This is a genomic window from Streptomyces mangrovisoli (assembly GCF_000974985.2).
Lineage (GTDB): Bacteria > Actinomycetota > Actinomycetes > Streptomycetales > Streptomycetaceae > Streptomyces > Streptomyces mangrovisoli.
In genome coordinates, this window is the sequence record NZ_LAVA02000001.1 from 56,389 (window position 1) to 113,458 (window position 57,070).

49 protein-coding genes (2 of these 49 running past the window's edge) are annotated in these 57,070 nt (G+C 73.6%); 31 read left to right on the forward strand and 18 right to left on the reverse strand.

The window, feature by feature from the left end:
• Both WN71_RS00245 and WN71_RS00250 read left to right on the forward strand, forming a co-directional pair.
• Positions 1 to 1,464, forward strand: the 3' portion of a protein-coding gene (locus WN71_RS00245; RefSeq protein WP_046591314.1) for an ABC transporter ATP-binding protein. 588 nt of this gene lie to the left of the window's left edge; 1,464 of the gene's 2,052 nt are visible here — the last part of the coding sequence; its start codon lies beyond the left edge, outside the window; the stop codon is at positions 1,462 to 1,464.
• Positions 1,465 to 1,603: 139 nt separating this feature from the next.
• On the forward strand, positions 1,604 to 2,596 hold the full coding sequence (locus WN71_RS00250) for an EamA family transporter (RefSeq protein WP_046591290.1): 993 nt from the start codon (positions 1,604 to 1,606) through the stop codon (positions 2,594 to 2,596).
• Between the two features lie 9 nt (positions 2,597 to 2,605).
• On the opposite strand, the gene WN71_RS39395 is transcribed toward WN71_RS00250, so the two are convergent.
• Together WN71_RS39395 and WN71_RS00260 are read right to left on the reverse strand one after the other, a co-directional pair.
• The gene (locus WN71_RS39395; protein WP_079177559.1) at positions 2,606 to 2,869 is read right to left on the reverse strand and encodes a DUF397 domain-containing protein; all 264 of its coding nucleotides are present in this window, start codon (positions 2,867 to 2,869) and stop codon (positions 2,606 to 2,608) included.
• On the reverse strand, positions 2,829 to 3,674 hold the full coding sequence (locus WN71_RS00260) for a helix-turn-helix domain-containing protein (RefSeq protein ID WP_107469516.1): 846 nt from the start codon (positions 3,672 to 3,674) through the stop codon (positions 2,829 to 2,831). The genes WN71_RS39395 and WN71_RS00260 overlap by 41 nt, the downstream gene beginning before the upstream one ends.
• A 118-nt stretch (positions 3,675 to 3,792) precedes the next feature.
• On the opposite strand from WN71_RS00260, the gene WN71_RS00265 reads away from it, so the two are divergent.
• The 8 genes from WN71_RS00265 to WN71_RS00300 all read left to right on the forward strand — a co-directional run bounded on the left by WN71_RS00265 (position 3,793) and on the right by WN71_RS00300 (position 13,923).
• Complete coding sequence (locus WN71_RS00265) at positions 3,793 to 4,590, forward strand: TIGR03084 family metal-binding protein (protein WP_046591292.1); 798 nt, start codon at positions 3,793 to 3,795, stop codon at positions 4,588 to 4,590.
• A gap of 23 nt (positions 4,591 to 4,613) precedes the next feature.
• Positions 4,614 to 6,299 carry an acyclic terpene utilization AtuA family protein gene (locus WN71_RS00270; protein WP_046591293.1) on the forward strand — a complete coding sequence of 562 codons (1,686 nt, stop codon included), beginning with the start codon at positions 4,614 to 4,616 and terminating at the stop codon, positions 6,297 to 6,299.
• Positions 6,296 to 7,894: an acyl-CoA carboxylase subunit beta gene (locus WN71_RS00275; protein ID WP_046591294.1), complete on the forward strand. Its 1,599-nt coding sequence runs from the start codon at positions 6,296 to 6,298 to the stop codon at positions 7,892 to 7,894. Before WN71_RS00270 ends, WN71_RS00275 begins: the two co-directional genes overlap by 4 nt.
• Positions 7,895 to 7,899: 5 nt before the next feature.
• On the forward strand, positions 7,900 to 9,741 hold the full coding sequence (locus tag WN71_RS00280) for an acetyl/propionyl/methylcrotonyl-CoA carboxylase subunit alpha (RefSeq protein ID WP_046591295.1): 1,842 nt from the start codon (positions 7,900 to 7,902) through the stop codon (positions 9,739 to 9,741).
• 80 nt (positions 9,742 to 9,821) lie between these two features.
• Positions 9,822 to 10,988 (forward strand): acyl-CoA dehydrogenase family protein, encoded by a 1,167-nt coding sequence (locus WN71_RS00285; RefSeq protein WP_046591296.1) that lies wholly within the window; start codon positions 9,822 to 9,824, stop codon positions 10,986 to 10,988.
• 28 nt (positions 10,989 to 11,016) lie between these two features.
• Positions 11,017 to 12,585, forward strand: a complete 1,569-nt coding sequence (locus WN71_RS00290; RefSeq protein ID WP_046591297.1) for a 4-coumarate--CoA ligase family protein — start codon at positions 11,017 to 11,019, stop codon at positions 12,583 to 12,585.
• Positions 12,582 to 13,319, forward strand: a complete 738-nt coding sequence (locus tag WN71_RS00295) for an enoyl-CoA hydratase family protein (RefSeq protein WP_046591298.1) — start codon at positions 12,582 to 12,584, stop codon at positions 13,317 to 13,319. The genes WN71_RS00290 and WN71_RS00295 overlap by 4 nt, the downstream gene beginning before the upstream one ends.
• 13 nt (positions 13,320 to 13,332) lie before the next feature.
• Entirely contained in the window at positions 13,333 to 13,923 is a 591-nt protein-coding gene (locus WN71_RS00300; RefSeq protein ID WP_206299983.1) for a TetR/AcrR family transcriptional regulator, read from the forward strand.
• An 81-nt stretch (positions 13,924 to 14,004) separates the two neighbouring features.
• On the opposite strand, the gene WN71_RS00305 is transcribed toward WN71_RS00300, so the two are convergent.
• Positions 14,005 to 15,105, reverse strand: a complete 1,101-nt coding sequence (locus tag WN71_RS00305) for a citrate synthase 2 (protein ID WP_046591300.1) — start codon at positions 15,103 to 15,105, stop codon at positions 14,005 to 14,007.
• A 251-nt stretch (positions 15,106 to 15,356) separates the two neighbouring features.
• Here WN71_RS00305 and pdxH point away from each other — a divergent pair, with 251 nt between their 5' ends.
• The gene (gene pdxH / locus WN71_RS00310) at positions 15,357 to 16,031 is read left to right on the forward strand and encodes a pyridoxamine 5'-phosphate oxidase (protein ID WP_046591301.1); all 675 of its coding nucleotides are present in this window, start codon (positions 15,357 to 15,359) and stop codon (positions 16,029 to 16,031) included.
• Positions 16,032 to 16,553: 522 nt separating this feature from the next.
• On the forward strand, positions 16,554 to 17,963 hold the full coding sequence (locus WN71_RS00315) for a PAS domain-containing protein (RefSeq protein WP_046591315.1): 1,410 nt from the start codon (positions 16,554 to 16,556) through the stop codon (positions 17,961 to 17,963).
• 234 nt (positions 17,964 to 18,197) lie between these two features.
• On the opposite strand, the gene WN71_RS00320 is transcribed toward WN71_RS00315, so the two are convergent.
• Positions 18,198 to 18,953, reverse strand: coding sequence for an SIS domain-containing protein (locus WN71_RS00320; RefSeq protein ID WP_046591302.1), 756 nt, complete (start codon positions 18,951 to 18,953; stop codon positions 18,198 to 18,200).
• A 271-nt stretch (positions 18,954 to 19,224) separates the two neighbouring features.
• Between WN71_RS00320 and WN71_RS00325 the strand changes: the two genes are divergently transcribed.
• Together WN71_RS00325 and WN71_RS00330 are read left to right on the forward strand one after the other, a co-directional pair.
• Positions 19,225 to 19,917 (forward strand): iron-dependent transcriptional repressor DtxR, encoded by a 693-nt coding sequence (locus tag WN71_RS00325; protein WP_046591303.1) that lies wholly within the window; start codon positions 19,225 to 19,227, stop codon positions 19,915 to 19,917.
• A 562-nt stretch (positions 19,918 to 20,479) separates the two neighbouring features.
• Positions 20,480 to 21,469, forward strand: a complete 990-nt coding sequence (locus WN71_RS00330; protein ID WP_046591304.1) for an alpha/beta fold hydrolase — start codon at positions 20,480 to 20,482, stop codon at positions 21,467 to 21,469.
• 474 nt (positions 21,470 to 21,943) lie between these two features.
• On the opposite strand, the gene WN71_RS00335 is transcribed toward WN71_RS00330, so the two are convergent.
• From WN71_RS00335 to WN71_RS00345, 3 genes are read right to left on the reverse strand one after another with little or no spacing between them, the layout of a single operon-like run.
• Entirely contained in the window at positions 21,944 to 23,533 is a 1,590-nt protein-coding gene (locus WN71_RS00335; RefSeq protein ID WP_046591305.1) for a hypothetical protein, read from the reverse strand.
• Entirely contained in the window at positions 23,530 to 24,321 is a 792-nt protein-coding gene (locus tag WN71_RS00340) for an ABC transporter ATP-binding protein (RefSeq protein ID WP_046591306.1), read from the reverse strand. Before WN71_RS00340 ends, WN71_RS00335 begins: the two co-directional genes overlap by 4 nt.
• Before the next feature lie 58 nt (positions 24,322 to 24,379).
• Entirely contained in the window at positions 24,380 to 25,033 is a 654-nt protein-coding gene (locus WN71_RS00345) for a bifunctional DNA primase/polymerase (RefSeq protein WP_046591307.1), read from the reverse strand.
• A 319-nt stretch (positions 25,034 to 25,352) separates the two neighbouring features.
• On the opposite strand from WN71_RS00345, the gene WN71_RS00350 reads away from it, so the two are divergent.
• Together WN71_RS00350 and WN71_RS00355 are read left to right on the forward strand one after the other, a co-directional pair.
• Positions 25,353 to 26,738 carry an NsdA family TPR-like regulatory protein gene (locus WN71_RS00350; protein ID WP_046591308.1) on the forward strand — a complete coding sequence of 462 codons (1,386 nt, stop codon included), beginning with the start codon at positions 25,353 to 25,355 and terminating at the stop codon, positions 26,736 to 26,738.
• A gap of 249 nt (positions 26,739 to 26,987) precedes the next feature.
• Positions 26,988 to 28,526, forward strand: a complete 1,539-nt coding sequence (locus tag WN71_RS00355) for a hypothetical protein (RefSeq protein ID WP_046591309.1) — start codon at positions 26,988 to 26,990, stop codon at positions 28,524 to 28,526.
• A gap of 97 nt (positions 28,527 to 28,623) precedes the next feature.
• Here the strand turns inward: WN71_RS00355 and WN71_RS00360 are convergent, their stop codons facing one another.
• Positions 28,624 to 29,949 carry an ABC transporter substrate-binding protein gene (locus WN71_RS00360; protein ID WP_052742900.1) on the reverse strand — a complete coding sequence of 442 codons (1,326 nt, stop codon included), beginning with the start codon at positions 29,947 to 29,949 and terminating at the stop codon, positions 28,624 to 28,626.
• 117 nt (positions 29,950 to 30,066) lie between these two features.
• Here WN71_RS00360 and WN71_RS00365 point away from each other — a divergent pair, with 117 nt between their 5' ends.
• Positions 30,067 to 30,567 (forward strand): SCO4402 family protein, encoded by a 501-nt coding sequence (locus WN71_RS00365; protein ID WP_079177565.1) that lies wholly within the window; start codon positions 30,067 to 30,069, stop codon positions 30,565 to 30,567.
• 120 nt (positions 30,568 to 30,687) lie between these two features.
• The gene (purU, locus tag WN71_RS00370; RefSeq protein WP_046582452.1) at positions 30,688 to 31,572 is read left to right on the forward strand and encodes a formyltetrahydrofolate deformylase; all 885 of its coding nucleotides are present in this window, start codon (positions 30,688 to 30,690) and stop codon (positions 31,570 to 31,572) included.
• Positions 31,573 to 32,160: 588 nt separating this feature from the next.
• Here the strand turns inward: purU and WN71_RS00375 are convergent.
• A complete protein-coding gene (locus tag WN71_RS00375) occupies positions 32,161 to 33,411 on the reverse strand; it encodes a maleylpyruvate isomerase N-terminal domain-containing protein (RefSeq protein ID WP_046582451.1) in 1,251 nt (416 codons plus the stop codon).
• Complete coding sequence (locus WN71_RS00380) at positions 33,408 to 33,983, reverse strand: sigma-70 family RNA polymerase sigma factor (protein WP_046582449.1); 576 nt, start codon at positions 33,981 to 33,983, stop codon at positions 33,408 to 33,410. The genes WN71_RS00375 and WN71_RS00380 overlap by 4 nt, the downstream gene beginning before the upstream one ends.
• A gap of 381 nt (positions 33,984 to 34,364) precedes the next feature.
• Between WN71_RS00380 and WN71_RS00385 the strand changes: the two genes are divergently transcribed.
• Positions 34,365 to 34,739: an STAS domain-containing protein gene (locus WN71_RS00385; RefSeq protein WP_046582447.1), complete on the forward strand. Its 375-nt coding sequence runs from the start codon at positions 34,365 to 34,367 to the stop codon at positions 34,737 to 34,739.
• 140 nt (positions 34,740 to 34,879) lie between these two features.
• Entirely contained in the window at positions 34,880 to 35,389 is a 510-nt protein-coding gene (locus WN71_RS00390) for an EF-hand domain-containing protein (protein ID WP_046582445.1), read from the forward strand.
• A gap of 12 nt (positions 35,390 to 35,401) precedes the next feature.
• On the opposite strand, the gene WN71_RS00395 is transcribed toward WN71_RS00390, so the two are convergent.
• Positions 35,402 to 37,042 (reverse strand): class I adenylate-forming enzyme family protein, encoded by a 1,641-nt coding sequence (locus WN71_RS00395; RefSeq protein WP_079177560.1) that lies wholly within the window; start codon positions 37,040 to 37,042, stop codon positions 35,402 to 35,404.
• 140 nt (positions 37,043 to 37,182) lie between these two features.
• Here WN71_RS00395 and WN71_RS00400 point away from each other — a divergent pair, with 140 nt between their 5' ends.
• The 3 genes from WN71_RS00400 (at position 37,183) to WN71_RS00410 (ending at position 40,263) form a co-directional block, all read left to right on the forward strand.
• Positions 37,183 to 38,316 carry an acyl-CoA dehydrogenase family protein gene (locus WN71_RS00400; RefSeq protein ID WP_046582443.1) on the forward strand — a complete coding sequence of 378 codons (1,134 nt, stop codon included), beginning with the start codon at positions 37,183 to 37,185 and terminating at the stop codon, positions 38,314 to 38,316.
• Between the two features lie 5 nt (positions 38,317 to 38,321).
• The gene (locus WN71_RS00405) at positions 38,322 to 39,287 is read left to right on the forward strand and encodes an acyl-CoA dehydrogenase family protein (RefSeq protein ID WP_046582441.1); all 966 of its coding nucleotides are present in this window, start codon (positions 38,322 to 38,324) and stop codon (positions 39,285 to 39,287) included.
• 511 nt (positions 39,288 to 39,798) lie between these two features.
• Complete coding sequence (locus tag WN71_RS00410) at positions 39,799 to 40,263, forward strand: ATP-binding protein (RefSeq protein ID WP_046582439.1); 465 nt, start codon at positions 39,799 to 39,801, stop codon at positions 40,261 to 40,263.
• A 375-nt stretch (positions 40,264 to 40,638) separates the two neighbouring features.
• On the opposite strand, the gene WN71_RS00415 is transcribed toward WN71_RS00410, so the two are convergent.
• Positions 40,639 to 41,565 carry a cyclase family protein gene (locus WN71_RS00415; RefSeq protein ID WP_046582437.1) on the reverse strand — a complete coding sequence of 309 codons (927 nt, stop codon included), beginning with the start codon at positions 41,563 to 41,565 and terminating at the stop codon, positions 40,639 to 40,641.
• A 117-nt stretch (positions 41,566 to 41,682) separates the two neighbouring features.
• Here WN71_RS00415 and WN71_RS00420 point away from each other — a divergent pair, with 117 nt between their 5' ends.
• The 3 genes from WN71_RS00420 to WN71_RS00430 all read left to right on the forward strand — a co-directional run bounded on the left by WN71_RS00420 (position 41,683) and on the right by WN71_RS00430 (position 45,005).
• Positions 41,683 to 42,594: an SDR family NAD(P)-dependent oxidoreductase gene (locus tag WN71_RS00420; protein WP_046582435.1), complete on the forward strand. Its 912-nt coding sequence runs from the start codon at positions 41,683 to 41,685 to the stop codon at positions 42,592 to 42,594.
• Between the two features lie 170 nt (positions 42,595 to 42,764).
• Positions 42,765 to 43,943 (forward strand): acyl-CoA dehydrogenase family protein, encoded by a 1,179-nt coding sequence (locus WN71_RS00425; protein ID WP_046582433.1) that lies wholly within the window; start codon positions 42,765 to 42,767, stop codon positions 43,941 to 43,943.
• A gap of 12 nt (positions 43,944 to 43,955) precedes the next feature.
• Complete coding sequence (locus WN71_RS00430; protein ID WP_046582431.1) at positions 43,956 to 45,005, forward strand: Zn-dependent alcohol dehydrogenase; 1,050 nt, start codon at positions 43,956 to 43,958, stop codon at positions 45,003 to 45,005.
• Here WN71_RS00430 and WN71_RS00435 read toward each other — a convergent pair.
• A complete protein-coding gene (locus tag WN71_RS00435; RefSeq protein WP_046582429.1) occupies positions 44,995 to 46,059 on the reverse strand; it encodes a GlxA family transcriptional regulator in 1,065 nt (354 codons plus the stop codon). The genes WN71_RS00430 and WN71_RS00435 overlap by 11 nt on opposite strands.
• A 71-nt stretch (positions 46,060 to 46,130) precedes the next feature.
• On the opposite strand from WN71_RS00435, the gene WN71_RS00440 reads away from it, so the two are divergent.
• Entirely contained in the window at positions 46,131 to 47,438 is a 1,308-nt protein-coding gene (locus tag WN71_RS00440; protein ID WP_046582455.1) for an MFS transporter, read from the forward strand.
• Between the two features lie 76 nt (positions 47,439 to 47,514).
• Here the strand turns inward: WN71_RS00440 and WN71_RS00445 are convergent, their stop codons facing one another.
• The 5 genes from WN71_RS00445 to WN71_RS00465 form a co-directional block, all read right to left on the reverse strand.
• A complete protein-coding gene (locus tag WN71_RS00445; RefSeq protein ID WP_046582428.1) occupies positions 47,515 to 48,129 on the reverse strand; it encodes a flavin reductase family protein in 615 nt (204 codons plus the stop codon).
• Between the two features lie 97 nt (positions 48,130 to 48,226).
• Complete coding sequence (locus WN71_RS00450; protein ID WP_046582426.1) at positions 48,227 to 49,030, reverse strand: enoyl-CoA hydratase/isomerase family protein; 804 nt, start codon at positions 49,028 to 49,030, stop codon at positions 48,227 to 48,229.
• Positions 49,021 to 51,249, reverse strand: a complete 2,229-nt coding sequence (locus WN71_RS00455) for an acetate--CoA ligase family protein (RefSeq protein ID WP_046582425.1) — start codon at positions 51,247 to 51,249, stop codon at positions 49,021 to 49,023. The genes WN71_RS00450 and WN71_RS00455 overlap by 10 nt, the downstream gene beginning before the upstream one ends.
• A gap of 154 nt (positions 51,250 to 51,403) precedes the next feature.
• Positions 51,404 to 52,909 (reverse strand): flavin monoamine oxidase family protein, encoded by a 1,506-nt coding sequence (locus tag WN71_RS00460; protein ID WP_046582423.1) that lies wholly within the window; start codon positions 52,907 to 52,909, stop codon positions 51,404 to 51,406.
• A gap of 285 nt (positions 52,910 to 53,194) precedes the next feature.
• Complete coding sequence (locus tag WN71_RS00465) at positions 53,195 to 54,403, reverse strand: flavin-containing monooxygenase (protein WP_046582421.1); 1,209 nt, start codon at positions 54,401 to 54,403, stop codon at positions 53,195 to 53,197.
• A gap of 390 nt (positions 54,404 to 54,793) precedes the next feature.
• Between WN71_RS00465 and WN71_RS00470 the strand changes: the two genes are divergently transcribed.
• The 4 genes in view from WN71_RS00470 to WN71_RS00485 are tightly spaced (at most 33 nt apart) and all read left to right on the forward strand, a layout consistent with a single transcriptional unit that may run on beyond the window.
• Positions 54,794 to 55,243, forward strand: a complete 450-nt coding sequence (locus tag WN71_RS00470) for a DoxX family membrane protein (RefSeq protein WP_046582420.1) — start codon at positions 54,794 to 54,796, stop codon at positions 55,241 to 55,243.
• Positions 55,240 to 55,635 carry a Zn-ribbon domain-containing OB-fold protein gene (locus tag WN71_RS00475; RefSeq protein WP_046582419.1) on the forward strand — a complete coding sequence of 132 codons (396 nt, stop codon included), beginning with the start codon at positions 55,240 to 55,242 and terminating at the stop codon, positions 55,633 to 55,635. The genes WN71_RS00470 and WN71_RS00475 overlap by 4 nt, the downstream gene beginning before the upstream one ends.
• Before the next feature lie 33 nt (positions 55,636 to 55,668).
• Complete coding sequence (locus WN71_RS00480) at positions 55,669 to 56,280, forward strand: GNAT family N-acetyltransferase (RefSeq protein WP_046582417.1); 612 nt, start codon at positions 55,669 to 55,671, stop codon at positions 56,278 to 56,280.
• A gap of 3 nt (positions 56,281 to 56,283) precedes the next feature.
• On the forward strand, positions 56,284 to 57,070 hold the 5' portion of the coding sequence (locus tag WN71_RS00485) for a GNAT family N-acetyltransferase (RefSeq protein ID WP_046582416.1). 71 nt of this gene lie beyond the right edge of the window; only the first 787 of its 858 coding nucleotides appear in the window; the start codon lies at positions 56,284 to 56,286; its stop codon lies beyond the right edge, outside the window.

Sequence of the window (57,070 nt, forward strand, 5' to 3'; positions counted from 1 at the left end):
GCCCGGCGCTTCTCCGGCTCGATCAAGGACGTCTCCCGCGAGGGCCGCGTCGCCGACGGCGCGATCACCTCCGTGGTCGAGGAGTCCCTCGGCAACATCGTCCTCACCCAGGCCTACGACCGGCGCGACGCGGAGAAGCGGCGGCTGCACGAGGAGGCGACCGCCTGGTTCCGTGCCTCCGTCCGCTCCACCCGGCTCAACGAGGCCTACGAGCAGCTCGTCCAGGTCATCGAGACGGTGTGCGTGCTCGCGGTGATCGGCATCGGCGCCTGGGAGATCTCCACCGGCCGGATGACCCTCGGCCAGCTCCTCGCCTTCGCCGCGTTCCTCGGCTACCTCTACCCGCCCGTCCGCGGCCTCGCCCAGCTCGGGCTGACCGTCACCGCGGCCACCGCCGGCGCCGAGCGGCTCATCGAGATCCTCGACGTGCCGCCCGCGGTCGCCGACCCCCGGCACGCCGTCGACACCGGCCGCCCGGACGGCACCGTCGAGGTCCGCGACGTCTCCTTCACCTACCCCGGCACGGACAAGGCCGCCCTGACGGACCTCTCCTTCACCGTCAGCCCCGGCGAGCTGGTGATCGTCACCGGACCGAGCGGCGCGGGCAAGTCGACGGTCTCCAAACTCCTCCTGCGGTTCTACGACCCCGACGCCGGCGAGCTGCTCCTCGACGGCGTCCCGCTGCGCGACCTGCCGCTCTCCCGGCTGCGCGCCTACGTCACCCTGCTCCCGCAGGAGACCCTCGTGCTGCACGACACCGTCCGCGCCAACATCGCCTGCGGCCGCCCCGGCGCCAGCGAGCAGGCGATCGTGGAGGCGGCGAAGGCGGCCGACGCGCACGACTTCATCGTCCGGCTCCCCGACGGCTACGACACCCGGGTCGACCCGCACTCGGCGCGCCTCTCCGGCGGCCAGCTGCAACGCCTCGCCATCGCCCGCGCGATCCTGCGCGACGCCCCCGTCCTGGTGCTCGACGAGCCGACCACGGGCCTGGACTCGATGGCCGCCCGCCGGGTCGTGAAGCCGCTGCGCCGCCTGATGACCGGCCGCACGACCATCATGATCACGCACGACCTGAACCTCGCCCCCGACGCCGACCGCATCCTCGTCGTCGACCGGGGCCGGATCGTCGAGACGGGCCGCCACGACGAGCTGCTGGCCCGGGGCGGCGCGTACGCGCGGCTGCACCGCTCGCAGAACAACGCCGTCATGGACACCGGCGAGCTGCGGCTCCCGCTGTTCGCGGAGCCCCCGGCCCCCGACACGTACGAGCCGTACGCGCAGCAGGGGCAGGGGCCGGAGCAGTGGCAGCCGTACCCGCAGCAGCCGCACCCGGAGCAGCAGCCACATCCGCAGCAGCCCTGGCCCTACGTCTACGAGGCCCCCTACGGAACCGTCGCCACCTCCCTTTCCGACGGCCGCCCCCTCTTCCGCGACGAGGCCGCCCCCTGGCCCGGCATCTGACATCCCGCCCGGCATCTGAGACAGTGGCAAAAGCAGTTCACACGCCTGACCGAGTCCATTACCCTGGACCCGGAAGTCCATCAGGTTGAACGAATCTCCCTGAGTCCAGAGTCCAGAGCCGAGCCCCCGTGGAACGCCCGTGAGCACCCCCAGCGCCTCCCAGGCAGCCGCCGCCGCGGCCGCCACCGCCCCGACCGCGCCCCAGCCGGCCGGGAGCGCCGCCGCGCCGACCGGCGCCGGACCGGCCCCGACGGGCGTGCCGCACCGCTGGGCCGCCCTCGGCCCGGTCGGTCTCGTCCTCGCGGGCGGGATCTCCGTGCAGTTCGGCGGCGCGCTGGCGGTCACGCTGGTTCCGCGGGCGGGCGCGCTCGGCGTCGTGACGCTGCGCCTGCTGGTGGCCGCGATCGTCCTGCTCGTGGTCTGCCGGCCGCGGCTGCGCGGCCACTCGCGCGCCGACTGGGGGACGGTCGTCGTCTTCGGCATCACCATGGGCGCGATGAACGGGCTCTTCTACCAGTCCATCGCCCGCATCCCGCTGGGCACCGCCGTCACCCTGGAGGTGCTGGGCCCGCTGGCCCTGTCCGTCCTGGCCTCCCGCAGGGCGGTCAACGCGATCTGGGCGGCCCTCGCGCTCGCCGGTGTCTTCCTCCTCGGCGGCGGCGGCTTCGACGGCCTCGACCCGGCGGGCGTGGCGTTCGCGCTCGGCGCCGGGGCCATGTGGGCGGCGTACATCGTCTTCAGCGCCCGCACCGGCCGCCGCTTCCCGCAGGCGGACGGCCTGGCCCTCGCGATGGCAGTGGCCGCCCTGCTGTTCCTCCCGCTCGGCATCGCGGAGTCCGGCACACGGCTGCTGAACCCGACCACCATCGCGCTCGGCTCGGGCGTCGCCGTCCTCTCCTCGGTGCTGCCCTACACCCTCGAACTGCTGGCCCTGCGCCGCCTGCCCGCGTCCACGTTCGCGATCATGATGAGCCTGGAACCGGCCATCGCGGCGACGGCCGGCTTCCTGATCCTGGACCAGGCCCTTTCCGCGATGCAGGCGGCGGCGATCGCCTTGGTCATCGCGGCGAGCATGGGCGCGGTCCGCACCCAGGTGGGTCGCCGCAAGCCGACGGTCCCGGACGTTCCGTAGTCCCTCGCGTCAGCGGAGCGCCCCCACGAACGCCCGGAAGGCGACGCCGGACACGGTCACGACTCCGGCACCGGTGTGCTTGGAGTCGCGCACGGCGACGCGGGGTGCCATGTCGGCGACCTCGACGCAGTCACCTCCGGTACCGCCGCTGTGGGACGACTTGCGCCAGGTGGCACCGTTGAGCGGAGCGCACTCGACGCACTGACCTCCGGTGTCTCCGCTGCGCGAAGACCTACGCCAGTTCGCGCCTGTCAGATCTTGGCCCGTTCCCATAGCGCCCCTCCATCACCCGTGCGATCAGAGCAGCCGAGCCCTCTGCGGAGAGCGCCGCAGCCTGAAGTTGATCGTAACGGAGTGAACTCTCTTTCAAGGCCTGCGGATTGGCTGTCATGTGGCCTTGGATGAAGTCCTCTGTGTAGACCACGTCAGGCTCCTTCTCGAAGCGCAGCACGGCGAACGACCCCATCAGGGCGGTGTGTGCACCGACCTCGAACGGCAGCACCTGCACCTTGATCCACGGCTGTTGCTGGAGAGCCAGCAGGTGTCGCAACTGCTCCCGCATGACCTCCCGGCCGCCTATCTCCTGGTGCAACACGGCCTCGCTCAGAATCACCCATGCGACCGGTGGGTGTTCCTGGGCCAGGATGCGTTGGCGCTCCAAGCGTGCGGCCACCCTCGCGTCCAGCCCCGTCTTGTCTCGTACGCCGAGCACGGCGCGGGCGTATGCCTCGGTCTGGAGCAGGCCGTCCACTAGTTGCGACTGGTAGGTCGAGATATAGGCCGCCCGCGCCTCCATCTCCGCATACGGCTGGAACCAGCTCGGCAACTGGCTGCGCAGCACCAGCCCCACCAGCCGGGAGAACAGCCCACCCGTCTCCAGCGCCATGTCCAACCGCTCGGAGAGATCCCGTTGCGGCACCCGCGCCGCCGTCTCGATCTGCCCGATCAGGGACCCCGTGCAGAACACGATCGTGCCCAGCTGCGCCAGCGTCAGGCCGGCCGCCTCTCGCGCCCTGCGCAGCTCGTAGCCGTAGTAGTCCAAGGGTGACGCGCTCGGGTCCAGTTCGCGGCTTCGCATGTCGACCACCTCCCATGACTCACGGTAGCGACCCGGACGCAAACAGATACGGCCCTGTGGATAACTTATTCATGCAAGCACGCTTGATTGTTTCTGGGGCCGCTGACATGCTCCCCCCATGGCTGACCCGACGCCCGTGATCGACGATCTGTGTGCGGAGAGCGACGAGCTCGACCGGCTGGTGGCCGCGGCGGGGCCGGAGGTGTGGGCGCTGGACACGCCCGCCGCCGGCTGGACCGTCGCCCACCAGATCGCGCACCTCGCCTGGACCGACCACCATTCCGTGCTGGCCGTGACGGACCAGGACGCCTTCTCCCGCGAGGTCGAGAAGGCGCTGGCCCAGCCCGGCGACTTCGTGGACGTGGGTGCGGAGGAGGGCGCGAAGAAGCCCCCCGAGCAGTTGCTCGCGGACTGGCGGGCCGGGCGCAAGGCGCTGGCCGACGCGCTGCGGGCGGCGCCCGCGGGGGCGCGTTTCCCCTGGTACGGGCCGCCGATGGCCGCCGCCTCGATGGCGACCGCGCGGCTGATGGAGACCTGGGCGCACGGACTCGACGTGGCCGACGCGCTGGGTGTCGTACGCGAGCCCACCGACCGGCTGCGGCACATCGCCCGGCTCGGCGTGCGCACCCGCGACTTCGCCTTCGGGGTGAACGGACTCCAGGTCCCGGAGGAGGAGTTCCGTATCGAGCTGACCGCGCCCTCCGGCGGGATCTGGGCGTTCGGCCCCGAGGACGCGGACCAGCGCGTGACCGGGCCCGCCCTCGACTTCTGCCTGCTCGTCACCCAGCGCGCCCACCGCGCCGACCTCGCGCTGACCGCCGAGGGCGAGGCCGCCGACCGCTGGCTGGACATCGCCCAGGCCTTCGCCGGACCGTCCGGCGGCGGCCGCCCGCCGAAGGGGGAGGCGGCCCCGTGACGGCCGAAGGAGGAGACGGCCCCGTGACGGCGGCCCTGCGCATCGGCAACGCCTCCGGGTTCTACGGCGACCGCTTCGACGCCCTGCGCGAGATGCTCACCGGCGGCCCGCTCGACGTCCTCACCGGGGACTATCTCGCCGAGCTGACCATGCTGATCCTCGGCCGGGACCGGCTGAAGGACCCCACCGCCGGGTACGCCCGCACCTTCCTGCGCCAGCTGGAGGAGACCCTCGGGCTCGCCCACGAGCGCGGCGTGAAGATCGTGACCAACGCGGGCGGGCTCAACCCGGCCGGGCTCGCCGCCGCCGTACGGGAACTCGCGGACCGGCTGGGTGTGCCGGTGCGGGTCGCCCACGTCGAGGGCGACGACCTGACCGCCCGGTACCCGGGCACCCTCGCCGCCCACGCCTACCTCGGCGGCTTCGGCATCGCCGAGTGCCTGCGCGCGGGCGCGGACATCGTGGTGACCGGCCGGGTCACCGACGCGGCCCTGGTCACCGGGCCTGCCGCCGCCCACTTCGGCTGGGGGCCCGGCGACCACGACCGGCTCGCGGGCGCGGTCGTCGCCGGGCACGTGCTGGAGTGCGGCACCCAGGCCACCGGCGGCAACTACGCCTTCTTCCAGGACGGCGACGTGCGCCGGCCCGGCTTCCCGCTCGCCGAACTGCACGAGGACGGCAGCTGCGTCGTCACCAAGCACGACGGCACCGGCGGCTTCGTCGACGTCGGCACGGTCACCGCCCAGCTGCTCTACGAGACGGCGGGCGCCCGGTACGCGGGACCCGACGTCACCGCCCGCCTGGACACCGTACGGCTCACGCAGGACGGGCCCGACCGGGTGCGGATCGACGGGGTGCGGGGCGAGGCACCGCCGCCCACGCTGAAGGTCGGCCTCAACACGTTCGGCGGCTTCCGCAACGAGGTCGCCTTCGTCCTCACCGGACTCGACGTCGAGGCCAAGGCCGCCCTGGTGCGGGCGCAGATGGAGGACGCGTTCGACCGCGCCAAGTCCCGCCCCGCGGACGTCCGCTGGGACCTCGTGCGCACCGACCGCGCCGACGCGGACACCGAGGAGACGGCCAGCGCGCTGCTCCGGCTGGTCGTGCGCGACCCCGACCAGGCCGCCGTCGGACGCGCCCTGAGCGGGGCCGCGATCGAGCTGGCCCTCGCCAGTTACCCGGGCTTCAACGTCCTCGCCCCGCCCGGAAAGGGCGCGCCCTACGGGGTGTTCGAGGCCGACCACGTGCCCCAGGGGGAGGTCCCGCACGTGGCCGTCCTGCCCGAGGGGCGCCGTATCGACGTCGAACCCGCCTCGGACACGCGCCCGTTGGTGCACGTGCCCGAGCCGTCGCTGCCCGAGCCGCTGCCCGCCGGACCGGTCCGGCGCGCCCCGCTCGGGCTCGTCGCGGGCGCGCGCAGCGGCGACAAGGGCGGGGACGCCAACGTCGGCGTGTGGGCGCGCACCGACGACGCCTGGCGGTGGCTCGCCCACGAGCTGACCGTCGAGCGGTTCCGGGAGCTGATCCCGGAGAGCGCCCCGCTGACCGTCGTACGGCACGTGCTGCCCGGTCTGCGCGCCCTGAACTTCGTGGTGGAGGGAGTGCTCGGCGCGGGCGTCGCCTCCCAGCACCGTTTCGACCCGCAGGCCAAGGCCCTCGGCGAATGGCTGCGCTCCCGCCACCTGGACATCCCGGAGGCCCTGCTGTGACCGTCCTGTCCTCCCAACTGGACATCGCGAGCCCGGACTTCCGGGCGCACCGCGAGACCATGCTCGGCAAGCTCGCCGACCTGGAGACCGAGCACGCCAAGGCGCTGGCCGGCGGCGGCGAGAAGTACGTGCAGCGCCACCGCGGGCGCGGCAAGCTCCTCGCCCGCGAGCGCATCGAGTTGCTCCTCGACCCGGACACGCCGTTCCTGGAGCTGTCCCCGCTGGCCGCGTGGGGCAGCGAGTACGCGGTCGGCGCGTCCCTGGTCACCGGGATCGGCGTGGTCGAGGGCGTCGAGTGCCTGATCACCGCCAACGACCCGACCGTGCGCGGCGGCGCGAGCAACCCGTGGAGCCTGAAGAAGGCCCTGCGCGCCAACGACATCGCACTCGCCAACCGGCTGCCCTGCATCAGCCTGGTGGAGTCCGGCGGCGCCGACCTGCCCTCGCAGAAGGAGATCTTCATCCCCGGGGGCGCGATCTTCCGCGACCTGACCCGGCTCTCGGCGGCGGGCATCCCCACCGTGGCGGTCGTGTTCGGCAACTCGACCGCGGGCGGCGCGTACGTCCCCGGCATGTCCGACCACGTCATCATGGTCAAGGAGCGCGCCAAGGTGTTCCTCGGCGGGCCGCCGCTGGTGAAGATGGCCACCGGCGAGGAGAGCGACGACGAGTCGCTCGGCGGCGCGGAGATGCACGCGCGCGTGTCGGGCCTCGCCGACTACTTCGCGGTCGACGAGCGCGACGCGCTGCGCCAGGCCCGCCGGGTCGTGGCCCGCCTCAACCACCGTAAGGCGTACGGCGATCCGGCCCCGGCCGAGCCGCCCAAGTACGACCCGGAGGAACTCCTCGGGATCGTCCCCGGCGACCTGAAGATCCCCTTCGACCCGCGCGAGGTCATCGCCCGGATCGTCGACGGCTCCGACTTCGACGAGTTCAAGCCGCTGTACGGCACCAGCCTGACCACCGGCTGGGCCGCCCTGCACGGCTACCCGGTCGGCATCCTCGCCAACGCCCAGGGCGTGCTGTTCAGCGAGGAGTCGCAGAAGGCGGCGCAGTTCATCCAGCTCGCCAACCAGCGCGACATCCCGCTGCTGTTCCTGCACAACACCACCGGCTACATGGTCGGCAGCCGCTACGAGCAGGGCGGCATCATCAAGCACGGCGCGATGATGATCAACGCGGTCTCCAACTCGCGCGTGCCGCACCTGTCCGTGCTGATGGGCGCCTCCTACGGCGCCGGGCACTACGGCATGTGCGGGCGCGCCTACGACCCGCGCTTCCTGTTCGCGTGGCCCAGCGCCAAGTCCGCCGTCATGGGTCCGCAGCAGCTGGCCGGCGTGCTGTCCATCGTCGCCCGGCAGTCGGCCGCCGCGCGCGGGCTGCCGTACGACGACGAGGCGGACGCCGGGCTGCGCGCCATGGTGGAGCAGCAGATCGAGTCCGAGTCCCTGCCGATGTTCCTGTCGGGGCGGCTGTACGACGACGGCGTCATCGACCCGCGCGACACCCGCACCGTGCTCGGCCTGTGCCTGTCGGCCATCCACACCGCGCCCTTCGAGGGCGCGCGCGGTGGCTTCGGCGTCTTCCGGATGTGAGGGCCATGATCACTTCTGTACTGGTGGCGAACCGCGGCGAGATCGCCTGCCGCATCTTCCGCACCTGCCGCGACCTCGGCATCCGCACGGTCGCCGTGCACTCGGACGCCGACGCGGGCGCGCTGCACACGCGCGTGGCCGACACGGCCGTACGGCTGCCGGGCGCGGCGCCCGCGGAGACGTATCTGCGCGGCGACCTGATCGTGAAGGCGGCCGTCGCCGCCGGCGCGGACGCCGTCCACCCCGGCTACGGCTTCCTCTCCGAGAACGCCGACTTCGCGCGCGCCGTCCTGGACGCGGGCCTGGCCTGGATCGGCCCGCCGCCCGAGGCGATCGAGGCGATGGCGTCCAAGACCCGCGCCAAGGAGCTCATGGGGCTCGCGTCCCTGACCGACGTCACCGAGGCCGACCTGCCGGTGCTGGTGAAGGCGGCCGCGGGCGGCGGGGGGCGCGGTATGCGCGTCGTGCGCCTGCTGGACGAGCTGGGCGACGCCCTGGAGAGCGCGCGCGCCGAGGCCGCGAGCGCCTTCGGGGACGGCGAGGTCTTCGTCGAGCCCTACCTCGAAGGCGGCCGCCACGTCGAGGTGCAGATCCTCGCCGACACCCACGGCACGGTGTGGGCGCTCGGCACCCGCGACTGCTCCCTCCAGCGGCGCCACCAGAAGGTCATCGAGGAGGCGCCCGCGCCCGGCCTGTCCGACGCGCTCCAGGAGGAGCTGCGCACGCTGGCCGTGCGCGCCGCGCGCGCCGTCGACTACGCCGGCGCGGGCACCGTGGAGTTCCTCGTCGAGGGCGAGCGGGCGCACTTCCTGGAGATGAACACCCGCCTCCAGGTGGAACACCCGGTCACCGAGGCCGTGTTCGGCGTCGACCTGGTCGCGCTCCAGATCGCCGTCGCCGAGGGCGGCGCCCTGGACGCCGAACCGCCCGCGCCCCGCGGCCACGCCGTCGAGGCCCGCCTGTACGCGGAGGACCCGGCGCGCGGCTGGGCCCCGCAGACCGGCACCCTGCACCGCCTGGACGTGCCCGACACCATCCGCCTGGACACCGGGCTCACCGGCGGCGACGAGATCGGCGTGCACTACGACCCGATGCTCGCCAAGGCCGTCGCCCACGCGCCCACGCGCGCGGAGGCCGTGCGCAAGCTGGCCGGAGCGCTGGAGCGGGCCCGCATCCACGGCCCCGTCACCAACCGCGACCTCCTCGTGCGCTCCCTGCGCCACGAGGAGTTCACGAGCGGCCGCATGAACACCGGCTTCTACGACCGCCACCTCGCCGCCCTCACCACGCCCGAGCCGGACCCGTGGGCGCCGCTCGCCGCCGCCCTCGCGGACGCGCACGGCCGCTCCCGCTTCGGCGGCTGGCGCAACCTGTCCTCGCAGCCGCAGACCAAGCGCTACGCCCTCGGCGACGAGGAGGTCGAGGCCGCCTACCGGCACACCCGCGACGGCCTCGCCGCGGACGGCGTGCGGGTCGTGCACGCCGACGCCGCCCTCGTCGTCCTCGAGGTGGACGGTGTACAGCGCCGGTTCGAGGTGGCCCGCCACGGCGACCGCGTGCACGTCAACAACACCGCGCTCACCGTCCTGCCCCGCTTCCCCGACCCGGCCGCCCAGCGCGCCCCCGGCTCGCTGCTCGCGCCCATGCCCGGCACGGTCGTCAAGGTCGCCGAGGGGCTCGCGGTCGGATCTCCCGTCGAGGCCGGTGAACCGATCGTGTGGCTCGAAGCGATGAAGATGCAGCACCGCATCTCCGCACCGGTCACCGGGACCCTGACAGCTCTGCACGCCAAGCCCGGCCAGCAGGTCGAGGTTGGCATGTTGCTGGCGGTAGTACAGGAAGCCTAGGGGCGCGGGGAACTGCGCGAACGACCACGAACGACCCGCACTCTCCAGACGGCCAGCAGTCGCCTTCTCTTAGGAGCCCCATGAGTCCCGTCATCGAATCCGACGAACACAAAGCGCTCCGCGCCGCGGTCGCCGCGCTCGGCAAGCGCTACGGCCGCGCGTACCTGACGGCGCTCGCCGCCGAGGGCGGCCACCCCGACGAGCTGTGGGCGGAGGCCGGCAAGCTGGGCTACCTGGGCGTGAACCTGCCCGAGGAGCACGGCGGCGGGGGCGGCGGCATCGCGGAGCTGTCCATCGTCCTGGAGGAGCTGGGCGCGGCGGGCTGCCCGCTGCTGATGATGGTGGTCTCGCCCGCCATCTGCGGCACCGTCATCGCCCGCTTCGGCACCGAGTCGCAGAAGCAGGCGTGGCTGTCCGGACTCGCCGACGGCAGCCGCACCATGGCCTTCGGCATCACCGAGCCCGACGCGGGGTCCAACTCGCACCGGATCACCACCACCGCCCGCCGCGACCCGGACAGCGGCGACTGGCTGCTCACCGGCCGCAAGGTGTTCGTCTCCGGCGTGGACATCGCCGACGCCACCCTCATCGTCGGCCGCACCGCCGACGCCCGCACCGGCTCCCTCAAGCCCTGCCTGTTCATCGTCCCGCGCGACGCCCCCGGCTTCCAGCGCCGCGCCATCGACATGGAACTCAGCGCCGCGGAGAAGCAGTTCGAGCTCGTGCTCGACGACGTACGGCTGCCCGCCGACGCCCTGGTGGGCGACGAGGACGCGGGGCTGCTCCAGCTGTTCGCCGGGCTCAACCCCGAGCGGATCATGACGGCCGCCTTCGCGATCGGCATGGGCCGCTTCGCCCTCGCCCGCGCCGTGGAGTACGCGCGCGAGCGGACCGTCTGGAAGGCCCCCATCGGCGCCCACCAGGCCATCGCCCACCCGCTCGCCCAGGCCCACATCGACCTCGAACTCGCCCGCCTGATGATGCAGAAGGCCGCCGCCCTCTACGACGCCGGGGACGACATCGGCGCCGGAGAGGCCGCCAACATGGCCAAGTACGCGGCGGGGGAGGCCTGCGTGAAGGCGGTCGACCAGGCCGTGCACACCCTCGGCGGCAACGGGCTCACGCGGGAATTCGGCCTCGCCTCGTTGATAACGGCGGCCCGCGTCTCCCGTATAGCTCCGGTGAGCCGGGAGATGATTCTCAACTACATCTCCCACCAGACCCTGGGTCTGCCCAAGTCGTACTGACCGCCGCAGCGTTGCGCGAGGAGGAACCATGTTCCGCAGCGAGTACGCCGATGTCCCGCCCGTGGAACTGCCCATCCACGAGGCGGTCCTGGGCCGCGCCGCCGAGTTCGGTGACACGCCCGCCCTGATCGACGGCACCGACGGCACCACCCTGACCTACGAGCAGCTGGACCGGTTCCACCGCCGTGTCGCGGCCGGCCTCGCCGAGGCCGGCCTGCGCAAGGGCGACGTGCTCGCGCTGCACAGCCCCAACACCATCGCCTTCCCCACCGTCTTCTACGCCGCCACCCGCGCGGGCGCCGCGGTCACCACCGTGCACCCGCTCGCCACCGCCGAGGAGTTCGCCAAACAGCTGAAGGACTCCGCGGCCCGCTGGATCGTCACCGTCTCCCCGCTCCTGGAGACCGCCCGCCGCGCCGCCGAACTCGCGGGCGGCGTCGAGGAGATCTTCGTCTGCGACAGCGCGAGCGGCCACCGTTCCGTCCTCGACATGCTGGCCTCCACCGCGCCCGAGCCGGAGGTGGAGATCGACCCCGTGGAGGACGTCGCCGCGCTGCCGTACTCCTCGGGCACGACCGGCGTGCCCAAGGGCGTCATGCTCACCCACCGGCAGATCGCCACCAACCTGGCCCAGCTCGAACCCCTCGTCGGCGCCGAGCCGGGCGAACGCATCCTGGCCGTCCTGCCGTTCTTCCACATATACGGCCTGACCGCCCTGATGAACGCGCCGCTGCGGCACGGCGCGACCGTCGTCGTGCTGCCCCGCTTCGACCTGGAGACGTTCCTCGCCGCCATCCAGAACCACCGCATCACCGGGCTGTACGTCGCCCCGCCCATCGTCCTCGCCCTGGCCAAGCACCCGGCCGTCGCCCAGTACGACCTGTCGTCGCTGAAGTACCTGCTCAGCGCCGCAGCCCCGCTGGACGCCCGGCTCGCCGCCGCCTGCTCCCAGCGCCTCGGGCTGCCGCCGGTCGGGCAGGCGTACGGCATGACGGAGCTCTCCCCGGGCACCCATGTCGTCCCGCTCGACGCCATGCACGACGCGCCCGCGGGCACCGTCGGCAAGCTCATCGCCGGCACCGAGATGCGCGTCGTCTCCCTCGACGACCCCGACAAGGACCTCGACGTCGGCGAGCCCGGCGAGATCCTCATCCGCGGCCCCCAGGTGATGAAGGGCTACCTCGGCCGGCCCGACGCCACCGCCGCGATGATCGACGCCGACGGCTGGCTGCACACCGGCGACGTCGGGCACGTCGACGCGGACGGCTGGCTGTTCGTCGTCGACCGGGTGAAGGAACTCATCAAGTACAAGGGCTTCCAGGTCGCGCCCGCCGAACTGGAGGCGCTGCTGCTCACCCACCCGGGCATCGCCGACGCCGCCGTGGTCGGCGCGTACAACGACGAAGGCAACGAGATCCCGCACGCCTTCGTCGTCCGCCAGCCCACCGCCGCGGACCTCACCGAGCAGGAGATCATGCTCTACGTCGGCGAGCGCGTCGCCCCCTACAAGCGGGTCCGCCGGATCACCTTCATCGAGGGCGTGCCCCGCGCCGCCTCCGGCAAGATCCTCCGCCGCGAACTGAGGAACCTCGCATGACCGCACTCGTCGGCCGCGCCCACGAGCGCGGCATCACCACCCTCAGCCTCGACGCCGTCGAGCGGCGCAACGCGCTGTCGGCCGCGCTGGTCGGGGAGCTCGCCGACGCGCTGACCGACTGCGGCAAGGACGCCGACGTCCGCGCGGTCGTCCTCACCCACACCGGCACCACCTTCAGCGCGGGCGCCGACCTGCGCGACCCGCCGCGTCCCGACGCCCTCGTCGGCCTGCTCCGGCAGATCGTCGAGCTGCCCAAGCCGGTCGTCGCCCGGGTCACCGGGCATGTCCGCGCGGGCGGCCTCGGCCTCCTCGCGGCCTGCGACATCGCGGCGGCCTCCGGCGCGGCGAGCTTCGCCTTCACCGAGGTCCGCATCGGTGTCGCGCCCGCCGTCATCTCGCTGCCGGTGCTGGCCCGCGCCGACCCGCGCGCCGTCGCCCGCCTCTACCTCACCGGCGAGCGCTTCGACGCCGCCGAGGCCGTGCGCACCGGGCTGCTCACCGCGGCGGGCGACGACGTGGACGCCGTACTCGAACCGGTCCTGGACGGGCTCAGGCGCTCCGCGCCCGAAGCCCTGGCCGCGACGAAAGCGCTGCTCACGGCTAGGGTGCTGGAGGCATTCGACCGGGACGCGGCGGACCTCACCGCGCTCTCGGCCCGGCTGTTCGCCTCCCCGCAGGCCCGCGAGGGGATGACGGCCTTCCTCGAACGACGGGACCCCGCATGGGTGGTGTGAGACCGGGATGGGCATGACCGCAGTCGACCGCGCTCCCAAGCAGGACCGCAGCCGGGCCACCCGGCAGCGGCTCCTGGAGGCCGCCGTGGCCTGCCTCGCCGAGCACGGCTGGGCGGGCTCCACGGTGTCCGTCGTCGCCGAGCGCGCGGGCGTCTCCCGGGGCGCGGCCCAGCATCACTTCCCCACCCGCGAGGACCTGTTCACGGCGGCCGTCGAGTACGTCGCCGAGGAACGCTCCAGCGCCCTGCGGGATCTGTTCCCGCAGGGCGCCGCCGACCGCCGCGCGGTGGTCCGCGCCCTCGTCGACCTGTTCACCGGGCCGCTGTTCCGCGCCGCCCTGCACCTGTGGGTGGCCGCGTCCGACGAGGAACAGCTGCGCGCCCGGGTCACCGAGCTGGAGGCCCGGGTCGGCCGCGAGACCCACCGCATCGCCGTCGACCTGCTCGGCGCCGACGAGTCCCGGCCGGGCGTACGCGAGAGCGTCCAGGGCCTCCTCGACATGGCCCGCGGCCTCGGCCTCGCCAACCTCCTCACGGACGACACAGCCCGCCGAGACCGGGTGGTAGCCCAATGGGCCACCCTCCTGGACACGGCCCTGGAGTAGTCCGGCGCCCGAAGGGGCGCGGGGAACCGCGCGATCAGCCCGAACGAGTCGGCACTCGCCCACGCGCCCCGGCAACCCGCGTCAGTGCGCGACCCCGGCGAACCCGGGGATGTCCTCCGGCCGACGCGCACGCGGACCGACATATTCCGCCGAAGGCCGCACCAGGCGACCGGTCCGCTTCTGCTCCAGGATGTGCGCCGACCACCCCGCCGTCCGCGCGCACGTGAACATCGACGTGAACATGTGCGCCGGCACCTCCGCGAAGTCCAGCATGATCGCCGCCCAGAACTCCACGTTCGTGGCGAGCACCCGGTCCGGCCGCCGGTTGTGCAGCTCCTCCAGCGCCGCCTTCTCCAGCGCCTCCGCGATCTCGAACCGCGGAGCGCCGAGCTCGCGCGCCGTGCGCCGCAGCACCCGCGCGCGGGGGTCCTCGGCCCGGTACACCCGGTGCCCGAAGCCCATCAGCCGCTCACCGCGGTCCAGGGCCTTCTTGACGTAGCCCACCGCGTCGCCGGTCCGCTCGATCTCCTCGATCATGCCCAGCACGCGGGAGGGCGCCCCGCCGTGCAGCGGGCCGGACATCGCGCCGACCGCCCCGGAGAGCGCGGCCGCGACATCGGCGCCGGTCGAGGCGATGACCCGGGCGGTGAAGGTGGAGGCGTTCATGCCGTGCTCGGCGGCGGAGGTCCAGTAGGCGTCGACGGCCGCGACATGCTTCGGGTCCGGCTCACCCCGCCAGCGGATCATGAAGCGCTCGACGACCGACTGCGCCTTGTCGATCTCCCGCTGCGGCACCATCGGCCTGCTCTGGCCGCGCGCGGACTGGGCGACGTACGACAGGGCCATGACGGCGGCGCGCGCGAGGTCGTCGCGGGCCCGCCGCTCGTCGATGTCGAGCAGCGGCTTCAGGCCCCACACGGGCGCGAGCATGGCGAGCGCGGACTGGACGTCCACGCGGATGTCACCGGAGTGCACGGGGATCGGGAACGGCTCGGCGGGCGGCAGTCCGGGGTTGAAGGCACCGTCGACGAGCAGGCCCCAGACGTTGCCGAAGGAGACATGACCGACCAGGTCCTCGATGTCGACGCCCCGGTAACGGAGGGCGCCGCCCTCCTTGTCCGGTTCGGCGATCTCCGTCTCGAACGCGACGACTCCTTCGAGCCCGGGTACGAAGTCGGACATCAGGCGGCTCCTCACGATGGGTACGGCGGGTGGGGGGTGCGGGTGCGGGATCGGTTCTGCGGGAAACGGGAACGGGGGCGCACCGGGGACGGGTGCGCGCAGCACCGGGACGGCACTTGAACGATATCTCCGAGTGCCACCGTTGGGGAGGGTGAGCGGCACTCAGTGCCACATATTGCCGCTCGACGCCGGATCGAGGGGACGGCGGGCGCCCTGGCCGGGACCGGGCGTCCATACGGCAAGATGACCGCGTGACCGATCGTGATCCCCTCCTCGACCCCGCCGCGATGCGCGCGCACTACCGGGCCGAGGGCCTCGACGAGACCGGCCTGGCCGCGCATCCCATGCACCAGTTCACCCGATGGTTCGAGGAGGCGGTGTCGGCCGCCGCGCGGGGACTGGTGTACGAACCGAACGCGGTGGTCGTCTCCACGGCGGACGCCCAGGGACGCCCCAGCTCACGCACGGTCCTGATGAAGGACTACGACGACCAGGGCTTCGTCTTCTACACCAACTACGACTCCCGCAAGGCCCGGGACCTCGCCGAGAACCCGCATGTCTCGCTGGTCTTCCCCTGGCACCCGATGGCCCGCCAGGTCGTCGTCACCGGCACCGCGCGCCGCACCGGCCGCGACGAGACCGCCGCGTACTTCCGCACCCGCCCGCACGGCTCGCAGCTCGGCGCCTGGGCGAGCACCCAGTCCGCGGTGATCGAGTCGCGCGCCGAACTGGACGCCGTGTACGAGGAGCTGACGGCCCGCTACCCCGAGGGCGAACAGGTGCCGGTGCCGCCGCACTGGGGCGGCTTCCGGGTGGCCCCGCAGACGGTGGAGTTCTGGGCGGGCCGCGAGAACCGCCTGCACGACCGCCTGCGCTACGTCGCCGAGGCGAACGGCGACTGGCGGGTGGAGCGCCTCAGCCCCTGAGGCGCTCGGGGCCGGGGCCGGGGGCCGGAGAAGGGCCGTACACGCAGGCGACCCGCGAGCTCGGGTCCCTCCGCCCTGCGGCGGAGGAGCCGGCCGGACGTACCGGCGAGCTCGCGGGTCGGGTGACTGCTTGGGATTGGGCCGGCTGCGTGTTTCGAGGACACGTCGGTCCGGCACCGCACAGGTGTGGTGACGGGCGCTAGCCCGCAGCCACCTCCGACGTCCGGGATGCATACATGCTCCGAACCACCTCCTCTCTTCGGTGACCACACACTACGAAGCCGACGCGAAGCGCTCAAGGGGTTTTTCGCGGATCGGGATCGAGGTCTACGCGCGCTGCTCGACGGCCGTCGCGGAAGGTGCAAAACTGGGCCATTCGGCAGGAACGGCCCCCGCACGGCGTACAACGATTCCCTCAATCTTGTGGGAACCCGCTGTGTGCTGCGTCACGGTCGAGTTGAATGATGACCAGTGAGCGAACCGACGCGCCGTTCGTGCGGACGCAGCGTGCAGGGGGTCCAGGTGAGTGCTTCCCGGCGTAGTGGGACCACCGACGAGCTGGGGCCGGACGAGCCCGAGCCCGGTCGGGACGGAGCCGACGGCTCGGGCGGTCCGGAGCTGCTCGCGGCGTTGCTCGACGGGATGGACGCGGCCCTGTGCGCCTTCGACGCGGACGGGGCGGTGACCCACTGGAACCGCGAGGCCGAGCGCATCCTCGGCTGGACCGCGGCCGAGGCCGTCGGACGGCCGGGCCTCGCCGGCTGGGCGGTGCGCAGCGCCGACGCCGAGGAGGTCGAGAAGCGGCTGCTGTCCGCGATGCACGCCCCCGGACGCCAGGTGCACGAGTTCGCGCTGCTCACCAAGGACGGCGGCCGGGTCCTGGTGCGGACGCAGTCGGCGGCCGTGCGCGGCCCGGACGGCACCCCGGCCGGGGTGTACTGCGCCTTCAGCGAGGTGCACACACAGATCGACCTGGAGCGCTCCATCGCGCTCAGCGAGGCCCTGTTCGAGGACGCCTCCTGGGGCGTCGTCCTCGTCGACGCCGACCTCAGGCCCGCCGTGCTGAACGCGTTCGCGGCCCGCGCGCTGGGCATCGGGCGCACCTCCGCGCTCGGCCGCCCGCTCGGCGAGCTGCTCGCCCAGGGCGTCGACGAGCTGGAGGGCGCGCTCACCCATGTGCTGGCCGAGGGCGCGCCGCCCGCGCCCGCCGAGCTGTGGGTGAGCGTGCGCACCGCCGAGGGCGAGAAGCGGCGCTGCTGGCGCAACGGTTTCCTGCGGCTGGCCTCGCCGCTCGCGGAGGAGCCGGTCCCGCTCGGTGTGGGCTGGCTGTTCCAGGACGTCACCGAGGCCAAGCAGAACGAGCAGGAGGCGGCGCTGCTGCGGTTCCGCGCCAGCCAGCTGCACCGGGCCGCGCGCGCCGCGGCCGAGTGCGAGGACCCGGTGGAGGCGGCCACCGTCCATCTCGACTTCGCGCTCGCCGGGTTCGCCGACCACGCGCTGATCGACCGGGTGGCGGGCGGCGCGCCGGCCGCCGGGGAGAGCGCGGGGCCGGTCCGGCTCGTGCGGGTCGCGGCGACGCCCGCGGGCGCGCCGGGGCCGAGCGTGCTCGCCGGCCGGTCCGGCATCCCGGTGCGCTACGACGACGGGCACCCGGCGCTCCAGTGTGTGGAGCGGACCGGCTCGGTGCGGGCCGACGCGGGCGGCGCGGCCGCCGAGCGGGCCCGCGAGTGGGCTCTGGCCCGCAAGTGGCCGGAGGACTCGGTGCACGCGCTGTGCGCGGTGCTGCGCAGTCGCGGCCGCACCCTCGGCGTCGTGACGTTCCTGCGCGGGGGTGGCCGCAGCCGGTTCGAGCGGGCGGACGCGACGTATGCGGAGGATGTGGCCGTACGGATCGCTGCGGCGCTGGATCTGGCGGGAATGCCGGGGCGCTGAGCGCGCGGCGGCCCTCCCCGGCACCGCGCCCCTGTCGATCATTGGTGCGGGTCGGTGGGGGCTGGTCGCGCAGTTCCCCGCGCCCCTGGGTGGGGGTTGCTCGCGCAGCTCCCCGCGCCCCTTTCAGGGGCTTGGGCAGGTGTGCCCCGTCAGGGGCGCGGGGAACTGCGCGACCAGCCACGACGAGCCCGCAGGGGTCATTCAAGGGGCGCGGGCGTCGGCGGTCGGTCCGGGTCAGGGGCGGTAGAAGATCCGGTCGCGGTACTGCTCCATGACCCGGGTGTTCCACTCGTGGCCGCCGTCGACGTTGCCGGAGCGCAACAGCGGCGGCTCGATGCCCCGGTCCGCGAGGATGCCCGCCGCCGTGGCCACGACCGCCTGCATGATCGCCGAGGTGACCACCGTCGAGGCGGGCGCGAACGGTGCCGGGATGCCCGGCGCGGTCAGCTCCGCGTCGCCGACGGCGATCCGGGAGTCGAGCACGATGTCGCAGTGGTCCCTCAGATACGTCCCCGAGACGTGCCGGGACTTGGTCTCCTCGGCGTAGGCCACCGACGTCAGGCCGACGACCTTCACACCGAGCGCGCGGGCGCTCATCGCCATCTCCACGGGCAGCGCGTTGCGCCCGGACAGAGAGATGATCACCAGCGTGTCGCCCGCGCGCAGCGGCGAGGTGCCGAGGACGGCCGAGGCGAGTCCGTCGACGCGCTCCAGCGCCGAGCCGAGCGTCGCGGGCATCACGTCGACACCGACGACACCGGGGACGGTGAGCAGGTTCATCAGGGCCAGCCCGCCGGCCCGGTAGACGACGTCCTGGGCGGGCAGCGAGGAGTGCCCCGCGCCGAACGCGAACAGCCGCCCGCCCCCCTGCACGGTGTCGGCGAGCAGCGTGCCGGCCGCGGTGATCGCGTCGGCCCCCTCGTCCCGCACCTGTTGCAGCAGCCCGATCGCCGCGTCGAAGAACTCTCCGGCCAGCGTGCCGTCGGTCATGCGCGGGGGTCCCTTCGAGGCGGGTGAACGTGTCCGCGGAGTCAGGTGCACAGGCCCGCGGACGGTGCCGCCCCGCGAACGTGTCGCGGATCACGGTGCGGTCTGGACCACAGCGCTGTCAATACGGAGTCCCCGCCGCGTACCTGCCTGTAACCGCTTGGTTTCAACGGCGCGGCACGGTTGTCGGTGGTATGCGTCAGAATTGACATCCAGGGCCAGCGCACGCGCCGGTGAGCCGTCGAGTTCCCGGCAGAGGTAACGAGGGGCACGAATGTCCGGACTGATCGACACCACGGAGATGTATCTCCGCACCATCCTCGAGCTGGAGGAAGAAGGTGTGGTCCCGATGCGCGCCCGCATCGCGGAGCGGCTCGACCAGAGCGGACCGACCGTCAGCCAGACCGTGGCGCGGATGGAGCGGGACGGCCTCGTCTCGGTGGCCAGCGACCGGCATCTGGAGCTCACCGACGAGGGCCGCCGGCTGGCGACGCGCGTGATGCGCAAGCACCGGCTCGCGGAGTGTCTGCTCGTCGACGTGATCGGCCTGGAGTGGGAGCAGGTGCACGCGGAGGCCTGTCGCTGGGAGCACGTGATGAGCGAGGCCGTGGAGCGCCGGGTGCTGGAGCTGCTGCGCCACCCCACCGAGTCGCCCTACGGCAACCCGATCCCGGGCCTGGAGGAACTGGGCGAGAAGGACGGCGCCGACCCCTTCCTGGACGAGGGCATGGTCTCGCTGGCCGACCTCGACCCGGGCGCGGACGGCAAGACGGTCGTGGTGCGCCGCATCGGCGAGCCGATCCAGACGGACGCCCAGCTGATGTACACGCTGCGGCGGGCGGGTGTGCAGCCCGGTTCGGTGGTCAGCGTGACCGAGTCCGCGGGCGGGGTGCTGGTGGGCAGCGGCGGCGAGGCGGCCGAGCTGGAGTCCGAGGTCGCCTCGCACGTCTTCGTCGCCAAGCGCTGAGCGGTCCGGGGCCCTTCCGCGCCAAGGACGTGAACATCTGTCAACTTCCGCTCGATGAGAGGAAGTTGAGGTGCGGTTTCGGACGGGGTGAATCCAAGATTCAGTGGCGCGAATCGCAGCGCTTCGGCCGTATGCGTGCGAGGCTGAACGCGCAAGGCAGAGGACCTGAGGGGGCGGGGAGGATGTGCCGCAGTCGTGAGGAGGGCCCCGGCGCCGCATGGCGCCGGGGCCTGTCCTCCCCTGTGCTGACCCGGAGCCCCGAGCTCCCAGGGTCAGTCCCCGCGGACCGGTTTCCCCGAGCGGTCCGCCCCCCGCAGAAGATCTCCCCGCGTCGGCGTCGATCATTCCTCGCGAGTGGTCACTCGAACGAGGGGGTTTGTCCGCGGAGACCCCATTTTCGAATACGTATTCGATAGGCTCGAGAGGCTCGCGGTGATCCGCAGCCGAGGTTCCCGCCGGAGGCACCGGGGAAGCACGGGACCGTGCGGGCCGCAGCGGCAGCAGATCGGGGCAGGACAGCTGGAGCGAGTGGTCCGAGCGGAGCTAGGGGGTGCCAGGGCCAATGGCGCGGCGCATCGACGTGACCGGAGCGGGGGGCGTACGCCTCGCGGCCTGGGAGTTCGGAGACCCTCCCAAGGCCGACCCGCAGCAGATCTCGGCGTACGCCATTCCGGCGCAGGGCGCGGGACACGACCACGGCGGTCCGGACGGGCGTTCCGGCGCGTACGCCGGCGGGCAGCACCATGACGGCCGTCGCCCCGGGGGCCGCGCCGATCCCGACGGGCCCCCGGGCGCCCTGTTACTCCACGGCCTGATGGGCCGCGCCTCGCACTGGGCGTCCACCGCCCGCTGGCTCTCCGGGCGCCGGCGCGCCATCGCGCTCGACCAGCGAGGCCACGGCCAGAGCGAGAAGCCCCCGCAGGCCGCCTTCAGCCGGGAGGCGTATGTCGAGGACGCGGAGGCGGCGCTCGAACAGCTCGCGCTCGCCCCGGCCGTCCTCATCGGCCACGCCATGGGCGCGCTCACCGCGTGGCAGCTGGCCGCGCGCCGCCCCGACCTGGTCTGCGGTCTGATCATCTGCGACATGCGGGCCTCCCCGCTCGGCGCCGCCTCGCAGCGCGAGTGGGCGGACTGGTTCCGGTCCTGGCCGACGCCGTTCGCCACCCTCGCGGACGTCCGGAAGTGGTTCGGCGAGGACGATCCCTGGGTGGAGCGCCCCAGCGCGGCGCGCGGCGAGTTCTACGCCGAGGTGATGCACGAGTCCGCCGACGGCTGGCGGCCGGTCTTCGATCCCGACCAGATGCTGCGCACCCGCGAGACCTGGGTGCACGACGCGCACTGGGAGGAACTGGCTCAGGTGCGATGCCCCGCACTCGTGGTGCGGGGGCTCGACGGGGAGCTGGGGCGGGCGGAGGCGCAGGAGATGGTGCGGGTGTTGCCTCTTGGCGAGTATGCGGAGGTGGCTGAGGCGGGGCATCTTGTCCACTACGACCAGCCGGAGGCTTGGCGGGCGGCTATTGAGCCGTTCCTGGATGCCGTCCACACGGCGTGACTCGCGTCGCGTCGCGTCGGTGGTCGGCTGCGGGTCGCTAGGCCTCACCCGCGCAGTTCCCCGCGCCCCTGGTCACCTGCGGGTGGGTGGGGGCTGTTCGCGCAGTTCCCCGCGCCCCTGGGGATGTGCGGCGGGGCGGGACTTGTTCGCGCAGTTCCCCGCGCCCCTGGGGGGTGTGTGGCTGGGCGGGGTTTCTTCGTGTGGTGCCTCGCGCCTCTGGGAAAGTGCGGCTGGGTGGGGGTTGCTCGCGCAGTTCCCCGCGCCCCTGAAAGGGGCGCGGGGAACTGCGCGACCAGCCACGACGAGCCCGCAGGGGTCATTCAAGGGGCGCGGGGAACTGCGCGAACAACCCCCGCCCACCCGCGGGGGAGGCATGTGAGGGGCGCGGGGAACTGCGCGAACAACCCCCACCCACCCGCGGGGGAGGCACTTGAGGGGCGCGGGGAACTGCGTGGAGGGGGCGGGGCTCGGGGTTCAGGTCTTGCTTACTGCCAGGAGGATTTCTGGTAGGCGGGTCGCCGTGCGGGGAGCCGCCAGGTGGAGGCCCAGCAGGGTCACCCCGGCCCCGTACAGCCCGCCGGCCGGCAACAGCGCCCAGCTCCACCCGTCCCCGCCCTCGCTCACGTTCAGCCAGATCGTCAGGGCGATCACCGGAGCGCACAGCAGAGCCGCCGAGACCATCCCGCCGAAGATCGAGATCCAGGCGAGCCCCGCCTGACCGGGCACCACGTTCTTGTGGCCCTCCTGCGGGATCGAGTACGGAAAGCGCGCCGACGTCCACGCCCCGGTCGCCAGCATCGCGCCGAGCAGCGCGAACGACAGCCCGAGCACCTCGGGCAGCTTCGGCCAGTCGCCGAGCAGCGCCGTCGTCAGCGTCGTGACGAGGGTGGCGTACGGCAGGGTGATCACCAGCAGCGCGAGCGCGCGGCCGCGCAGCTCGACGTAGGCGTCACGCGGCGAGGAGATCGTCGTCGCGACCAGCCAGAACGCCGAGGTGTCCTGCCCGAACTGGTTGTACATCTGGATGCCGAGCATCCCGGCGGCGAAGCAGGCGAAGTAGATCGAGCCGGTGCCCTGGAGCGCGTTGAACACCGGCACGATCAGACCGATGGCGAGCGAGGTCACCCACGCCGCCTTGGTCTTCGGATCGCGCCAGACATAGCGCAGGCTGCGCTCCATGACCGTGCCGGTGCGCCCGCCCGGCAGCAGCCGCGCCAGGCCCGTACGGGAGCGGTCGCGGCCGGCGGGCTCGGCGGCCTGGAGGGTGGAGGCGTCGGGCGTGGTCATCAGCCGGGTCAGGCTGCGGCCCCACACCGCGAGCAGCACGGCCGGCGCCGCCGCGCTCAGCACCAGCTGGGCCGCCGCGACGCCGTAGGAGCCCGTGCTCACCGAGTCCACCGCGCCGATCGCCGACGCGGGCGGCACCCAGCGCAGCACGTCCCCGACGGGCTGGAGCTGCCCGAGGCCGGACGAACCGAGCCGCTGGACACCGAAGTTGACCACCTGCGCGCCGATCGCGACGACCAGGCCGCTGAGCACCGCGAGGTCGCGCCCCCGACGGCTGGTCAGCAGCCGGATGTTGGCGGTGGCCACCGTCCGCGCGAGCGCCACGCAGACCAGCAGCGCGAGGGCGACCGCGACGACCGCGACGAGCCAGGCCGCCGCGGAGTGCGCGACCGACACCGCGCAGCCGGCCAGCACCAGCAGCGAGAACAGCGGGCCGATGCCGACCAGCGAGGCCGCGAGCAGCGCCCGCACCAGCGGCCGGGGGCGCAGCGGCAGCATCACCAGCCGGGTCGGGTCCAGGGTCTCGTCGCCGCCCGGGAAGAACAGCGGCATCACCGTCCAGCCCAGCGCGAGCACGGCCGTGGCGAGGACCGCGACGGCGTCGGCGTGCGCGTGCCCGCGCAGCGCGACGAACCCGAGCAGCTGCGCCGCGGCGAACAGGAGCGCGAGGACCGCGGAGAAGACGTAGGCGGCCCGTCGTCCGGCGGACTGCCGCAGCCCGTTACGGAGCAGCGACAGCTTCAGCCGTACGACGACGGAGGTGGTGCCGGCCGTCATCGGGCCCCGCCGCCCAGCCAGTCCAGGTCCGAGGAGGCGTCCCGGCCCCGGGCGCCGACCAGTTCGAGGAACGCCGTCTGGAGGGTGGGGGCCTCGCCGCGGACCTCGTCCAGGGTGCCGTGCGCCCGGATGCGCCCGGCCGCCATCACGGCGACCCAGTCGCACAGCGACTCCACCAGCTCCATCACGTGCGAGGAGAAGACGACGGTGGCACCGGAGGCCGTGTAGCGCTCCAGGACGCCCCGGATGATCTGCGCGGAGACCGGGTCGACACCCTCGAACGGCTCGTCCAGGAAGAGGACTTCGGGGTTGTGCAGCAGGGCCGCGGCGAGCCCGATCTTCTTGCGCATACCGGTGGAGTAGTCGACGACCAGCTTGTGCTGGGCGCCGGCCAGGTCGAGCACGTCGAGCAGCTGCGCGGCCCGCTTGTCGACCTCGGCGCCGGGCAGTCCGCGCAACCGGCCCGAGTAGGAGAGCAGTTCGCGGCCGGACAGCCGCTCGAACAGGCGCAGCCCCTCGGGCAGCACGCCGATCCGCGCCTTCACGGCGACCGGGTCGCGCCACACGTCGTGCCCGACCACCGAGACGCTGCCCTGGTCGGGCCGGAGCAGCCCGGTGACCATGGACAGCGTGGTGGTCTTGCCGGCCCCGTTCGGGCCGACCAGGCCGATGAACTTCCCCGCGGGCAGCTCCAGATCGATCCCGGCGACCGCCACCTGCTGCCCGAACCGTTTCCACAGCCCCTGCACGCGTACGGCGGGCGTCCCCGCGCCTGATGCGTCCGTCATGCGGGAAACCCTACGGGTCGGCCCCCGCGGGGAGCAGGAGCCGACGGGACCGGTGCGATCAGCGGTCGCGGCCGCAGGCGTAGGCGAGGGGCGAGATCAGCTCCTCCGCGTCCGGCAGCCAGCGGTTGGCGGGGGTGGGGCGGCAGGCCCACTGCACGGCCCCGCGGGCCGCGAACCGGGTGGGCGGCGCCGCCACGTACGCCCCCTCGCCCAGGGCGACCAGGTCGAGCGAGGACTGCGACCAGCCGATCTTGCGCAGCAGTTCGGGCACCTTCGCGGAGGCGCCCGGCAGCACGAAGAAGCGCATCCTGCGGTCCGGGGAGAGCGTCACGGGCCCGAGCGTCAGCTCCATCCGCTCCATGCGGGCGAGCGCGAGGAACCCGGCGCTCTCGGGCACCTCGATCACGTCGAAGGTACGGCCCGTCGGCAGCAGGATCGAGGCGGTCGGCTGCTTCTGCCACATCCGGCGGGCGACCGTCGCGCTCCCCGTGGCCTGGGCCGCCCAGTCCGCGCGCGTGGGGTGCGCGCCGGGCGCCGCGCACCCGGCGTCCTCGCAGGAGCAGCGCTGCACCCCGTCGGCCGTCTCCAGCCAGGTACCGGGAAAGACGTCCCAGTGGCGCTCCTCGGCATAGCGAACTGCGGTCTCCAGCAGCGATTCCCCGCGCTGCTGCGGGATCTGAGCGGTGTCGGCGCCTGTGATCGTCTCTTCCACGCCCCACACAACTCCGGAGTCCACCTGGAGTTACGGCCGTAGCGCGCGCGGGGGAGGAGCACTTGTTCGGCAACTGGGGCGCATGGGTGCACGGATGGGGGCGCGCGGGAGGAACCACCACCTGTCCCGGGTAGCCACCTACAGGGGGTGGCATCCGCCTTTACCCCGGCAATCCTCGCATGTCCCGCATTACCGGTATGTCGGCGGGGCATTGATCTTCACGGTCGGACCTCCTCGCCGCACGGCGCGAAGGCCCGGGTCAGGGAAGACGACACAACTCGGTGCGTGGGCAGGCACCGCAGCCTCAGGGGGTACGCCAATGGCCGCAAGGCCGCTTGTCGCGCGGCAGCCGAACGAACGGTTGCAGGCGCTCATCCAGGAGGCGGGGTGCTCGAACGCCGGGCTCGCCCGCCGCGTCAACATGTGCGGAGCGGAGCACGGTCTCGACCTGCGCTACGACAAGACGTCGGTGGCGCGCTGGCTGCGCGGACAGCAGCCGCGCGGCCGCGCCCCCGCGATCATCGCCGAGGCGCTGGGCCGCAAACTGGGCCGGACGGTCACGATCGACGAGATCGGCATGGCCAACGGCAAGAACCTCGCGTCCGGCGTCGGCCTCCAGTTCTCGCCGACGGTCCTGGGCGCCATCGAGCAGGTCTGCGAGCTGTGGCGCAGCGACGTGGGCCGCAGAGACTTCCTGTCCGGCTCGTCCGTCGCCGCGTCCGCGCTGGTCGAGCCGAGCCGCGACTGGCTGATCACCGCGCCGGACACCCAGGTGGCCCGCTCGGCGGGGCCGCGCGTGGGGCAGGCGGACGTCGCCGCGGTGCGGGCGATGACGCAGGCGCTGACCGACCTGGACCACCAGTACGGCAGCGGGCATGTGCGCCCGGTCGTCGTGCACTACCTCAACAGCGTGGTCTCCGGGCTGCTCGCGGGCTCCTACCGGGAGGCCGTCGGCCGCGAACTGTTCGCCGCCGTGGCCCGGTTGACGGAGCTGGCCGGGTACATGGCGGTCGACACCGGGCAACCGGGCCTGGCCCAGCGCTACTACATCCAGGCGCTGCGGCTGGCCCAAGCGTCGGGCGACCGCGGCTACGGCGGCTATGTGCTCGCCGCGTCGATGAGCCATCTCGCCGCACAGCTCGGAAACCCGCGTGAGATCGCCCAGTTGGCGCGGGCGGCGCAGGAGGGCGCCCGCGGCCGGGTGACCCCGCGGGCCGAGGCGATGTTCCACGCCGCCGAGGCGCGCGGACACGCGCTGCTCGGCGACGCGCGCGCCGCGCAGCTGGCGTCGGGGCGCGCGGTGAGCGCGCTGGAGGCGGCGGACCCGGACTCCGGCGACGACCCGCCGTGGATCAGGCACTTCGACGAGGCGTACCTGGCGGACGAGTTGGCGCACTGCCACCGCGATCTGGGGCAGGCCGAGGCCGCGGCCCGGTGCGCGGAGGAGTCGCTGGCCGGGCATCCGGAGAGCCGGGCGCGGCGGCGGGCCATCGGCTATGTCCTGCTGGCCACGGCTCAGGTGCAGCAGCGCGAGGTGGAACAGGCGTGCAGCACCGGCCTCAAGGCGATCGAACTGCTGCAGGGGCTGCGCTCCAACCGGGGCGCCGAGTACCTGGAGGACCTCCAGCAGCGGCTGGAGCCGTTCCGGGAGGAGTCGGTGGTCCGGGAGTTCGGGGCGCGGCTGGAGCTGCAGCAGGCGGCGTGAGCCCGGGACCGGGCGGGGCGGCCGGGCGAACTCGCCGCCCCCGCACCGGTCATGGGCCCTGCCCGGGTCGGTGAACGCCCGGGGTACGGGCGATTGACGTGAGGGAGGTGGGCGGAAGGCGCGTCGCGGGCCCGGATTGTCGATGCGGTCACAGGGAACCCGGTCAGGACCTGTCCTGCATGGCACCGGGCTCGGGGGACCCGGTACCGTGAGCCAGATTCCCAAGGTCCCCCATTCGTAGGAGTCCCGGTGACGCAGAGCGGACAGGGCGAGCAGCCCTCGGCGCGGACCGCGCGCGAAGGCATCGTGCTGCCCTCCGACGGTGGTGAACCTCTGCTGCCCGGGATGCCGGGCGGCCCCGTCGGGCAGCCGCCGGTCGGGCAGCCCGCCGCTCCGCAGAACGGTCAGGCGTGGGGCAACGGCTGGGGGCCCGAGCAGCCGTACGCGTCCGCGCCGCAGCAGGCCCAGGCCTGGCCCGGGACCCCCGACCAGGACCCGTGGGGCAACGCGCCCGCCACGTCGACCTGGGGCGCGCAGCAGGCCGCCCCCGGGGTGCCGTCCCAGCCGGGCGCGATGGCGCCGCAGGGGCAGCACGCGCCGTACGGCGGCGAGTCGTCGTACGGCGGCGAGTCGTCGTACGCGCAGGCCGGGCCGATGCCCGCGGACGAGGGGGCGACCCAGTACCTGCCGCCGGTCGGTCCGGGCGGTCCGGGCGGTCCGGGCGGTCAGCCCTACGCGAGCCCCATGAACGAGGGCGCGACCCAGTTCCTGCCGCCGGTGGCGGCCGGTGGTCCGGCGGGCGGCTACCCGGGGCCCGGCGACGAGGGCGCCACCCAGATGCTGCCCCCGGTGCTGCCCGGCGCGCTGCCGCCCGAGGTGGGGCACCCGGACGCCCAGGCCACCCAGTACCTTCCGCCGGTGCCCGCGCAGCCCTACGGCGGCCAGGACGACGGCGGCGACCGGCAGCCGCCTGCCGAGTTCGACAACCTGTTCCGCAGCGACTCGGGGCGGGGCGCGCCGGGCGGCTACGCCGAGCAGCCGCCCCGCTACCAGCAGCCGCAGCAGCAGCCCCAGCAGCAGTACGCGCAGCCGTCGTACTTCCCGGCGGGTCCGGGCGAGGACGGCCCGAGCGGCGGCGGCGACGGCGGCGGCCGGCGCACCGGCTCCAAGGTGCCGCTGATCGCCGCGATAGGCGTCGCCATCGTGGTGCTGGGCGTGGGCGCGGGCGCCCTGCTCAGCGGCGGTGGCGGGGACGACGACACGCAGAACGCCGGCAGCTCGGCCGCCGCCTCGGTGTCGGCCTCGTCCGGCGCGCAGACGGGCGGCGGCGATCCGGCCAAGGCGCAGGCCGTCGCGCTGGACAAGCTGCTCGCCGACAGCGGCAGCAGCCGTACGTCCGTGATCAACGCGGTGGCGGACGTGAAGCAGTGCAACAACCTCGCCGGTGCCGCCTCGGACCTGCGGGCTGCCTCCAAGCAGCGCAACGAGCTGGTCACCCGGCTGTCGAAGCTCTCCCTGGACCAGCTGCCGGACCACGCCGCCCTGGCCGACGCCCTCACCAAGGGCTGGCAGGCGTCGGCCGCGGCCGACGACCACTACGCGCAGTGGGCCGACCAGGTCGCCGGGAAGAAGGGCTGCCACAAGGGGCAGGCCCGCTCCACCGGCCAGACCCAGGCGGGCAACACCGCGAGCGGCACCGCGAGCCAGCAGAAGACCAAGGCCGCGCAGCTGTGGAACCCGATCGCGCAGAAGTACGGCCTCACCCAGCGCCAGCGGACGCAGCTGTAGCGGCGCGGCCGCGCGGCAACGGCCGTAGGAGACGAGTGAGGCGGGCGGCACCGGGTGCCGCCCGCCTCACTCGTGTCCCGGACCCCGTGGCCCGGGGTCAGTCGATGTCCGCGTCCTCCAGGGAGTTCGTCACGTCGACGAAGCCCTTCCGGGCGGCGACGAGCACGCCGTCCTTGACCACCTGGAGGGTCGCCTTGGTGTTGACCAGGCGGGGGAAGCCCACGGCCGCGAGCTTCTTGTTCCTGCCCCAGTCCAGGGTGGGCGTGAGTCCGCCGGTGTCGGCCTTGAAGCCCTTGTCGAGGGCGTGCCGGACGGTGTCGGAGCTCACCTCACCGGTGAGGGAGTCCACCACCTGCTTGAACACGGTGTAGGCGATCCAGGTGGTCTGGACGCCGGCGTCCGCGGGGTCGATGCGGTTGTCGCCGAAGGCCTCCGCGTTGATGACCTTCTTCATCTGGTCCCACCGGGCGTCGCTCGCCACCGGGTACCAGCCCGTGATGTACGCCCCCTCGTACGGCCCGGACTGACCGCCGCTCTCGTTGATCACGGTCTGGTCGACGTCACCGCCGATGGTGCCGGTCCGCACCGCCGGGTAGTTCGCCCGCTCGCGTTGGAACGAGTCCATGAAGGTGCCGTTGCGGTCCCCGAGCGCGGGCACCACGCAGCCCTTGGCCGTCGGGTCGGAGGTGGCCGCCTTGAGCACCTTGTCGGCCTGCCCGGAGTACTCGGTGGCGTCGTCCTCGGCGAGCTGGTCGACGGCGTCGTGGTGGCCGCCCGCCTTGAGGCCCGCGTCGAGCAGGGGCGGCAGTTCGTCGCCCGCGATGCTGTCCGGCCGTATCAGGGCTATGGAACCGCAGGTGGAGGCCAGCTCGCGGCCCAGGCTCGCCAGCAGCACGGGCTGTCCGCCGTTGACGGGGTACGACATCGGGCTGGTGAACTCGGCCTCGGTGATGCCGTAGCCGCCGATGTAGGGGATGCCCGCGCCCTGCAGCGGCAGCATGAAGGAGTCGCTGTACTGGCTGTAGGAGCCGACGACGGCGACCACGTTCTCGTCGATCGCGCGCCGGGCGCACCGGGCGGCGGCCACCGCCTCGTTGCGTTCGTTGCAGGTCAGGACCTTGAGCTTGCGGCCGTTGAGCCCGCCGTGGGAGTTGATCCACTTCGCGTACGCCTGCGCCAGCGCCGGCATGCCCGGCTTGTTGGTGGCGTCGGTGTCGGACGGTGCCCAGGTCATGACGGTGATCGAGTCATCCCCGGAGCCCCCCGTGACACCGGGGATGACCCCGCATCCGGCGGTGAGCGACACGCTCGCCACCGTCGCGCCCGCGGAGAGAGCCAGGGCTCTCCAGGCGGGACGTGATCTCCGGGCGGGCCGTGTGGAAAAGGGGAGGAAGGTGCTGCGCTTGTGTCGCCTGCCGGTCATGGACACGCACGATTCCGCCACACAAAAAATACTGGAGTGACTCACGGTCAATGGCCGGTGACGGCCAGGTGAATTACAGGGGGTGGTGAGACACGTGGGGTGAAGAACGTACGATCGGTGACCGTGCAAGGTTCGGAGAACACTTCCCGTCGCGGCCGTCGCTCATCCACCATGGGCGGCATGCCACTCAACGACATGCCGTGGTGGCGCTGGCGCAGCAATGTGCGCTCCGCGCTGCACATGCTCTCCGATCCGGTGTTCCAGCAGAACGTCTGGCTGGCCGGTGTCGAGGGGTACGGGGACGTCACCGACGCCGTGTACCGCCTCGTCGAGGACACCTGGCTGGACAACTGGTCCGCCGAGAAGTACGTCGGTACGATCTTCCGCGACTCGCAGGAGGCGGCGCTCGTCGACACCGCGGTGCTGCGGGTGCTGCGGATCATGCACCAGGTCGGGCCGGACGCACCGGTCGCCGCGTACGTGGAGCACCAGGCCTGGCCGGAGGCCGTGCGCGCCGCCCGGGACGCGCACGTGCGGATGGCGACGGCCGACGAGGAGGACCCGGACGCGCCGCCGCGCACGCTCGAGGTGCTGCGGATCATGACGCGGTCCGCCTAGAGGTCCGCCCGGCGGTTCGCCTCGCGGTCCGCCCGGCGCTGGGGTCCGGCGGACGGGCCTGTCGGTCCGGCAAGCGGACGGGCATGGGCCGGGCGGGGTCCGTGTGGGAACCTGTGCTGCATGAACGAGCAGCCCACCCGAGGCGCGGCCGCCTCCGCCGACCAGTACGTCCTCACCCTGTCGTGCCCGGACAAGCAGGGCATCGTGCACGCCGTGTCGAGCTATCTGTTCATGACCGGCTGCAACATCGAGGACAGCCAGCAGTTCGGCGACCACGACACGGGACTGTTCTTCATGCGGGTCCACTTCACGGCGGAGCCGCCGGTGACGGTGGACAAGCTGCGGGCCAGCTTCGCCGCGATCGGCGACTCCTTCCACATGGACTGGCAGATCCACCGGGCCGACCAGCGGATGCGGATCGTGCTGATGGTCAGCAAGTTCGGCCACTGCCTGAACGACCTGCTCTTCCGGGCGCGGACCGGGGCGCTGCCGGTGGAGATCGCGGCCGTCGTCTCCAACCACACGGACTTCGCCGAGCTGGTGGAGTCGTACCACGTGCCCTTCCACCACATCCCGGTGAACAAGGACAACAAGGCGGAGGCGGAGGCGCGGCTGCTGGAGCTGGTGCGGGAGGAGAACGTCGAACTGGTCGTTCTCGCGCGCTACATGCAGGTCCTCTCCGACGACCTGTGCAAGCAGCTGAGCGGGCGGATCATCAACATCCACCACTCCTTCCTGCCGAGCTTCAAGGGTGCGAAGCCGTATCACCAGGCGCATGTGCGGGGTGTGAAGCTGATCGGGGCGACGGCGCACTACGTGACCGCGGATCTCGACGAGGGGCCGATCATCGAGCAGGAGGTCGAGCGGGTGGGGCACGGGGTGACGCCGGACCAACTCGTCGGGATCGGGCGGGATGTGGAGTGCCAGGCGTTGGCGCGGGCGGTGAAGTGGCATGCGGAGCGGCGGATTCTGCTGAATGGGCGGCGGACGGTCGTCTTCGCGTAGCCGCCCGCGGCGCGCTCTGCCCGTCCCTCCGCGGGACCCCCGTCCACCTGGGGCCGACCCCTGATCGCGCAGTTCCCCGCGCCCCTGATCGTCTGCGGGTTCGTCATGGTTGATCGCGCAGTTCCCCGCGCCCCTGGGGAATGTGCGGCCGGGCGGGGCTTGTCCGCGGCGTTCCCCGCGTCCCTGAATTCTGCGGGTTCGCCGTGGCCGGTCGCGCAGTTCCCCGCGCCCCTGGGGAATGGGCGGCCGGGCGGGGCTTGTTCGCGCCGTTCCTCGCGTCCCTGCATATCTGCGGGCCCGTCGTGGCTGGTCGCGCAGTTCCCCGCGCCCCTTCCGGGGTGCGGCCCGGCGCCCCTCATCCGCGCCGTTCCCCGCGCCCCCGTACACCTGCCGGTCCGTCGTGGTCGATCGCGCGGTTCCCCGCGCCCCTTTCAGGGGCCCGGGCAGGTGCGCGCCGTCAGGGGCGCGGGGAACTGCGCGACCGGCCCCCACTCAGCCGCAGAATTGAGGGGCGCGGGAACCGCGCGAACGAGCCCCACCGGGCCTGAGGATTCCAGGGGCGCGGGGAACTGCGCGGGCGGCCAGGGGCTACAGGCGGCTCAGGGAGGCTGTTGCCTGGAGGAGTTCCGTGATGGCCTCGCGGTCGCCCGCCTGACCCGCCGCAGCCTCCGCAGGAACCACGTGGCCCGCCGCCAGCCGGCAGAACTCCACCCCGTCCAGCGCGACATGCGCCACCTCGTGGTCCGCGGAGCCCACCGCCCCCGGCGCGTCCAGCGGGATCAGCCACTCGCCGCCGCCCGACCCCTCGATCTCCAGCCGCAGGCTGCGCCCCGGCGCCCCCGCCGTGACCAGGTGCCGGGACGCGGCGGGCGCCGCCAGCCCCGCCTGCCGGCGTGCGGCCAGCACCGCCGGCAGCATCCGCGCCGCCAGATCGATCATCCGGTGCAGATGGCGCGGAGCGGGCGGATCGTAGGGATAGTCCACCGCGTCCGCGATGTCCTCCGCGTGCACCCAGCACTCGAAGGCCCGGTCCAGCATCGCGTCCCGCAGCGGCAGCGCGAAGTCCCCGTACGACACCGGCGGTTCGCCGTCCGCACCGGTGAACGACACCGCCCGCACCAGCTGATGCGTCTGCTCGCGCCAGTGCGGCCGTACCGCCCGGGTGGGCGGGAAGGTGGACGCCCGCCAGAAGGACTCGGTGCGGGCCTGCGGGCCCGAGGCCTTCGCCGCCGCCTCGCCCAGCGGGTCCTCCAGGCCGAGCGCCGCCGCCACCAGCCCGTCGACCGTCAGCAGATGCGCGATGACCCCGGCGACGGTGGTACGGCGGCTGGTCGGCGCGTCGTCCTCGAACCAGCGCAGCCGCACCGGCGCATGCCACTCGGCGTCGCCGATGTCCTGGAGCAGCGCGTCGAGCCGGGCGCTCTCGGCGTCGTAGGGCGCGGCCCACTCCGGCACCGGGATGCTCGGCGGGCGCAGTTCCAGACAGCCGGTGAGGACGCGGGTGCGCAGCGCCGGGTCCAGGTCGAGGCTCTCCGCGGGATGCAGCAGGCCGACCGCCTCGCGCAGCCGCCGCGCCTCGTCCGCGCAGCCGCCGCAGCCGCCCAGGTGCTCCTCGACGGCGGCGGCCTCCTCGGGCGAGCAGGCGGCCAGCGCCCACGCCCCGAGCAGCGCCTTCAGCACGTCGTGCGGCAGCACGAGCGCCCCGCCGCGGAAGGTGTCCGGTTCCGCGGGCGCGGGCAGCGGCAGGCCGCCGTCCTCGACCGAGACCCGCGGCGGCGGTATGCGCGGCGGGTCCACCGGCCGTGCGGGCTCGTCGTGCTCCTCGGGCCGGCCTGTCACACCGCACCTCCGTACTCGGGCGGCGGGGTGCCGGTGTCGTGGGCGGTGGACAGCAGTTGCAGGCCGAGGCGCAGCCGGCGCCGGGCCTCGTCCTCGGTGACGCCCAGGTCGTGCGCGGTCTGGCGGTAGTCGCGGCGCTGGAAGTAGGCCAGCTCCAGGGCCGCGCGCAGCGGGGTCGGCATGGAGTGCACGATGTAGTCGGCGCGGGCGGCCACCGAGGCGCGGCGCACCTTGCGCTCCAGCTCCTCCGTGCTGCCCTCGCCGTGCCGGGTGAGCGCGGCCTTCTCGGTGGCCCGCAGCCGCTGCACGGCGAGCCGGTGCGTCAGCGCGGCGATCCAGGAGCGCAGCGTGCCCTGCTGGGGGTCGTAGGTGTCGGGGTGGGCCCAGGCGTGGGCGAAGACCTCGCGGGTGATGCCGTCGGCGGCGCGTTCGTCACCGAGGACGCGGTGGGCCAGTCCGTGCACGAGGGAGGCGAAGCGGTCGTAGAGCTCGCCGAGGGCGGCGGCCTCGCCGCGCACGAGCCGCTGGTGCATCCTGCGGTCCCAGCGGAGCGGTGCGTCCTTCTTCGCCATGCGGCCCCCTCCCTGTGCGTGACGGGCGTGTGCCTGCCCGTGTGCCTGCCCGTGTCCAGCGTGGATCCGACGTCTCCTCGAATGTAGTCGGCACATCTGACAACGCACGCCCCTTTATGGCAATGTGCGCCCCCCGAAGGCGGCCGGGTGGTAGTGGACCTTGCCCCGCTTCGCCCCTTCAGTCGCAGCTGCCCGTTCCTTCTCTCCCCACTCCAGATCGAACACGATCGCAAGTGACCGAAACAAGCTCATAGGTGATCGGCTTTCGTTTGCCCGTTCGTGTTTCGGGGAACGGCCGCTGGGCAGCCGCGCGGAAAGAAGCGTAGGAACTGCTTCCGTTTCCGGGTGGTTCCGCAAGTCCGGCGAGCGGAGGGCAGGGCCGTGGCTTTCAAGGTGACCGGCGTCGAACAGGGTGAGTGGACCGTGCTCCGGGTGGCGGGGGAGCTGGACCTCATGAGCTCGCCCGTCCTGCGCCAGCGGGTGCACGACGTGGTGGCCGAGGGGCACCACAGTCTGGTCCTCGACCTCTCCGAGGTCTTCTTCTGCGACTCCAGCGGCGTCGGCGTGCTGATAGCCGCCCGCCGGCTGGTGCGCTCCTGTCAGGGGCGGCTGCGGCTGATCCTGCCCGCCCGTGGCGCGTCCGACGGGTCGCACGTCAACCGGGTGCTCGGCGCGCTGGGCGTACGCCGGCTCTTCGACGTCTACGCCGACCTCGACAGCGCCGTCGACGACGAACCGGACCCGCTCACCGCCTGAGCCCCGCGTCACCCGGCCACACTGTTGTCCCGGAATTCCCCCGGTCTTGGCACAAACGTCGTTTTCGCGCTCCCCGGCCGGTGCTCGCGTCGTACGCTCCGTGCCGGACGCACCCATCCGACGTCAGGAGGCAGGCCGACATGGTGAGCAGCGAGTACGAGCGCAGGATCGCCGCGCGGTTCGCCGGTTTCGACCAGGACGGCAACGGCTGGATCGACCGTGAGGACTTCAGCTCGGCGGCCAAGGCGCTGCTGGCGGAGTTCGGCGCGGCCGCCCGCTCCGACAAGGGCCAGGCCCTCTACGCCGGGGCCGAGGCGTTCTGGCAGGGCATGGCCGGGATAGCGGACCGGGACGGCGACCAGCGCATCACCCGCGACGAGTTCGTGGGCGGCGCGGTCAAGCGGCTGCGCGACAACCCCGAGCGGTTCGCGGAGATCGCCCGCCCCTTCCTGCACGCCGTGCTCGCCCTCGCGGACACCGGCCGCGCCACCGCGACCGTCGCGGACACCATCCGGGTGCTGACCGTGCTCGGGGTGTCCCCGCAGGCCGCCGCCGCCGTGGCGGGCGCCCTCGACACCGACGGCGACGGCGAGGTGGGCGAGGCGGAGATCGTCCCCGCGTTCGCCCGCTACTTCACCGTGCCCGAATAGGACACCGGCGGCTCAGCCCGCCGTACCCGCCGTACCCGCCGTACCCGCCGTGCCCGTCGTACTCGTCGGCCCCGGTGTTCCCGCCGTGCCCGGCGATCCGACCGTGCCCGCCGTACTCGCCGTGCCCGGTGATCCCGCCGTGCCCGCGTACCGCTCGCGCAGCTTGTACTTGAGGACCTTGCGCAGGGTCTCGTTGCGCGGCAGGGCGGCCACCACCTCCAGCCGCTCCGGCAGCTTGTGCACCGCGAGGCCCTGCGCGCGCAGCCCGCGCGCCACGGCGTCGAGCGTCAACGGCTCGGCGCCGGGCGGCTGTTCGACGACCGCGCAGACCCGCTCCCCGCGCTCGGCGTCCGGCAGCCCGATCACCGCCACGTCCGCGACGCCCGGGTGGGTGTGCAGCAGGTCCTCGATCTCCTTCGCCGAGATGTTCTCGCCCTTGCGGATGATCACGTCCTTGAGCCGGCCGGTGAGCACGAGATGCCCCTCCTCGGTGAGGTGCCCGAGGTCGCCGGTGCGCAGGAACCCGTCCGCGTCGAACGCCTCCGCGGTCTGCGCCGCGTCGAGATAGCCCCGGCAGACGGCCTCGCCGCGCAGCCGCACCTCGCCGTCGGCGATCCGTATCTCCATCCCCTCGGGCGGCCGGCCCTCGGTGGCCGCGAGGTTGCGCGCGGTGTCGTCCGGCGCCCCCATCGTGATCATCGGGACCTCGGTCATGCCGTACCCGTGGGTGAGCTGGACGCCCATCTCGCGCACGACGCTGTGATACAGCTCCGGCGGCTTGGGCGCGCCGCCGCCCGCGAGCAGCCGCAGGGTCGGGATCACCTTCTCGTCGGGCCGCTTGCGCTGCTCGGCCAGGAACATCGAGTAGAACGCCGTCGACCCGCCCGCCACCGTCACCCCGTGCCGCCGGTACTCGGCGAGCGCGTCGGGCAGCGCGAAGTGCTCGAACAGCACCGCCGGGAAGCCGTAGAGCAGCAGCATCACCGTGTAGTCGGGGCCGCCGATATGGGCGTAGGGGAACGCGATCGAGCCGATGTCGTCGGCGCGAAGACGCAGCGCGTGGGCGAGGCAGGAGCCGCCCGCGATCAGTGAACGGTCGGTGTGCAGCACGCCCTTGGGGTCGGAGGTGGTGCCCGAGGTCCAGTAGATCCAGCGCACGGCGGTGCCGTCGGAGGGTGGCGCGGGCAGCACCCGCGGATCGCCGTCGGGCAGGGTGCCGTAGGCCTCGAAGACGCCCTTGGCGCCCAGTCCGTGGGCCATCGCGGTGTGGTCGAAGCCGCGCCAGGTGCCGGGCACGGCGAAGTACTCGGCCTTCGACTCCCGCAGCGCGAAGCCGACCTCGCGGTCCCGGTGGAAGGGGATGACCGGCGACTGCACCGCCCCGAGCCGGGCCAGCGCGAAGGACAGCACGGCCGTCTCGATCCGGGTCGGCAGCTGCCAGGCCACCACCGTGCCGGGGCGCACCCCCATGCCGTACAGGCCGGCCGCCACCCGCTCGGCGCGCTCGCGCAGCCCGCCGAAGGTCAGCACGCGGTCGCCCTGCAGCAGGACGGGACGGTCGGGGGTGAGCGCGGCGCGGCGGTCGACGAGTTCCCAGAGCGTGCCGGAGGCGCCCAGTTCGTGCGCGAGCGCGGTCGCGGTGGTGGCGGTCATGTCCGTTGCCCCCTGCCGTAGCTGACGATGCGTCAGATCGTGCGCAGAGCGTAGGCCCGCGCGCCTTGCCGGTCCAGAGGCGCGGGGCTAGCCTGCCCGACTGACGCCGTAACTGACGCTCCATCAGATGGGTGGCCGGGATGGACCTGTCGTACACGCCCGAGGAGGAGGAGTTCCGGGCGCGGCTGCGCGCCTGGCTCGCCAAGGCGCTGCCGGACCTGCCGCCGAAGCCCCCGGCCACGGACTGGCCCGCCCGCCGCGCCTACGACCTCGGCTGGCAGGGCAGGTTGCACGACGCCGGGTACGCCGACGTGCACTGGGACGCCTCCCCGACCGTGCGGCTGATCTTCCTGGAGGAGACCGAACGGGCGGGCGCGCCCTATGTGGGCGCCAACTTCGTGGGGCTGCTGCACGCGGGCCCCACCATCGCCGCCGAGGGCACCGCCGCCCAGCGCGCCCGCTGGCTGCCGCCGATCCTGCGCGGCGAGGAGGTCTGGTGCCAGGGCTTCAGCGAGCCCGGCGCCGGCTCCGACCTCGCGGCGCTGCGCACCCGGGCCCGCCGCGACGGCGACGACTACGTGGTCAGCGGCGCCAAGATCTGGACCTCGCACGCCGAGGTCGCCGACTGGTGCGAACTCCTCGTGCGCACCGACCCCGAGGCCCCCCGGCACCGCGGGATCAGCTGGCTCGCGATGCCCATGGACGCGCTCGGCGTGACCGTACGGCCGCTGCGAACCCTCGCGGGGTCCACCGAGTTCGCGGAGGTCTTCCTCGACGAGGTGCGGGTGCCGGTGGCCAACCGGGTCGGCGCGGAGCACGACGGCTGGCGGGTGACCATGGTGACGCTCTCCTTCGAGCGCGGCACCGCCTTCGTCGGCGAGGTCGTCGCCTGCCTGCGGGTGCTCGGCGAACTCGCCCGCGAGGCCCGCGCGAACGGCCGCTGGGACGACCCCGCACTGCGCCGCCGGCTCGGCCTGCTGCACGCCGAGTTCCGAGCGCTGTGGCGGCTGACCCAGTGGAACGTCAGCGAGGCGCAGGCCGGCGGAGGGGTCCCGGGCGTGGGCGGCTCCGTCTTCAAGCTGCGCTACTCGCACGCCCGTCAGGAGCTCTACGACACCGCCGCCGACGTCCTCGGCGCCGCGTCGCTCGACCTCGGCCGGGGCTGGACGGCGGACCGGCTGTCCTCGCTGTCGTACACCATCGCGGCAGGCACCTCGCAGATCCAGCGGAACATCGTCGCCGAGCGGATCCTCGGCCTGCCGAAGGGACGGTAGGGCGCGTGCGCTTCCAGCTGACCGAGGACCAGAGGGCCCTGCGGGCGGGGACGCGGGAGCTGCTGGCCCGCCGGTTCGGGCCCGAGGCGCTGCGGGCCGCCGTCGAGGAGCCCCGGCTCGACCGCGGGCTGTGGCGGGAGCTCGGCGCGGCCGGGTTCTTCGCGCTCAGGCTGCCGGAGGCGGACGGCGGGGTCGGCCTCGGCCTGCCCGAGGCCGTGCTGGTCTTCGAGGAGGCGGGCCGCGCCCTGCTGCCGGGGCCCCTGGTGGCCACCCACCTCGCCGCCGGGCAGGTGCAGGGCGCGGACACGGGCGAGACCGTCGTGGCGGCCGTCGACGGCTCCCTCGTCGAGTGGCTGGCGGAGGCGGACACCGTCCGCGGCGACGCGACGGGGGCGGAGCCGCTGCACTCGGTCGACCCGCTGACACCGCTGCACGCGGTGCGGCCGTCCCCCGCGGCACCGGAGGCTCCAGCCGCGGCGCTGCTTGCCGCCCCGGAGGACCCTGCCGCGGCGCCGCTCACCGCCCCGGAGGATCCCGTCGCGGCGCTGCTCACCGCCGCAGAGCAGCTCGGGACCGCCGGGCGGGTGGGTGAGCTGGCCGTGCGCCACGCCCGGGCGCGCGAGCAGTTCGGACAGCCGATCGGCGCCTTCCAGGCGGTCAAACACCTGTGCGCGGACATGCTGGCGCGCACCGAGATCGCCCGCGTCGCGGTCTACGCGGCGGCGGTCACCGGTGACCCGCTCGACATCGCCGGGGCCCGGCTGCTCGCCGACGAGGCCGCCGTGCGCGGCGCCCGCGACTGCCTCCAGGTGCACGGCGGCATGGGGTTCACCTGGGAGTGCGACGTGCATCTGCACCTCAAACGCGCCTGGGTGCGCGCACAGCGTGGTGTCCCGGCGACGGTCCGTGCCCGGGAACTCGCCGACGCCCTCCTCGCGGACAGCGTTGTCCAGGGCTCTGGTCTGCGATGACGCGCGGTCGTACCGGCGGATGTCGCGGATCGTGGCACTCCGGTGTCACGGAGCGTCGATATCGGGTTGTGTCCTAGGCGTGACTTGTCACGTCCTGGAGTCGGGCGTCCGCTCCGGTACCTTCTGTGGGATGCGAGTGGTTCAGAGTGCGAGCCATGCCGGTGTGGCCCCTGGGGCGACCCCGCCTCCGGCGGTGCGCAGCGCTGCTCGCAGGGCGGGAGGGCCGTCGGCCCCGGCCCGTTCGACTCACCGCGGCGAGCGTCGCACAGTATGCCGCACGGGTACTCCTTCGCGCTGGAATATGCCCGAAGCGCTTGTTGAGGTGACTGTACGTCAACCATGCTGTCTCGCAAGGGAGTAACGGTCCGTGACCCTTGCTTCGACGGTTGTTCTGGCCATGCAGACAATGGCTACGATCGTGGCTCTCGTCATGGCGCACGCAGGGGCGCTCATGTGGCGCGAAGCCACGTGTCCGCCGGTTCGGATGGTGTGAGCGGTGCAGGTGCTTCAAGTGCAGCTGGAGATCCGGCCCGACCCCGCTGAGGTGGGGCGAGCCCGGCGATGGGCCCGTTCGCGCCTGGCCGGGTCGGGGATAGCGGTGGACGAGCCGCTCGCCGAGACGCTGATCCTGCTCGTCTCGGAACTGGTCACCAACGCCGTGGTGCACACCGGCTGTACGGCCGTGGTGCGGCTGTTCCTGCCCGGCGGCGAGGCCGAGGCGGCCCCCGTGCGCCTGGAGGTGGCCGACACCAGCACCCGGGCGCCGGTGCCCCGTTGCGCGGACGGCGACGCCACGGGCGGCCGCGGTCTCGCCCTCGTCGACGGTCTCGCCGACCGCTGGGGCTGGAGCCCGGAGGGCGCGGGCAAGCGCATCTGGTGCGAGCTGGACCGCTGTTCCGAGCGCCCGGAGGCGGCGGGCACGGCCTACGGCAGCGGGATCTCGGCGTACGAGGGCATGGCCTACGAGGCCGTGTAGCGGCCGTGCGCCGGGGGTGTGCATCCGTGCGCACCCCGCTGCGAAAAGGGCGTAAGGGATGAATGCCTCAGGCGCTGTTGACGTGCCGTGACCGTTTGATCACGCTGGTGTGAGCGAACCGCCGCGAGGGGACGGCGAGGGCATCAGGTGACGGTGGCCCTCGGCGAGTGTGGGTCGCGAGACCGGTACCGGTCGGCCCCCTCAGGGCGGAGGGGCCGTGCGGAGCGCCGGAAGCCGGATGGCGGCGCGCGGAACGCGCTCGGGGGCGGGAGCGGCGCGCCGCCAGCCGGAACCCCTCCTCACGCCTGCCGTACTCCTTCCGAGTGCCTCCGTGCCCTTGGGTGCCCCCGTACCCCTGAATGCCTCCGTATCCCTTCAGAGCACGGCCACCGGTGCCACCGGTGTGCCCGTGCCCCCGACGAACGGTTCCGGCATCGCCGACAGCAGGAACGCGTACCGGGATTCTTCTCCACAGGCTGTGGACAACTCTTCGAGATTCCAGTTCTGGCCCTGGAGCATCCCCATCTCCACCAGGTCCAGGGCGTGCACCGGCAGCCACAGGTCGTCCAGCTCGGGCGGGAAGATCTCGAAGGTGAGCGTGTCGTTGGCGACCGCCGCGACATCGCGCGCGTGGAACCACTCCGGCGTACGCACCGAAAGCCCCGGCGACGGATACGCGTACCCCTGCTTGTCGCCCGTGAGATACACCCGCACCTGACCCGTCCGTACGAGCACGACGTCGCCGGAACGCACCCGGGTGCCCGCCAGTTCCTCCGCGGCCTCCAGGTCCTCCGGCGTCACCGCGTGCCCGCCCGGCAGCCGTTCGACGCCGCGGGCCCGCGCCACGTCGAGCAGCACCCCGCGCGAGACGACGGGGGGCGCCTTGTCGATGCCGGCGAACGCGGCACCGCCGTGCGCGGTGACCGTCGACGCGGGCCGCCCGTTGTAGACCCTCCCCGAGTGCGACACGTGCGTCAGCGCGTCCCAGTGGGTGCCGGCCTGGAGGCCCATGGTCACGGCGTCGTCGCTGCACGCGACCGTGCCCGGACCGAACAGCTCCTGGTTGATCTGCACCATCACGTGCAGCGGGTTGACCCGGCCCGGGATCATCCCCGTCTGCACACCGTCCTCCTTCAGCGGCAGCGCGAGCGGTATCCGCCGCCCGCTGCGCACGCAGGCCGCCGCCTCGCGGACGACCTCGTCGGTGATCAGGTTCAGCGTCCCGATCTCGTCGTCGGCCCCCCAGCGGCCCCAGTTGCTGACCCGCTTCGCGATGTCGTGGAACGCGTCCGGCAGTGCCATCTCGGTCCTCCCCGGGGTTGTCGGCGCGCGCGTCTTGTCCGTGCACGTGTCTTGTCTGCGCACGCCGTCGGGGCAAAAATCTAACGGTCCGTCAGAAACCGCGGGAAGGGGCCGGAAGTGGGGAACTTCTTGGCAGGCAAGGCCGTCGCCGTGACGGGCGCCGGGCGGGGGATCGGCCGCGCGGTCGCGCTGGCCGCGGCGGCCGAGGGAGCGCGCGTCGTCGTCAACGACTACGGTGTCACGACCGACGGCACCTCGCCCACCAGCGAGCCCGCCGAGGCGGTGGTCAAGGAGATCGAGGCGGCCGGCGGCGAGGCGATCGCGGTGGCCGACGACATCTCCACCATGGCGGGCGGCCAACGCGTGGTGGACACGGCCCGCAGCGCGTTCGGGCGCCTCGACGGGGCCGTGTGCGTCGCGGGGATCCTGCGCGAGCGGATGCTGTTCAACATGTCCGAGCAGGAGTGGGACCCGGTGGTCGCCACCCATCTCAAGGGCACCTTCACGGTGTTCCGGGCCGCGGCCGCGCTGATGCGCGAGCAGCGCTCCGGCACCCTGATCGGCTTCACCAGCGGCAACCACCAGGGCTCCGTCTCGCAGGCCAACTACAGCGCCGCCAAGGGCGGGATCATCTCGCTCGTGCGCAGCGCCGCGCTCGGCCTGCACAAGTACGGCGTGACGGCCAACGCGGTCGCCCCCGTGGCCCGCACCCGCATGTCCGCCGGGGTCCCCATGGAACTCGCGGAGATCGGCGAACCGGAGGACGTGGCCGCGCTGGTGGTCTATCTGCTCTCCGACCGGGCCCGGGAGCAGCGCGTCACCGGCCAGGTGTACACGATCGCGGGCCCCAAGCTCGCGGTCTGGGCCCAGCCGCGCGAACTGCGCGCCGCCTACGCCGAGGGCTCCTGGACGCCCGAACGGATCGCCGACCTGCTGCCGGGAACGGTCGGCACCGACCCGATGCCGATGCTGGCCCGCCTGGAAGAAATGGAACAGGCAGCCCGAAAGGGAGCCCGCCCCAACCAGTGAGGCCCGGTGAGCGCCCCCGCAAGGGGCGCGGGGAACTGCGCGAGCAACCAAGACGGCCGGTCACTCGACCGACAACACCGGCCCCCTGCAAGGGGCGCGGGGAACTGCGCGAGCAACCACGACGGACCGTCAGCCAGACAACTGCCCCACCCCTCCGGAAGGAGACCCCCGTGGAGTTCGGACGGACCGCCGAGGACGAGAAGTTCCGCGCGGAGGCGGCCGCCTGGCTGGCCGCGCACGCGCCGGCGCCCGCCGATCCGGCCCAGGACCGCCAGGACCGCCAGGACCGCCGGAGCTGGGAACGCACCCTCGGCAAGGCGCGCTGGATCGGCCTCGGCTGGCCCGAGTCCGGGTACGGCAACCGCACCGCGACCCTCACCCAGCAGGTCGCCTGGGCCGAGGAGTACGCCCGCTCGGCCGCCCCGCCGCGCTGCGGGCACATCGGGGAGAACCTGCTCGCCCCGACCCTGCTCGCGCACGGCACCGCCGAGCAGAAGGCCCGCTTCCTGCCGCCGGTCGCTGCCGGGGACGAACTGTGGTGCCAGGGCTACAGCGAGCCCGACGCCGGCTCCGACCTGGCCGGCGTGCGCACCGCCGCCGTACGCGACGGGACGGGCGAGTTCCGCGTCAGCGGCCGGAAGATCTGGACCTCCCTCGCGCACGAGGCCGACTGGTGCTTCGTGCTCGCCCGCACCGAGCCCGGCTCGCGCCGCCACCACGGGCTCAGCTTCCTGCTCGTGCCCATGGACCAGCCGGGCCGGATCGAGGTCCGGCCGATCCGGCAGCTGACCGGCACCAGCGACTTCAACGAGGTCCTCTTCGACGGGGCGCGGGCGGCCGCGGAGCACGTCGTGGGCGGCGAGGGTGCGGGCTGGCGCGTCGCGATGAGCCTGCTCGGCTTCGAGCGGGGCGTCTCCACCCTCGCCCAGCAGATCGGCTTCGCCCGGGAGCTGGCCCGGGTCGTCTCGGCCGCGGCCGAGACCGGCGCGCTGGACGATCCGGTCGTACGGGAGCGGCTGACAGGGCTGTGGGCGGAGCTGCGCACCATGCGCTGGCACGCGCTGCGCACCCTCGGCGGCGGCGCCGGCGACCCGGGCGCGCCCAGCGTGGCCAAGCTGCTGTGGGCGGGCTGGCACCAGCGGCTCGGCGAGCTCGCGATGCTCGCGCGCGGCGCCGAGGCGAGCGCGGGCCCGGCGGACTGGTCGGCGGCGGCGCCGTACGAACTGGACGCCCTCCAGCACCTGTTCCTGTTCTCCCGGGCCGACACGGTGTACGGCGGCTCGGACCAGATCCAGCGCACGATCATCGCCGAGCGGGTGCTCGGCCTGCCGAGAGAACCCAAGGGCTGAGAGGGGACCACCGTGCGAGGCGTGGTGTTCGACGGGAAGCGGGTACGGGTCGTCGACGACCTTGAGGTGCGCGACCCGGGGCCGGGCGAGGTGCTGGTCGCGATCGCCGCGGCCGGGCTCTGCCACAGCGACCTGTCGGTGGTGGACGGGACCATCCCCTTCCCGGTGCCGGTGGTGCTCGGGCACGAGGGCGCGGGCGTGGTGGAGGCGGTCGGCGCGGGCGTCACGCATGTCGCGCCCGGCGACCACGTCTCCCTGTCCACCCTCGCCAGCTGCGGCACCTGCGCGCAGTGCGACCGGGGGCGGCCGACGATGTGCCGGGAGGCGATCGGGCGGCCGGCCCGGCCCTTCACCCAGGGCGGCCGGGCGCTGTACCAGTTCGCCGCCAACTCGGCGTTCGCGGAACGGACGGTGGTGAAGGCGGTCCAGGCCGTGCGCATCCCGCGGGACATCCCGCTCACGTCGGCCGCGTTGATCGGCTGCGGGGTGCTCACCGGCGTCGGCGCCGTCCTGAACCGGGCCCGGGTGGACCGCGGTGACAGCGTCCTCGTCATCGGCGCGGGCGGGATCGGCCTGAACGTCATCCAGGGCGCCAGGATCGCCGGCGCGCTCCGGATCGTGGCGGTGGACGCCAACCCGGACAAGGAGGAGCTCGCGCGCCGGTTCGGCGCCGACGACTTCCTGACCTCGACGCAGGGCGTGCGCGAGCTGCTGCCGGACGGCGTGGACCACGCCTTCGAGTGCGTCGGCCGCACCGGGCTGATCCGGGAGGCCGTGGACCTGCTGGACCGGCACGGGCAGGCGGTCCTGCTCGGCGTGCCCCCGGCGGGCGCCGAGGCGTCCTTCCTCGTCTCCTCGATGTACCTGGACAAGTCGATCCTTGGCTGCCGCTACGGCTCCTCCCGCCCCCAGCGCGACATCGCCCTGTACGCCGGGCTGTACCGGCAGGGCCGGCTGCTGCTGGACGAGCTGGTGACCGCCACCTACCCGGTCGAGGACTTCGAGAAGGCGGCCGCGGACGCGGAGGCCGGGCGGGTGGCGCGGGGGGTGCTCACGTTCTGACGGGGACCGCCCGCGCGGCGGCCGCGGCGGTGCCCGTCGCCCGGAACGTCCGCCGATACGCCGTCGGTGTCACGCCCAGCGCCGTCTGGAGGTGCTGGCGCATCGACTGGGCGGTGCCGAAGCCCGCGTCCCGCGCCACCTGGTCCACGGAGAGGCCGGTCGACTCCAGCAGCTGCCGGGCCCGTTCGATCCGCTGCCGGGTGAGCCACTGGCCGGGGCTCACCCCCACCTCCTCGCGGAAGCGGCGGGTGAACGTCCGTACCGACATGGCCTCCTGGGCGGCCATGTCGCGCAGCTGGATCGGCTCGTGCAGCCGCCCCAGCGCCCACGCGCGCGCCGCGGTGGTGCCGGCCTGCTGCGGATCGGGCACCGGGCGCTCGATGTACTGCGCCTGGCCGCCGTCGCGGTGCGGCGGGACGACCGTGCGGCGGGCGATCTCGTTGGCGACGGCGCTGCCGTGGTCGCGGCGCACCATGTGCAGGCACAGGTCGATCCCGGCGGCGACCCCGGCCGAGGTCAGCACGTCGCCGTCGTCGACGAACAGCACGTCCGGGTCGACGTCGACCTTCGGGAACAGGCGCTGGAGATGGGCCGCCTCGGCCCAGTGGGTGGTGGCGCGGCGGCCGTCCAGCCGGCCGGCGGCGGCCAGCACGAAGACGCCGGTGCAGATGGAGGCGAGCCGGGTGCCGGGCCGGATGTGCGCCAGCGCGGCGGCCAGTTCGGGGGTGAGCACGCCCTCCTCGAAGACCGGTCCCAGTTCGTACGACGCCGGGACGATCACCGTGTCCGCGCCGGCCAGGGCCTCGGGGCCGTGGGCCACCTGGACCGCGAAGTCGGCGTCGGTCTCGACCGGGCCGGGCGGCCGGACCGAGCAGGTCACCACCTCGTACAGCTGCCGTCCGCGCGCGTCCCGGGGGCGGCCGAAGATCCGGTGCGGGATGCCGAGTTCGAAGGGGAGCAGGCCGTCGAGGGCGAGGACGACGACGCGGTGCGGACGGAAAGCCGGTCCGCCGTCCCTGACCTGATCCCGAACATGATCGTGTGCACGGCTCATGGCCCGATCCTAGCGAACACTGGCCTTCGGGCCACTCGATTCCGGTCATGGCGCCCCTGACCATGGATGACGTGACCCAGACAACCGAGGCCGCCGCGGCGGAGGACACCCCGCCCGCCCGCCGCCACCGCATCCACCGGGGCTGGTTCGTCGCCGCCGTCACCTTCGTGACGATCATCGGCGCGGCCGCCTTCCGCTCCCTGCCCGGTCTGCTGATCGACCCCCTGCACCAGGAGTTCGGCTGGTCGCGCGGCACGATCGGCGCCGCCGTCTCGGTCAACCTGGCGCTCTACGGCCTCACCGCGCCGTTCGCGGCGGCCCTGATGGACCGCTTCGGCATCCGCCGCGTGGTCGCCGTGGCCCTGACCGTCATCGCGATCGGCTCCGTCCTGACCGTGTGGATGACCCAGGCCTGGCAGCTGATGCTCTGCTGGGGCCTGCTGGTCGGCCTCGGCTCCGGCTCGATGGCGCTGGCGTTCGCCGCGACCGTGACCAACCGCTGGTTCACCGAGCGGCGCGGCCTGGTCAGCGGCATCCTCACCGCGGCCTCCGCCTCCGGCCAGCTGATCTTCCTGCCGCTGCTGTCGTGGCTGGTCACCCGGCACGGCTGGCGCCCGGCCGCGGTCACCGTCGCGCTCGCCGCGCTCGCGGTCGTCCCGTTCGTGTGGCTGCTGCTGCGCGACCATCCCGCCGACGTGGGCCTGAAGCCGTACGGCGCCCAGGAGTTCGTGCCGAAGCCGCCGCCCGTCCAGGGGGCCGCCCGGCGCGCGCTGCGGGTGCTGTCCGGGGCCGTGCGCGACGGCACCTTCTGGCTGCTGGCCGGCACCTTCGCGATCTGCGGCGCCTCCACCAACGGCCTGGTGCAGACCCACTTCGTGCCCGCCGAGCACGACCACGGGATGCCCGTCACGGCGGCGGCCTCGCTGCTCGCGGTCGTCGGCGTGTTCGACGTGATCGGCACGATCTGCTCGGGCTGGTTCACCGACCGCTTCGAGCCGCGCCGGCTGCTGGCCGTGTACTACGCGCTGCGCGGCCTGTCCCTGCTCTTCCTGCCGATGCTGCTGGCGCCGAGCGTGCACCCGCCGATGATCTTCTTCATCGTCTTCTACGGCCTCGACTGGGTCGCCACCGTGCCGCCCACCCTGGCCCTGTGCCGGGCCGCCTACGGCGAGGACAGCGCCATCGTCTTCGGCTGGGTGCTCGCCTCGCACCAGGTCGGCGCGGCCCTGGTCGCCTGGCTCGGCGGCGTGGCCCGCGACGCCTTCGGCTCCTACGACCTGGTCTGGTACGCCTCCGGGGCCCTGTGCGCGGCGGCGGCCCTGATGGCCCTGGTGATCCGGCGCGGGGCTCCGGCACCGCGGCCCGCGCTCGCGGTCTGAGCGGCGGGGGTCCGGGCGCGGGGGCGGTGCTCGCGAGACGGCCGGCCGGGTCCGGGTCCCCTGCCGGCGGTCCGGCTCAGCGCTCCAGCCGCGCGAACCGCCCCCGGTGGAAGATCAGCGGACCGCCCGGGGCGTCGTCGTCCGCCGTGCCGAGCGCGGCCACCCGGCCCACCACCACGAGATGGTCGCCGCCGGTGTGCACGGCGTGCACCGCGCAGTCGATCCAGGACACCGCGCCCACCAGGCGCGGCGCCCCGGACACCGGGGCCGCGTCGTACGCCACCCCCGCGAACTTGTCCGCGCCGCTGACCGCGAACGCCCGGCACAGCGCGCCCTGGTCCGCGCCGAGCACGTTGACGCAGAACACCCCCGCGCGGGCGATCCGCGGCCAGGTCGACGACGTGCGGCCCACCATGAAGGCGACCAGCGGCGGGTCGAGGGAGAGCGAGGAGAACGACTGGCAGGCGAAGCCCGCGGGCCCCGGCTCGCCCTCCGCGGCCGGTGCGGTGACCACGGCCACGCCCGACGCGAAGGTGCCGAGCACCCGCCGGAACTCGCCCTGGTCCACCGGTGCCCGCTCGCCGTCGCGCACACAGCGCAACTCGGGGCGGGGCAGCGCCTCGACCGGGCCCGCGGGCCCGGCCGACCTGAGATAGCGGACGGCCGCGGCCGCCGCCCCTGCGTGTCCCATCACACCCTCATTGAAACTGACGGACTGTCAGATAGGAAGGGGTGCGGGCCCCTCGGCCGCGCCGCGACCGCGTACGGCCGCCGCGGCCGCGTACGGCTCAACGGCCCCGGAACTCGGGGCTTCTGCGCTCCACGAAGCTCGCCACGCCCTCCCGGGCGTCCGCCGTGGTCATGTTGATCTCCTGGGCGGCGGCCTCGGCGGCGAAGGCGGCGGCACGGTCGCCGTCCAGGGAGGCATTGACCAGCTGCTTGGTGAGCGCGAGGGCCCGGGTCGGACCGGTCGCGAGCCGCCCCGCCCACTCCAGGGCCGCCTTCTCCAACTCCCCTTCCGCAACGACCCGGTTGACCAGGCCGAGCCGCTCCGCGTCGGCGGCGGACAGCGCGTCCCCGAAGAACATCAGCTCCTTCGCCCGCCGCGGTCCGAGCAGCCGGGGCAGCAGATACGCGCCGCCGCCGTCCGGGACCAGCCCGCGCCGCACGAACACCTCGATGAACCGGGCCGATTCGGCGGCCAGCACCAGGTCGCAGGCGAGCGCGAGATGCGCGCCGAGTCCGGCCGCGGTGCCGTTGACCGCCGCGATCACCGGCTTCTCGCAGTCCAGTACGGCGGCCACCAGGCGCTGCGCGCCCAGCCGGAGCGTGCGCGCCACGTCCCCGGCGACCCGCTCCCCGGACGCGGGCGCCCCGCGCAGATCGGCGCCCGCGCAGAAGCCGCGCCCGGTCCCGGTCAGCACCACGGCCCGTGCCGCCGGGTCGGCCGAGGCGTCCCCGAGCAGCTCGATCACCCGCTCGCGCTGGGCCGGTGTGAGGGCGTTGAGGGCCTCGGGGCGGTCCAGGGTGATGCGTACGACCGGGCCGAGGACCTCGTGCCGTACGGAGGTGGCGTCGCCGGTCACCGGCACACCACCAGCGCGTCGAGGGCCACCGCGCCCTGCCCGCGGCCCAGCACCATCAGCGGGTTGACGTCCAGCTCGGCGATGTCGTCGCCCAGCTCCAGGGCCATGCGCTGGACGCGCAGCACCACCTCGACCAGCGCGTCGAGGTCGGCGGGCGGCCGGCCGCGGACCCCGTCGAGCAGGGCCCGGCCGCGCAGTTCGTCGATCATGGCGTGGGCCTGGTCCTCGCCGAACGGAGGCACCCGCACCGCCGCGTCCCGCAACACCTCCACCAGCACCCCGCCGAGCCCCACGGTCACCGTCGGCCCGAACAGCTCGTCGTGGCCCACCCCGACGACCATCTCGACGCCCTGCTCGACCATCTGGCACACCAGTACGCCGTCCAGCCCGACGCCCTCGTAGCGGGCGATGTCGGTCAGCTCGCGGTAGGTGTCACGGACCTGGCTCGCGGACGTCAGGCCGATCTTCACCAGGCCCAGCTCGGTCTTGTGCGCGATCCGGGCGCCGGAGGCCTTCATCACCACCGGGTAGCCGATCTGCGCCGCCGCCCGCACGGCCGCCGCCGCGCTGGTGACCAGCTGCTCGCGCGGCACCCGGATGCCGTACGCCCGCAGCAGCTGCTTCGCCGCGTGCTCGCTCAGCTGCTGCCCCGGCCGGAGCAGCGCGCGTGCCTTGCGATACGACGGCGAGGGGGTGCGCGGGGCCTCGTCGAAGGGGGAGCGGTAGCCGTCGGTGAAGCGGTGGTGGGCGAGGTGGGCGCGGACGGCGGTGAGGCAGTTGCCGAGCGTGCGGAAGGTGGCGACGCGTGAGGAGCCGAGCAGCGTCTCGCGGTAGGCGGGCTCGGTGCCCACCGGCGACCCCCAGACCACGCAGACCAGCTTGTCCGTGGTCTCCGCCGCGTCCACCAGGTCCCGCACCAGCCGGTCGCTGAGCGGCGGGAAGGGCCCGGTGACCGGACAGACCAGCACGCCCACCGCGGGGTCGGCGAGGATCGCGTCGATGATCTTCCGGCCGCGCTCGTCGCCCACCGGATGCCCGCCGTTGTCGACCGGGTTGGCCACGTTCAGGTACGCGGGTATCCACTGGTGCAGCTCGGCCTGCTTGGCCGTGGACAGCTCCGGCAGCCGCAGCCCGGCGGCGGTCGCGAGGTCGGCGGCGTGCGCGCCGGTGCCGCCGGAGATCGAGTAGATCACCACGCCGTCGGCGCGCGGGGGCCGCGCGCGGGCCAGCAGCGCGGCGGTGTCCTGGAGCTCGTCCAGGCCGTCCACCCGGATCACCCCGAACTGCCGGAAGGCGGCGTCCACGACGTCGTCCGCGCCGGTCAGCTTGCCGGTGTGGGAGGCGGCTGTGCGCGATCCGGCCTCGGTGCGGCCCACCTTCACGACGACCACGGGCACCCCCCGGCGGGCGGCCCGGTCGGCGGCCAGCAGGAACGCGCGGCCGTCCTTGAGGCCCTCGACGTAGGCGGCTATGGCGCCGACCTCGGGCCGCTCGGCGAACCAGGAGACGAAGTCGGCGCTCTCCAGGTCGGCCTCGTTGCCGGTCGGGGCCCAGTGCGAGACGCGGATGCCGAGCTCCTGGAGGGCGAAGACCGGCCGGCCCTGGTGCCCGGACTGGGTGATCAGCGCGATGGCCGGCCCGTCCAGGTCGGCGCGGAACTCCTCGAAGGCGTTGAGGTTGGTGTTCGGGCCGAGCAGCCGTATCCCCGAGCGGGCGACGGCGGCGGCCAGCCGCTCCTGCGCGGCGGCCCCCCGCTCGCCGGTCTCCGCGAAGCCCGAGGCGAAGACGACGGCGAACCGCGCCTTGGCCTCGGCGAGTTCCTCGATCACCGGCAGCGGGTCGGCGACCAGCAGCACGGCGAGGTCGACCTGCTCGGGCAGGTCGGCGACGGACGGCACGCACGGGATGCCGAAGACGGCCGGGCGGGCCGGGTGCACCGGGTGCAGCCGGGCCCCGACCCGCTCGGCCCAGGCCAGGAGCTGCCGGGTGACCCCGGTGTTGGGCCGCCCCTCGCCGTCGGAGGCGCCGATCACGGCGACCGACTCCGGCCGGAAGAACCGCTCCAGATCGGGTACGTCCGTATGCAGCGGCCGGCCGCTGACGTCGAGGTCGCCCGCGTCGGCCGCCCGGCCGTGCACGGTGGGCCCGGGCCGCGGGTCGTCACAGGCGACTACCCGGGCCCGGCGGGCGTCGGTGGTGAGGGTGCCATGGGTTGATCCAAGCATCGGTCCGCCCGCTCCTGTGTGACAGCTCCGTTAACTGACGCTCTGTCAGATTACTGAACTGACGCAGCGTCAGGAACTGTCGTGCGGGAAAAGCCGGAGGAGCGGGCGGATCCGGGGCGCGGTCCGTGCGCCGGGACCGCCCGCCACCACGGACTCAGAGCGTCGCCAGCACCTCCTTCGCCACCCGCTCGCCGGAGCGGACCGCGCCGTCCATGAAGCCGTTCCAGTACGTCGAGGTCTCCGTGCCCGCCCAGTGGATCCCGTCCACCGGCGCGCGCAGGGCCGGCCCGTACGCCGTCAGCACGCCCGGTGGGGCGAACGCCACCGGACCGCCGCGCGAGAAGCCCTCGTCGTCCCAGCGCTGCACCACGAAGGAGGTGGGCGAAGCGGCCCTGCTCCCGAAGTAGTTGACGTAGTCCTTGAGCACGGCCGCCTTGATGTCGGCCACGCTCGCGGCGTCGTACGCCCGCATCTCGTCGGCCTCGATGAAGCCCATGAGCGCGCCGTAGGAGCCGTCCGGCGGGGAGTTGTCGAAGGTCGAGCGGACCGCCCCGGAGTCGCTCACCACCTGCCCGTTGAGGCCGTCGGCCCGCCAGAACGGGGTGTCGTAGACCGCGATCGCCTTGCCGATCGAGCCCATCGGCAGGCGCTGGGCGAGCTGGTCCCGGGCGGCCGGCAGCAGCGGGTCGAAGGCGATACGGGCCGCCAGCGGGGGCGGCAGGGCGACGACGACCCTGCTCGCGTGCACGGTGACGCCGTCGGCGGCCACGGAATACGAGCCGCCGGAGCGGGTCACCGAGCGGACCGGCGCGTTCAGCACCACCCGGTCGCCGAGCGTCGCGGCCAGCTTGAGGGGCACCTGCTGGGAGCCGCCGACGAACCGGGACTCCTGCGCGCCGCCCGCCGTGTCGGTGAGGCGTTCCAGGGTGCCGGGGGTCGACTCGTTCCCGGCGGCGGCGATGTAGAACAGGACGTACAGCAGCGAGAGTTCGCGCGGCTGGGCGGAGAAGATCGAGGTGCAGGCCACGTCCAGCAGGAACTTGGCCGACGGCACGACCGCGTTGGCGTTCAGCCAGCTCTCGAAGGTCTGCTTGTCCCACTCGGCCGCCTTGGCCGCGGTCCAGGGCGCGTCCACCGGCACCTGCGCGGCCATGCTGTCGAGTTCGGACTGCACGATCGCCGCGTTCGCGAGCCCCGCGGCGTCCACCGGCGGCACCGAGCCGAGCAGCCCGTCGGTGGCGTACGGCGTGCGGGTGCCGTCCTTGTAGAGCAGGTTCTTGCCGGTGTTGTACGTCGTGAAGGTGGCCACCCCGAGCGAGTCGGCGAGCGCCTTGACGCGGTCCTGGGTGGGGCCGACGAACTCGCCGCCGCCCTCGGTGAAACCGCCGTTCGCGAGGGCGAGGTTGACCACCCGGCCGCCGACCCGGTCGCGGGCCTCCAGGACGGCCACGGACCGGCCGCCGGCCACCAGGTCGCGGGCCGCGGTGAGACCGGCGAGCCCGCCGCCGACCACGGCCACGTCGACGGTGCGGTCCGCGGCGGCGAAGGCGGGCGGGGCGGCGGCCGTGCCGAGCGCCGCGGCCCCGGCCGTCGCGGCGGCACCGCCGAGCAGGGAGCGCCGGGTCAGCCGGGGTGCGGGTGCGGGTGCGGGCGCGGTCATGCGGGGGGAGTGCTGTCTTTCATGGGCCACGTGCGTCCTCCGTCAGGGCGAGAGGGATGTGGAGCAGGAAAGCTGAGCAGTGCTCACATTCTGGTCCCGCGCGGCGGCGCGGTACAGCTCTCCCGCCACATCCGTCCCGCCGTCAACGAAAGCCGCACGTAGGCGAGTTGAATTTCCCGGGGCTTCCCGGGGCTTCCCGGGGCTTCCCGGGGCTTCCCGGGGCTTCCGGGGTTCTCCGGCCCCCGGCCCCCGTTTCCCGTTTCCCGGGCCCGGGCGTCCGCCGGATCAGACCGGCAGCCGGGACAGCTTCCCGTCCGCCTGCCGGGCGACGGCCTTCGCGATCTTCTCCGCGTCGATGGCCATCTCGCGGAACATGCCGCTGATGGGGTTGGAGAAGCCGGTGAAGTACAGGCCGGGCGTGTCCTGCGGGGTACGGGCGCCGTGCGCGAGAGGCCGGCCGCGCTCGTCCAGCACCCCGAGGTGGCCGACGAGTTCCTCCAGACCCCGGCGGTAGCCGGTCGCGGCGACCACGGCGTCCGGCTCGGCGACGGTGCCGTCGGCGAGGACCACCTTGCCGTCCTCGAAGGACGAGACGGCCGCGACCACCTCGATCCGGCCCCGGCGCACCGCGTCGATCAGGCCGACGTCCTGCACCGGGATCGCCCCCTGCTTCACCCGCGAGTACAGGCCGGTGTCGGGGCGGGGCAGACCGTGCGCGGAGAGGTCCGGCACGCTGATCCGGGCCATCGGCCGGGCCAGCCGGTCGACGAGCCCGACGGGCAGCCGCCGTACCGCCACGGCCGTGTACTGGGCGGCCCAGCCGGCCGTGGAGCGGCGCACGATGTGCGGGGCCGTGCGGACCGCGAGCCGGACCCGGCCCGCGCCGCCCTCGACCAGGTCGACGGCTATCTCGGCGCCGGTGTTGCCGATGCCGACCACCAGCACGTCCCGGCCGGTGAAGGGCTCGGCGTTGCGGTAGGCGGAGGCGTGCCGGAAGTCGCCGGTCCAGTCCTTGAGGCCGGGCCAGTCGGGCACCTTCGGGGTGTGGTTGAAGCCGGTGGCGACGACCACCGCGCCGCCGGTCAGCTCCCGGCCGCCGGTGGCGTGCAGCAGCCAGCCGGTGCCGTCGGCCGTGCGCTCGACGCGGGAGACCTCGACGCCGGTCACGATCTCCAGGTCGTGGTGCTCGGCGTACTTCTCCAGATAGCGCACCACGTTGTCGCGGGAGACCCAGCGCCCGAACCGGCGCGGGATGGGCAGCCCCGGCAGGGCGGACAGCCGGCGGGTGGTGTGCAGGTGCAGCCGGTCGTAGTGGCCGCGCCAGGAGGCGCCCACGGCGTCCGACCGCTCCAGCACGACCGCGCGTATGCCCCGGGCCCGCAGCGCGTGCGCGGCGGCCAGTCCGCCGGGGCCGCCGCCTATGACGTAGACGGGTCGGTCGGCGGCCGGGGAGGCCGGTGCCGCGGAGGTCGGGGACGTGGAGGAGTCGGTCATGAACCGGAGCGTAATCACACACCGTGTTGATGGGTCTCGGTCAAGAGGGGAATTGGTTGCGGATTGATCACGCCTGGTGGACGGGCGGGTGCCGCTCGTGGCGTACCCGACCTGGTCGCATCCGGACGCGGCGGTGCCGGGCCCTGGCGGCGAGGGCCCGGCACCGTGGGTGACGGAGGGTGCGGCGCGCTCCTCTGCCGGGTGCGGACGCGGGTGAGGCGGTCCTCCCGCGTGTAGGTGCGGACGCGGGTGAGGCGGTCCTCCCGCGCGAAGGTGCGGACGTGACGAAGCCGGTTCGCGGCGATCCGCCGCACCGCTCTTGCGGAACCGGCGCCGGTCCGCTGAACTGACGTACCGTCAGATACCGGCGTCGGCGGAACGGGGTGTCTCATGGACACGATCTGGCTCGGCGGCGGGGCATGGCTGGCCGTGCTCCGCATCGGCCTCGGGCTGTGGTGGCTGGAGAGCTGGCGGCACAAGGACAAGAAGACCTGGTTCCAGGGCGCGGGCATCACCTGGGCGGCGGACGTGGCGGCCAAGCACCGCTGGGCGGCGGTGCGTTCGGGCTTCGACACGGTGGTACGGCCCCGGCCCCGGGCGATGGCGTACGTCGTCGCCTACGCGGAACTCGCGCTCGGCCTCGGCCTGATCCTCGGCCTGCTGACGCCGGTGGCCCTGATCGGCGGGCTGCTGCTCAACGCGGCGTACTTCACCCTCATGATCCACGACTGGGCCGAGCAGGGGCAGAACGCGATGATGGCGCTGATCTCGGTGGTCGCGCTGTTCGCGATGTCCTGGCAGACCTGGTCGCTGGACAGCGCGCTGGGCTGGTTCGGATGAGCGGCCGCCACGACCTGCCCGACATCGACGCGTTCACCCGGCCCTACTGGGAGGCGGCCGCGCGGGGGCACCTGCTGGTGCGCCGCTGCCGGGCCTGCGGGCGGGCGCACCACTACCCGCGCGAGTTCTGCCCGCACTGCTGGAGCGACGAGGTGGAGTGGGAGCCGGCCTGCGGCCGGGCCGCGCTCTACACGTGGTCGGTGGTGCACCGCCATCAGCTCCCGCCCTTCGACGCGCGCACGCCGTACGTCGCCGCGGTCGTGGACCTGGAGGAGGGGCCCCGCGTGGCGACCGAGGTGGTGGCGTGCGCGCCGGACGAACTGCGTCCGGGTATGGCCCTGGTGGCGGAGTTCCGGGAGGGAGTGGTGGTGTTCCGGCCGGAAAATCCGTGACGGCTGCCGCCGCGCCGACGGTTCAATGGGGGCATGGCGCCGATACGTGAACGCTCCCACCTGCCCGCCCGGTCCGCACCGCACGGCGACGGCCTGCTGCTGCGGCCCTGGGACCCCGGGTCCGAGACGGACGTCGCGGCCTGGCTGCACGGGCGCACCGACCCGGAGTTCCGGCGTTGGAACACGCCCTTGCAGGACACCACGGGCACCGACAGCGCCCGCGAGTCCCTGCGCGCGCAGGTGCAGCTCGGGGCCGACGGCGGCTGCGTCCCGTTCTGCGTCACGGACGCCGCGAGCGGCGCGGTGCTCGGGCATGTCGGCATCAACGCGATCAACCAGGTCATGCGGCTCGGGCTGGTCGGCTACTGGGTGCTTCCCGAGGCCCGCGGGCAGCGGGTCGCGACGCGGGCGCTGCGGCTCGCGACGGCCTGGGCGTTCGCCGAACTCGGGCTGCACCGCCTGGAGCTCGGGCACGCCCTCGGCCACGACGCGTCCTGCCGGACCGCGGCGGCCTGCGGGTTCCCCTACGAGGGCACCCTGCGGGAAGCGATGTGGGAATCGGGGCGCCGGGACGCGTTCCGGGACGTCCATCTGCACGCCCGGCTGGCGACGGACCCCGCGCCGCCCGCGACAGCGGGGCGGTGACGGATGCCCTCAGCGGACTGGCACCTCACCGCCGACCTCGACGACTTCCTCTCCCGGGCCGGAGACTTCCTCGCCTCCCGCCCGGCGCCGCACACCGTGCCGCTGACGGTCACGGACACCCTGCGCCGGCACGGGCTGCACGCGTACTCCGCGCAGGCGCCGCTGTTCGCGGTGCTGGAGGGCGGCGGGAAGGTCCGGGGCGCGGCCCTGCACACGTCGCCGCACCCGGTCCATCTGACGGCCGTGGCCGAGGAGGAGGCCGAGGCCCTCGCCACCCGGCTCGCCGAGGCCGGGTACCCGGTGACGGGCGTCAACGGGGAGTCGGCCACGGCGGCGGCGTTCGCGCGGGTCTGGAGCGCGCTGACCGGTGCGGAGGGGGAGCTGTTGCGGCGGCAGCGGCTGTACCGGCTCGTGGAGCTGACCGTGCCCCGGCCGGTCCCGCCGGGCGGCGCCCGGGTGGCCGGCCCGGCCGACCGGGACCTGGTGGCCCGGTGGTACCAGGAGTTCCAGGCGGCCATCGGGTACGGCCCGGAGCACCGGTCCCCGCGGGACGCCCGGCGGTGGGCGGACCAGCGGATCGCCTACGGCGGCGTGACGTTCTGGGAGACGCCCGGCGACGGTCCGGTGTCCCTGGCCGGGCGGACGCGGGTGGTCGCGGGGCAGGTGCGGGTGGCGCCGGTCTACACCCCGGCCGAGTGGCGCGGGCGCGGGTACGCGGGCGCGGTCACGGCCGAGGTGAGCCGGGGGGACGGGAACGAGGTGCTGCTCTTCACGGACCTGGCGAATCCGA

Bases quoted from the DNA above. Each gene is read 5' to 3' on its own strand.
- WN71_RS00320 (WP_046591302.1), bottom strand. From the start codon at position 18,953: ATGACCGACGGCACGCTGGCCGGAGAGTTCTTCGACGCGGCGATCGGG.
- WN71_RS00260 (WP_107469516.1), bottom strand. From the start codon at position 3,674: ATGCGAAGCCGCGAACTGGACCCGAGCGCGTCACCCTTGGACTACTAC.
- WN71_RS00455 (WP_046582425.1), bottom strand. From the start codon at position 51,249: ATGCTTGGATCAACCCATGGCACCCTCACCACCGACGCCCGCCGGGCC.
- WN71_RS00470 (WP_046582420.1), top strand. From the start codon at position 54,794: ATGGACACGATCTGGCTCGGCGGCGGGGCATGGCTGGCCGTGCTCCGC.
- WN71_RS39395 (WP_079177559.1), bottom strand. From the start codon at position 2,869: ATGGGAACGGGCCAAGATCTGACAGGCGCGAACTGGCGTAGGTCTTCG.
- WN71_RS00300 (WP_206299983.1), top strand. From the start codon at position 13,333: ATGACCGCAGTCGACCGCGCTCCCAAGCAGGACCGCAGCCGGGCCACC.
- WN71_RS00350 (WP_046591308.1), top strand. From the start codon at position 25,353: ATGGCCGCAAGGCCGCTTGTCGCGCGGCAGCCGAACGAACGGTTGCAG.
- WN71_RS00400 (WP_046582443.1), top strand. From the start codon at position 37,183: ATGGACCTGTCGTACACGCCCGAGGAGGAGGAGTTCCGGGCGCGGCTG.
- WN71_RS00340 (WP_046591306.1), bottom strand. From the start codon at position 24,321: ATGACGGACGCATCAGGCGCGGGGACGCCCGCCGTACGCGTGCAGGGG.
- WN71_RS00280 (WP_046591295.1), top strand. From the start codon at position 7,900: ATGATCACTTCTGTACTGGTGGCGAACCGCGGCGAGATCGCCTGCCGC.
- WN71_RS00390 (WP_046582445.1), top strand. From the start codon at position 34,880: ATGGTGAGCAGCGAGTACGAGCGCAGGATCGCCGCGCGGTTCGCCGGT.
- WN71_RS00335 (WP_046591305.1), bottom strand. From the start codon at position 23,533: ATGACGGCCGGCACCACCTCCGTCGTCGTACGGCTGAAGCTGTCGCTG.
- WN71_RS00285 (WP_046591296.1), top strand. From the start codon at position 9,822: ATGAGTCCCGTCATCGAATCCGACGAACACAAAGCGCTCCGCGCCGCG.
- purU (WP_046582452.1), top strand. From the start codon at position 30,688: ATGAACGAGCAGCCCACCCGAGGCGCGGCCGCCTCCGCCGACCAGTAC.
- WN71_RS00360 (WP_052742900.1), bottom strand. From the start codon at position 29,949: ATGACCGGCAGGCGACACAAGCGCAGCACCTTCCTCCCCTTTTCCACA.
- WN71_RS00445 (WP_046582428.1), bottom strand. From the start codon at position 48,129: ATGGGACACGCAGGGGCGGCGGCCGCGGCCGTCCGCTATCTCAGGTCG.
- WN71_RS00395 (WP_079177560.1), bottom strand. From the start codon at position 37,042: ATGACCGCCACCACCGCGACCGCGCTCGCGCACGAACTGGGCGCCTCC.
- WN71_RS00330 (WP_046591304.1), top strand. From the start codon at position 20,480: ATGGCGCGGCGCATCGACGTGACCGGAGCGGGGGGCGTACGCCTCGCG.
- WN71_RS00435 (WP_046582429.1), bottom strand. From the start codon at position 46,059: ATGAGCCGTGCACACGATCATGTTCGGGATCAGGTCAGGGACGGCGGA.
- WN71_RS00460 (WP_046582423.1), bottom strand. From the start codon at position 52,909: ATGACCGCGCCCGCACCCGCACCCGCACCCCGGCTGACCCGGCGCTCC.
- WN71_RS00295 (WP_046591298.1), top strand. From the start codon at position 12,582: ATGACCGCACTCGTCGGCCGCGCCCACGAGCGCGGCATCACCACCCTC.
- WN71_RS00480 (WP_046582417.1), top strand. From the start codon at position 55,669: ATGGCGCCGATACGTGAACGCTCCCACCTGCCCGCCCGGTCCGCACCG.
- WN71_RS00305 (WP_046591300.1), bottom strand. From the start codon at position 15,105: ATGTCCGACTTCGTACCCGGGCTCGAAGGAGTCGTCGCGTTCGAGACG.
- WN71_RS00475 (WP_046582419.1), top strand. From the start codon at position 55,240: ATGAGCGGCCGCCACGACCTGCCCGACATCGACGCGTTCACCCGGCCC.
- WN71_RS00325 (WP_046591303.1), top strand. From the start codon at position 19,225: ATGTCCGGACTGATCGACACCACGGAGATGTATCTCCGCACCATCCTC.
- WN71_RS00465 (WP_046582421.1), bottom strand. From the start codon at position 54,403: ATGACCGACTCCTCCACGTCCCCGACCTCCGCGGCACCGGCCTCCCCG.
- WN71_RS00380 (WP_046582449.1), bottom strand. From the start codon at position 33,983: ATGGCGAAGAAGGACGCACCGCTCCGCTGGGACCGCAGGATGCACCAG.
- WN71_RS00415 (WP_046582437.1), bottom strand. From the start codon at position 41,565: ATGGCACTGCCGGACGCGTTCCACGACATCGCGAAGCGGGTCAGCAAC.
- WN71_RS00290 (WP_046591297.1), top strand. From the start codon at position 11,017: ATGTTCCGCAGCGAGTACGCCGATGTCCCGCCCGTGGAACTGCCCATC.
- WN71_RS00265 (WP_046591292.1), top strand. From the start codon at position 3,793: ATGGCTGACCCGACGCCCGTGATCGACGATCTGTGTGCGGAGAGCGAC.